Annotated in this window: 47 protein-coding genes (1 of these 47 running past the window's edge); 23 read left to right on the top strand and 24 right to left on the bottom strand. The window is 69.1% G+C overall.

Features of this window, described 5'->3' with window-relative positions; genetic code table 11:
• The 11 genes from E0H50_RS28995 to E0H50_RS29045 form a co-directional block, all read left to right on the top strand.
• Nucleotides 1-1,492, top strand: a 1,492-nt coding sequence (locus tag E0H50_RS28995; protein WP_131293714.1) for an HNH endonuclease, incomplete at its 5' end; no start/stop codon positions are given.
• A gap of 412 nt (nt 1,493-1,904) precedes the next feature.
• Entirely contained in the window at nt 1,905-2,234 is a 330-nt protein-coding gene (locus E0H50_RS29000) for a hypothetical protein (protein WP_131293715.1), read from the top strand.
• Nucleotides 2,235-2,261: 27 nt separating this feature from the next.
• Complete coding sequence (locus E0H50_RS29005) at nt 2,262-2,567, top strand: hypothetical protein (RefSeq protein ID WP_131293716.1); 306 nt, start codon at nt 2,262-2,264, stop codon at nt 2,565-2,567.
• Nucleotides 2,568-2,577: 10 nt separating this feature from the next.
• Nucleotides 2,578-3,108: a DUF6507 family protein gene (locus E0H50_RS29010; RefSeq protein WP_131293717.1), complete on the top strand. Its 531-nt coding sequence runs from the start codon at nt 2,578-2,580 to the stop codon at nt 3,106-3,108.
• Nucleotides 3,108-9,290, top strand: a complete 6,183-nt coding sequence (locus E0H50_RS44275; RefSeq protein ID WP_131293718.1) for a toxin glutamine deamidase domain-containing protein — start codon at nt 3,108-3,110, stop codon at nt 9,288-9,290. The genes E0H50_RS29010 and E0H50_RS44275 overlap by 1 nt, the downstream gene beginning before the upstream one ends.
• Nucleotide 9,291: 1 nt before the next feature.
• Nucleotides 9,292-9,825 (top strand): YrhB domain-containing protein, encoded by a 534-nt coding sequence (locus E0H50_RS29020; protein ID WP_131293719.1) that lies wholly within the window; start codon nt 9,292-9,294, stop codon nt 9,823-9,825.
• Between the two features lie 6 nt (nt 9,826-9,831).
• Nucleotides 9,832-10,140, top strand: coding sequence for a hypothetical protein (locus E0H50_RS29025; protein WP_131293720.1), 309 nt, complete (start codon nt 9,832-9,834; stop codon nt 10,138-10,140).
• Nucleotides 10,141-10,169: 29 nt separating this feature from the next.
• Entirely contained in the window at nt 10,170-14,168 is a 3,999-nt protein-coding gene (eccCa, locus tag E0H50_RS29030; protein WP_131293721.1) for a type VII secretion protein EccCa, read from the top strand.
• Nucleotides 14,165-14,545, top strand: coding sequence for a hypothetical protein (locus E0H50_RS29035; protein ID WP_131293722.1), 381 nt, complete (start codon nt 14,165-14,167; stop codon nt 14,543-14,545). Before eccCa ends, E0H50_RS29035 begins: the two co-directional genes overlap by 4 nt.
• Nucleotides 14,538-15,566, top strand: a complete 1,029-nt coding sequence (locus E0H50_RS29040) for a DUF6177 family protein (protein ID WP_131293723.1) — start codon at nt 14,538-14,540, stop codon at nt 15,564-15,566. Before E0H50_RS29035 ends, E0H50_RS29040 begins: the two co-directional genes overlap by 8 nt.
• Before the next feature lie 4 nt (nt 15,567-15,570).
• A complete protein-coding gene (locus E0H50_RS29045; RefSeq protein ID WP_131293724.1) occupies nt 15,571-16,896 on the top strand; it encodes an EsaB/YukD family protein in 1,326 nt (441 codons plus the stop codon).
• A 320-nt stretch (nt 16,897-17,216) separates the two neighbouring features.
• Here E0H50_RS29045 and E0H50_RS29050 read toward each other — a convergent pair whose 3' ends face one another.
• From E0H50_RS29050 to E0H50_RS29060, 3 genes are all read right to left on the bottom strand, one after another.
• Complete coding sequence (locus E0H50_RS29050; protein ID WP_131293725.1) at nt 17,217-18,959, bottom strand: glycoside hydrolase family 35 protein; 1,743 nt, start codon at nt 18,957-18,959, stop codon at nt 17,217-17,219.
• A gap of 71 nt (nt 18,960-19,030) precedes the next feature.
• Nucleotides 19,031-20,098 carry a LacI family DNA-binding transcriptional regulator gene (locus tag E0H50_RS29055; RefSeq protein ID WP_131293726.1) on the bottom strand — a complete coding sequence of 356 codons (1,068 nt, stop codon included), beginning with the start codon at nt 20,096-20,098 and terminating at the stop codon, nt 19,031-19,033.
• A gap of 31 nt (nt 20,099-20,129) precedes the next feature.
• On the bottom strand, nt 20,130-22,064 hold the full coding sequence (locus E0H50_RS29060; RefSeq protein WP_165547334.1) for a family 43 glycosylhydrolase: 1,935 nt from the start codon (nt 22,062-22,064) through the stop codon (nt 20,130-20,132).
• Nucleotides 22,065-22,175: 111 nt separating this feature from the next.
• On the opposite strand from E0H50_RS29060, the gene E0H50_RS29065 reads away from it, so the two are divergent.
• Entirely contained in the window at nt 22,176-22,535 is a 360-nt protein-coding gene (locus tag E0H50_RS29065; RefSeq protein ID WP_131293728.1) for a DUF4345 domain-containing protein, read from the top strand.
• Between the two features lie 13 nt (nt 22,536-22,548).
• Here E0H50_RS29065 and E0H50_RS29070 read toward each other — a convergent pair whose 3' ends face one another.
• On the bottom strand, nt 22,549-23,835 hold the full coding sequence (locus E0H50_RS29070) for an SLC13 family permease (RefSeq protein ID WP_131293729.1): 1,287 nt from the start codon (nt 23,833-23,835) through the stop codon (nt 22,549-22,551).
• Between the two features lie 81 nt (nt 23,836-23,916).
• Between E0H50_RS29070 and E0H50_RS29075 the strand changes: the two genes are divergently transcribed.
• Together E0H50_RS29075 and E0H50_RS29080 are read left to right on the top strand one after the other, a co-directional pair.
• Nucleotides 23,917-24,630: a FadR/GntR family transcriptional regulator gene (locus E0H50_RS29075; RefSeq protein WP_131293730.1), complete on the top strand. Its 714-nt coding sequence runs from the start codon at nt 23,917-23,919 to the stop codon at nt 24,628-24,630.
• Nucleotides 24,627-25,391: a sulfite exporter TauE/SafE family protein gene (locus tag E0H50_RS29080; RefSeq protein WP_131293731.1), complete on the top strand. Its 765-nt coding sequence runs from the start codon at nt 24,627-24,629 to the stop codon at nt 25,389-25,391. Before E0H50_RS29075 ends, E0H50_RS29080 begins: the two co-directional genes overlap by 4 nt.
• A 25-nt stretch (nt 25,392-25,416) precedes the next feature.
• Here the strand turns inward: E0H50_RS29080 and E0H50_RS29085 are convergent, their stop codons facing one another.
• A complete protein-coding gene (locus E0H50_RS29085; protein ID WP_238151332.1) occupies nt 25,417-26,721 on the bottom strand; it encodes a ferredoxin reductase domain-containing protein in 1,305 nt (434 codons plus the stop codon).
• A 354-nt stretch (nt 26,722-27,075) separates the two neighbouring features.
• Here E0H50_RS29085 and E0H50_RS43545 point away from each other — a divergent pair, with 354 nt between their 5' ends.
• Nucleotides 27,076-27,459, top strand: coding sequence for a hypothetical protein (locus E0H50_RS43545; protein WP_202868377.1), 384 nt, complete (start codon nt 27,076-27,078; stop codon nt 27,457-27,459).
• 132 nt (nt 27,460-27,591) lie between these two features.
• Nucleotides 27,592-27,846 (top strand): site-specific integrase, encoded by a 255-nt coding sequence (locus E0H50_RS43550; protein WP_202868378.1) that lies wholly within the window; start codon nt 27,592-27,594, stop codon nt 27,844-27,846.
• A gap of 127 nt (nt 27,847-27,973) precedes the next feature.
• On the opposite strand, the gene E0H50_RS29100 is transcribed toward E0H50_RS43550, so the two are convergent.
• The 5 genes from E0H50_RS29100 to E0H50_RS29120 form a co-directional block, all read right to left on the bottom strand.
• Nucleotides 27,974-28,816: an alpha/beta fold hydrolase gene (locus tag E0H50_RS29100; protein WP_131293733.1), complete on the bottom strand. Its 843-nt coding sequence runs from the start codon at nt 28,814-28,816 to the stop codon at nt 27,974-27,976.
• A gap of 5 nt (nt 28,817-28,821) precedes the next feature.
• Entirely contained in the window at nt 28,822-29,637 is an 816-nt protein-coding gene (locus tag E0H50_RS29105; protein WP_131293734.1) for an oxidoreductase, read from the bottom strand.
• 85 nt (nt 29,638-29,722) lie between these two features.
• Nucleotides 29,723-30,730 (bottom strand): NAD(P)H-binding protein, encoded by a 1,008-nt coding sequence (locus E0H50_RS29110; protein WP_202868379.1) that lies wholly within the window; start codon nt 30,728-30,730, stop codon nt 29,723-29,725.
• 89 nt (nt 30,731-30,819) lie between these two features.
• Nucleotides 30,820-31,764, bottom strand: a complete 945-nt coding sequence (locus E0H50_RS29115; RefSeq protein ID WP_131293735.1) for an alpha/beta fold hydrolase — start codon at nt 31,762-31,764, stop codon at nt 30,820-30,822.
• Between the two features lie 53 nt (nt 31,765-31,817).
• On the bottom strand, nt 31,818-32,813 hold the full coding sequence (locus tag E0H50_RS29120; RefSeq protein ID WP_238151334.1) for an NAD(P)/FAD-dependent oxidoreductase: 996 nt from the start codon (nt 32,811-32,813) through the stop codon (nt 31,818-31,820).
• A 173-nt stretch (nt 32,814-32,986) separates the two neighbouring features.
• Here E0H50_RS29120 and E0H50_RS29125 point away from each other — a divergent pair, with 173 nt between their 5' ends.
• Together E0H50_RS29125 and E0H50_RS29130 are read left to right on the top strand one after the other, a co-directional pair.
• Complete coding sequence (locus E0H50_RS29125) at nt 32,987-33,610, top strand: TetR/AcrR family transcriptional regulator (RefSeq protein ID WP_131293737.1); 624 nt, start codon at nt 32,987-32,989, stop codon at nt 33,608-33,610.
• Nucleotides 33,611-33,644: 34 nt separating this feature from the next.
• On the top strand, nt 33,645-35,288 hold the full coding sequence (locus E0H50_RS29130) for an FAD-dependent oxidoreductase (protein ID WP_131293738.1): 1,644 nt from the start codon (nt 33,645-33,647) through the stop codon (nt 35,286-35,288).
• 62 nt (nt 35,289-35,350) lie between these two features.
• Here the strand turns inward: E0H50_RS29130 and E0H50_RS29135 are convergent, their stop codons facing one another.
• Nucleotides 35,351-36,229 (bottom strand): LysR family transcriptional regulator, encoded by an 879-nt coding sequence (locus E0H50_RS29135; protein WP_131293739.1) that lies wholly within the window; start codon nt 36,227-36,229, stop codon nt 35,351-35,353.
• 72 nt (nt 36,230-36,301) lie between these two features.
• Between E0H50_RS29135 and E0H50_RS29140 the strand changes: the two genes are divergently transcribed.
• Both E0H50_RS29140 and E0H50_RS29150 read left to right on the top strand, forming a co-directional pair.
• A complete protein-coding gene (locus E0H50_RS29140; RefSeq protein WP_131293740.1) occupies nt 36,302-36,964 on the top strand; it encodes a type 1 glutamine amidotransferase domain-containing protein in 663 nt (220 codons plus the stop codon).
• Between the two features lie 199 nt (nt 36,965-37,163).
• Nucleotides 37,164-38,504 (top strand): FAD-dependent oxidoreductase, encoded by a 1,341-nt coding sequence (locus tag E0H50_RS29150; RefSeq protein ID WP_131293741.1) that lies wholly within the window; start codon nt 37,164-37,166, stop codon nt 38,502-38,504.
• Nucleotides 38,505-38,602: 98 nt separating this feature from the next.
• Here E0H50_RS29150 and E0H50_RS29155 read toward each other — a convergent pair whose 3' ends face one another.
• Together E0H50_RS29155 and E0H50_RS29160 are read right to left on the bottom strand one after the other, a co-directional pair.
• Nucleotides 38,603-39,874: an ABC transporter ATP-binding protein gene (locus E0H50_RS29155; protein WP_131293742.1), complete on the bottom strand. Its 1,272-nt coding sequence runs from the start codon at nt 39,872-39,874 to the stop codon at nt 38,603-38,605.
• Between the two features lie 82 nt (nt 39,875-39,956).
• Nucleotides 39,957-41,111 (bottom strand): N-acetylglucosamine-6-phosphate deacetylase, encoded by a 1,155-nt coding sequence (locus tag E0H50_RS29160; protein ID WP_131293743.1) that lies wholly within the window; start codon nt 41,109-41,111, stop codon nt 39,957-39,959.
• A 216-nt stretch (nt 41,112-41,327) separates the two neighbouring features.
• Between E0H50_RS29160 and E0H50_RS43555 the strand changes: the two genes are divergently transcribed.
• Nucleotides 41,328-41,540: a PASTA domain-containing protein gene (locus E0H50_RS43555; protein WP_238151335.1), complete on the top strand. Its 213-nt coding sequence runs from the start codon at nt 41,328-41,330 to the stop codon at nt 41,538-41,540.
• 1 nt (nt 41,541) lies between these two features.
• Here E0H50_RS43555 and E0H50_RS29170 read toward each other — a convergent pair whose 3' ends face one another.
• From E0H50_RS29170 to E0H50_RS29180, 3 genes are read right to left on the bottom strand one after another with little or no spacing between them, the layout of a single operon-like run.
• Nucleotides 41,542-44,256 (bottom strand): ATP-binding protein, encoded by a 2,715-nt coding sequence (locus E0H50_RS29170; protein ID WP_202868381.1) that lies wholly within the window; start codon nt 44,254-44,256, stop codon nt 41,542-41,544.
• A 23-nt stretch (nt 44,257-44,279) separates the two neighbouring features.
• Nucleotides 44,280-45,272: a phosphotransferase family protein gene (locus tag E0H50_RS29175; RefSeq protein ID WP_131293745.1), complete on the bottom strand. Its 993-nt coding sequence runs from the start codon at nt 45,270-45,272 to the stop codon at nt 44,280-44,282.
• Nucleotides 45,269-45,910: an HAD family hydrolase gene (locus E0H50_RS29180; RefSeq protein WP_131293746.1), complete on the bottom strand. Its 642-nt coding sequence runs from the start codon at nt 45,908-45,910 to the stop codon at nt 45,269-45,271. The genes E0H50_RS29175 and E0H50_RS29180 overlap by 4 nt, the downstream gene beginning before the upstream one ends.
• 32 nt (nt 45,911-45,942) lie before the next feature.
• Here E0H50_RS29180 and E0H50_RS29185 point away from each other — a divergent pair, with 32 nt between their 5' ends.
• Both E0H50_RS29185 and E0H50_RS29190 read left to right on the top strand, forming a co-directional pair.
• Nucleotides 45,943-46,965 (top strand): DUF4037 domain-containing protein, encoded by a 1,023-nt coding sequence (locus E0H50_RS29185; protein WP_131293747.1) that lies wholly within the window; start codon nt 45,943-45,945, stop codon nt 46,963-46,965.
• Nucleotides 46,966-46,968: 3 nt separating this feature from the next.
• Entirely contained in the window at nt 46,969-48,018 is a 1,050-nt protein-coding gene (locus tag E0H50_RS29190) for an enolase C-terminal domain-like protein (protein WP_131293748.1), read from the top strand.
• A 4-nt stretch (nt 48,019-48,022) separates the two neighbouring features.
• Here E0H50_RS29190 and E0H50_RS29195 read toward each other — a convergent pair whose 3' ends face one another.
• The 8 genes from E0H50_RS29195 to E0H50_RS29230 form a co-directional block, all read right to left on the bottom strand.
• A complete protein-coding gene (locus E0H50_RS29195; RefSeq protein ID WP_238151336.1) occupies nt 48,023-48,922 on the bottom strand; it encodes a hypothetical protein in 900 nt (299 codons plus the stop codon).
• A gap of 9 nt (nt 48,923-48,931) precedes the next feature.
• Nucleotides 48,932-49,840 carry a hypothetical protein gene (locus tag E0H50_RS29200; RefSeq protein ID WP_165547335.1) on the bottom strand — a complete coding sequence of 303 codons (909 nt, stop codon included), beginning with the start codon at nt 49,838-49,840 and terminating at the stop codon, nt 48,932-48,934.
• Nucleotides 49,841-49,919: 79 nt separating this feature from the next.
• Nucleotides 49,920-51,446, bottom strand: a complete 1,527-nt coding sequence (locus E0H50_RS29205; protein WP_131293750.1) for a sulfatase family protein — start codon at nt 51,444-51,446, stop codon at nt 49,920-49,922.
• Complete coding sequence (locus E0H50_RS29210) at nt 51,446-53,188, bottom strand: sulfatase (protein WP_131293751.1); 1,743 nt, start codon at nt 53,186-53,188, stop codon at nt 51,446-51,448. The genes E0H50_RS29205 and E0H50_RS29210 overlap by 1 nt, the downstream gene beginning before the upstream one ends.
• Nucleotides 53,185-54,015: an ATP-binding cassette domain-containing protein gene (locus E0H50_RS29215; RefSeq protein ID WP_131293752.1), complete on the bottom strand. Its 831-nt coding sequence runs from the start codon at nt 54,013-54,015 to the stop codon at nt 53,185-53,187. Before E0H50_RS29215 ends, E0H50_RS29210 begins: the two co-directional genes overlap by 4 nt.
• Nucleotides 54,008-55,714 (bottom strand): dipeptide/oligopeptide/nickel ABC transporter permease/ATP-binding protein, encoded by a 1,707-nt coding sequence (locus E0H50_RS29220; protein WP_131293753.1) that lies wholly within the window; start codon nt 55,712-55,714, stop codon nt 54,008-54,010. Before E0H50_RS29220 ends, E0H50_RS29215 begins: the two co-directional genes overlap by 8 nt.
• Complete coding sequence (locus tag E0H50_RS29225) at nt 55,711-56,652, bottom strand: ABC transporter permease (RefSeq protein WP_131293754.1); 942 nt, start codon at nt 56,650-56,652, stop codon at nt 55,711-55,713. The genes E0H50_RS29220 and E0H50_RS29225 overlap by 4 nt, the downstream gene beginning before the upstream one ends.
• Before the next feature lie 4 nt (nt 56,653-56,656).
• Nucleotides 56,657-57,671 carry the 3' portion of an ABC transporter substrate-binding protein gene (locus tag E0H50_RS29230; protein WP_131293755.1) on the bottom strand. It continues 500 nt past the right edge of the window, so only the last 1,015 of its 1,515 coding nucleotides appear in the window; its start codon lies off the right edge, out of view — the gene reads right to left on this strand; it ends in the stop codon at nt 56,657-56,659.

Consider the following 57,671-nt stretch of genomic DNA (forward strand, 5'->3'; position numbering starts at 1 on the left):
GGTCCCGACCACCGTCCCGGTCGCCGACCTCGACTTCGCCGAACAAGAACTCGTCCGCCTCGCCCGCCACCTGGCCCCCGCCGATCTGCGCAAGGCCGCCGAGCAGTCTCGCGACATCCTCGACACCGACGGCCCCGAACCCGACGAACACAAAGCCGCCGCCCGCGAAACCCTCACCCTCAAAGCTGCCGACCACGGCGTGAAGTTCACCGGGTACCTGGCCAACGACAACGCCGAACTCTTCCGCACCCTGATCACCACCGGCGCCCGCCCGCACAAGACCCTCGACGGCGAGCCTGACCCGCGCTCCCGCGAGAAGCGCCAAGCCGACGCCCTCACCACCACCCTGACCCTGGCCGCGACCGCCCTCGACGCAGGCACCCCGTCTCCCACGATGCCGCGCCCTACCAGCAAACCAGCCAACCCCACGAAGCCCAGCACCCCGGAGACCAGCACCCTGGAGGACGACTCGACCGGGACGGGTTCTACGGCGACCGGTTCTACGGTGACCGGTTCTACGGCGACCGGTTCTACGGAGGACGATTCGCTGGCGACCGGCCACCAGCCTGGAGTGGTCGCTGGCTCGGGTGGTGGTGTGGGCGGTGTGTGTGGTGATGTGGTGCCTGGGTTCGGGGCGAAGGCGAATCTGACGGTCACCATCGACTTCGAGGACTTGAAGGCGGCGACCGCGGACGCGATCGGGCAGACCGTGTACAGCAACGGGCTGTCCGCGGCGACGATCCGGCGGCTGGCGTGTGACGCCAAGGTGATCCCGGTCGTGCTCGGCTCGAACTCCGAACCCTTGGACGTCGGCCGCTGCGAACGACTGGTCACCCGGGCGATGCGCCGTGCGCTGAACACCCGCGACCGCGGCTGCGTCATCTGCGGAGCGCCACCGGTGATGTGCGATGCGCATCATGTGATCTCGTGGATCGACGGAGGTGAAACGAAGATCTCCAACCTCGTGCTCTTGTGCCGCCGCCACCACACCGACCTGCACCACGGCCACTGGACCGTCACCATCACCAACGGCCAAGTCCACGTCGCCAGACCCACCTGGGCCGACCCACCACCCCACCCTCCACACAAACCACCAGCCCACACACCCCGGACACCCGAGCCGCCAGGAGAGTGTCCCGCGCAGTCGGGTCCACCGGACAACCCATCCCGGGCACACCAGCCATCGGGCGAACGTCTCACGCCGTCGGGTCCATCGGACAACGCATCCCGGGCACACCAGCCGCCGGGTGAACGTCTCATACCCTCGGGTCCATCGGACGGCGACCCGGCACCCCGATCCTCAACCCCAGCAGACGATCCGTGGGGTGAAACCGACACGCCCGCCGTACCAGCAGCCGGCGCATCGGGCGTCCGGGCCAGCCGCTGGCAGGCCGACGAGTCGACGCGGGCGGAAGCCGCCCGGTTCGCGGTCTGGGGCGAGCGCACCACAAACGACGCCGACACCGGCCCGCCGTCCTTCGCCACGATCTGACCACACTGGCTCGCCCTCCGCCACGATCTGACCCGCGCCGGGCCGGCCGAACCCCGAGCCGGATCGGACGGCGGAGACGGGGTCGCCTCGCCGGGCCGCGGATCGTCTGAGTCGACTCGGCCTCGGCCGGCTGGAGGCTCGGCTCGGCTCGGCTCCGCTTCCGCAGCAGCATGATCGCGTCCAGGGTCAGTCACTGCCGGTGATGGATGGTCACGGAGCGGATCGCCAAGGAGTCAAGCCCAGCAACTTTCCAGAGCAGGAAAGAGCATGCCTGTGCGGTTGGAACCCCGGCCGGGCAACTGGCCGCGTGCTCGATGAAAGCGATTTGAAAGCGGGATCGGGAACCCTGAGTCGACTGTGAACGCCGAACGGGCTCAGGAGGCACCGAGAAATGGCTGGTCAGCGATGGGACATGAGTCAGGGAGCGTTCGACCAGGCGGCCAAGGGCACCGCCGGGCGAGCGCAGGACCTGGGCGGACTGGTCAAGCAGCTCGTCGACGCCGCCGCGCCGCTGGAGGGCAAGTTCGGCGGTGAGGGCAAGAAGCAGTTCGACGCCTTCAAGCAGAACGTCGACGGCATCGCCGCGAGCCTGAACGCGGGGATGGCGCACCTGGCCGTCGGCCAGAGCGGCGTCGGGAGCGCGATGAACACCGCGCAGAACGAGCAGGTGACCACGGCCAAGCAGAACATGGGCAGCGCCGAGGGTCAGTCCGACGCCGCCCGCCGGTTCAGCGGCCGCTGACGCACGCATCGAGGAGAGCTTGGGGACATGAACGAGCGCAACAGTTACGACATCGGCGCCTCCGAAGAGGTACAGACCCGGATCACGCAGCTGTCGGGTCAGATCAACTCGCTGATCGGACAGCACGAGCGGTCCGTGCAGGCGCTGCTGTCCGACGCGTCGATGACGAACGTGACCGAGGAGTACCGCGGGATCGAGTCGCAGTTCAGCAAGGCGGCCGAGGACGTCCGGGCGATCATCAAGCTGCTGACCGACACGTTGCAGGCCAACGACCGGACCGCGGAGGCCGCGCTGAAGAAGGCCAGCTCCGCCGTCAACCAGATCCCGCACTGACCGAGGGGCCATGACGGACTGGGACATCGACCCGGAAGGGGTCAGCCGGGTACTGCAGGCGACGTACGACGAGGCTCTGAAGCTCGAGACGTACGCCGGGAACTACACCTCGTACCTGCAGGGCGCGGCCGGTAACGCCGGCGGCATGATCGCCGACGCGCTGAACGGGTTCGCGATCGCCTACAACGGGTCGTTCAACGCGATCGCGGCGCAGATCATCGCGTCGATGACCGGGGCCAAGGACGCCACGATCGCCTACCTGGAAGGGCATCAGGAGATGGCGCTGACCGCGGCGCGGAACGCGAACGGCGTGTTCGACCGCGAGCACGAGGTCGCCGAACGCAAGTCGGAGGAGCAGATGAAGACGCGGGAGGCCGAGCGCCCGGAGCCCGAGGCTCCCTCCACGGGGCACGGCAAGATCGAGAGGTCCGACAAGCTCGACCGTATCGGCGGGGAAGAAGAGGGCCCGACCGAGCCGTACACCGGTACCGGGGGCAAGTCGACGGTGGACTCCGGCACGACCCCGGGCGGAGCGGCCTGATGCCACTGGTCAACCCCGACGGTCTGCCGGACCTGATCCCCGGCAACCTCGATTACGTCGAGTCCAACGGCAGGAACCTGTCGGACGTCGGGCAGTTCATCACCGACACCGGCGCGGCGGTCAGCCGGAGCTTCTGGCAGTTGCAGGGCGTGTACGTCGCGCCGGAGGCGTACCAGCTGATGTGCACGATCAACCCGGCGTACAACGAATGTGCCCGGGTCGGGAATGCGATCACAGACGTCGGCGACGCGATCCAGTCCTACGTGCGGGAGGTCCGGCCGCTGCACGACCGGCTCGAGCGCGTCAAGCAGGAGGCGTACACGTTCCTCGACGTGATCGAGCGGGAGGTCACCGCCGACGGCGAGGACTGGAACGACCATGAGGGCATCATTGCCGACAACAACCGGTTGGGCGAGACGATGAGCAACCTCGTCCTCGCGATCCTCGAGTGTCAGGTCCGGTGCGCCAACAGGATCGAGGCGGTGTACGGCGGCGCGGGCTGGAACCCGGAGACGTTCGACCGGAACTGGCAGCCCGGTATGCCGATGCGGGTCGGCCCCAAGGTGCTCGTCCACAACGAGGACCCGGTCTACCCGGCGTGGGGCGGGTACGAGGAGTGGGACAAGCCCTGGATCATGGACGTCGGCGACTTCGCGGTCGACGTGGTGGACGCGCTGACGGTGATGTTCGGCATCCAGTGGGTCGCCCGCGAGTTGGGCGTCGAGTCGATGTTCGGGCATCCGCCGGCCGACATGTACCAGACGTTCGACGCCTGGGGCGAGGCCGCGCTGGATTTCGTGTCGCTGCTGCACGCCATTCCGGGGGTCGGCGACGCGATCGATCTCGTCACGCCGGAGAGCTTCGGCAAGGATATGGATGCCCGGTTCAACTCCCAGATCGACGACATCCGCGAGGACTGGGACTCCGGCAACCAGGCGCGCGCGGTGGCCGGCGTACTCGGGTTCGTTCCTGGGGTCGGCAAGTTGGCGACGCTCGCGACGAAGGTGGGCAAGGTCGCCGGGCTGGCCGGCAAGGTGCCGCTGATCGGCAAGATCGCCGACCACGCCGGCTCTTACCTGGACTTCAAGGCCGACATCCGCGCCGGCGCGATCCGCGGCGCCACCAAACTCCCGGTCCTGGGCGACGTCCTGAAAGGCATCTCCCACATCCCGATCCTCGGCGAGACAGTCCGCATAGAACGCGGCATCCCCCTCAGCAAAACCCTCACCCCCGAACTACCCGAAGTCCACATCCCCGACCCCAACCACCCAACCCACCCAGTCGATCCCCGCAACCCGATCGATCCCCGCAACCCGGTCGACCCGCGCCAGACGATCGACCCACGTGTGCCGGTCGACCCGCGCCATCCGGTGGACCCGCGCGAGCCGATCGACCCCCGTCACCCGGTGGATCCACGTCAGACGGTCGACCCGCGCCACCCGATCGATCCGCGCCAGACCATCGACCCGCGGCACCCCGTCGACCCGCGCAACCCGGTGGATCCGCGCCACCCAGTCGACCCGCGCCACCCGATCGACCCACGCGTGACGGTCGACCCCCGCCAACTCGTCGACCCGCGCCAGACCGTCGACCCCCGCCAGACCATCGACCCGCGCCACCCCGTCGACCCTCGCAACCCAGGTGATCCGCGCAACCCGGTTGACCCGCGGGAGAAGGTGGAGCCGCGCCAGCCGGTCGATTCGCGGGAGAAGGTGGAGCCGCGTCAGCCGGTGGACTCACGGCACCCGGTTGACCCGCGCCAGCCGGTTGACCCGCGTAACCCAGTCGATCCCCGTCACCCGGTTGATCCGCGGCAGACGGTGGATCCGCGCCACACCGGCGACCCAGGCCGGGTCGACTCGAAGGAACGGCCCGACGGCCGCCACGAGCCGGAACGCCGCCGCCCGAACGAACCGCGCCGGCCCGGCGAACCCGAGCAGCCCGGCACCCCCGAGCAAACCGGCACCCCCGAGCAAACCGGCACCCCCGAGCAAACCGGCAGGCCCGAGCAAACCGGCAGGCCCGAGCAAACCGGCAGGCCCGAGCAGACCCGCACGCCCGAGTCGCCCGGCCGCGAGCGTACGCCGACCCCGATCGGCAGCCCGACCCCAATCCCCACCGGCAGAGTCGACCCACCCGGATCGGGCACCCGCCACGGCAGCGACGTACCGTCCACCCGCCCCGGCGACAGCTCGGACCCCACCCACTCGAACGACGACACCAAACCCAACCGAACCAAACGCCGCCCCGAAACCCCCACCACCCGCGAACACCAACGCCCGGACCACCCGGACCGTCCCGCCCGCCCGGACCGCACCGACCGACCGACCCGCACGGACCACACCGATCGACCGACCCAGCCGGACCACACGGATCGGCCGGAGCACGCGGATCGGCCGGACCACGCGTCGGAGCCGGGGAAGCGTGCGCATCCTGAGCCTGCTCCGTTTGCTCCGGTTGCTGCGGCGGCCGGTGCCGACACCGGGCGGTTGGCTCGCGCCGGGCAGAGCGGGTCGCCGACGAACGACCCGCACCACCGCGACCACGAAGGCGACCGGAACGCCGACCACCAAGGCCACCGGACCGTCGACCACGATGGCGACCAAAGCATTGAGCGCAACGTCGGGGACGGTGTGCCCGACAGTGCGGTGCGGTTCATCGGTGAGCGGGTGCGGAGGTTCTACCAGCACCCGGGCGCCAAGGTCGAGTTGCTGGATAGCGGAAGCCCGCGGTACGAGGCGTTCGCCGAACAGGCCCGCCGCGAACTGGCCTCCGGCAACCTGACAGAGCGTCAGAGCAAGGGCCGCGAGTACCTGTCCGAGGCCCTCGACGGATCGCATCCGCACGTAGTGGTCGCCAGCGTCGGCGGCCGGATCGCGTCGGCGATCTCGCTCGACGTACGGCACGGTGAAGTGCAGCTGAGCAAACTAGGCAGCGCCCACAACGGTACGCGCGGCGCGGCGACCGCGGTCGAGCACTTCGTCGCGCGCTATGCGGCTGACAACGGCGGCCTGGCGGTCACGTCGGAGATGCCGCTCGCCGACGCCCACGACTTCCACCACAAGATCGGCCGCCGTACCGACCGGTTCCCCGGCAGCGGCCTGTCCGAGTGGTCGCCGTCCGACGTTCAGCAGATCGCGCGGCAGGCGGAGTCGATGTTCGACCGCGAGACGCTGGATCTGGTACGCCGGGACTTCGCGGACCTGCACGCGCGCCGTACGGCGGGTTCGCCGTCCGGGATCGATCCGGGCGCGACCGCGCACCGGCTGTCGCACGCGGCCGACGAGTTCCGCCGCGCGGGCGGCCGCGTCGAGGTCGTCGAGAACGACACCACGACCGACGCGCACGTCGATCTCGGCGACGGCGACGGCGTCAACGTGCCGTCGAAGGGCCGGACCTTCGTCTCGTACGACCGGCACGGCCGCCCGACGTCGGTGCTGACGATCCGGGACACGCCAACGCACGTGGAGATCGAGGGCCTCCGGCTCGGCGGAACGCCGACGCCCGGTTCGGTGGAGGCCGGCGTACGCGAGCTGGTCCGGCACGCGTCCCGGAGCGGTCTGGACATCCGCGGCCGGTTGCCTGGAGACGCCGGTACGGCGCTCGGCAGGGCTCTCGGGACGGAACACGGCCGCGTGCCGACGGAGGGCCTGCCGAACCGCTCCGCAACAGAAATCACCCACCACCTACCCGAAGGAGACCGCCCCCCAGTACACGTAGTCCAGGAAGGCGGCACAGTCGGCCACGCCCCCACCCAAACTCACGCCGACCCGGCGGGCGCCAGCCAATCGAGTGCTGCGGGTGCAGCCGCTGGCGGACATGTGGTCGTCGCGGAGTCTGCGGTGAAGTCGGCCAAGGGCGCCACCAAGGAGTTCGCCGAGGCGGTCGCGTCTGGGACGCCCGACCACGACGGCCCGAGCGGTAGCGGACGCGGCGAGCACGACCGCACGCCGCGGGACGACGCGGATGGTACGCACGGCGTGGACGAACGGCCGGTGGACGGCGAGCACTTGGGACATGAGGAAGACACCGGGGGACTGGAGGAGATCGGACGCAGGCTCTCGGGCGACGACGACTCAAGCACACGTCCAACCGACGACGGTCGGCCCGACCGTGCGCGTCAGTCGGAGGAGGCTGAGCGTCCGCGGGGGCGTGAGCAGGCGGAGCGGCGTGAGCCTGTTGGGCGGTCGGGTGATGGCGGGGACCTGGGGGCGATTGGGCGTCGGCTGCTGGGGGAAGACGAGGGGCGGCGTTCGCAGGGGCGTGCGGACGGTGCGGACAGGGCTGGGCGGCGTGACGACCGTGGAGGGGACTCCGGGGAGCGGCGGGGCGAGCCGGACATTCAGCGAGCTGCCAAGTGGCGGGCCGGTGATGAGAAGTTGATCGAGTCGTTGCGGTCGGACAAGCAGCGGACCGGAGCGCCGGGAGAACCGCGATCGGGAGTTCGGCCGGTGTTGTGGGAGAACCCGGACTCGGACGGGGTCAAGCAGCGGCGGCTGGCCGACGCCGTACCGGATGATCGGCTCGATCGGATCGACACCGTTGACGATTGGGGATCGAAGCTCGACGCCGGGTCGGACGAGGACCTCTCGACGCGGACTGCCTGTGCCGAACGGCTCCGGGCCTTCCTCAACATCCTGTTCGGCAAGGAGCCGCGGCTGGCCGCGGGCAACGCGTTCCGAACGGGGGAGTCCCGTGCGGAGATCTGGGAGTGGTTCGGCGGCCGGCCGGCGTGGCGCGAGTATGACCCGGCGCTCGGCACCCCGGACGCTTTCACCGCTGACACGTACGCGCGACTGGAGCGGTCGATGCGGGGGAGCCCGCCAGGGACCGTGGCGTACGTGGGCGTCGATTGGTACGACGGCAGCAGCCACGCGTTCGGCGGGTTCATCGACCGACGCGGGCGGCTGCGGTGGTGGGACGCGAACCAGCGGTTGTACGACGGACACGCGCCGGTCACCGGTCCGTGGCCGCCGCGGACGCAGGCGATTCGCGGAGCCGAGGTGGCGATGCGGCGCCCGGACGGGCGGTGGCTGACGCCGGGTCCGGACGGGCGCTGGGGCGAACTCCGGCCGCTACCCGCCGAGGCGGATCTGATCGACTTCCGCTATCCGCGCGCCGACCACCCGGTCGACCCCGGACGCACCCCGCAGTCCGGCGATCCCATCGGAGCGCCCGGTCACGAGGCCGACAAGTTGCCAGAGGCAACTTCCGGTGAGATCGGACGACTGGGGCGGAACGACTTCCGGGCCGCGACGTCGGACGGCGGCTCGCCCGTGGTGCTGCTGACGGCGCGCGAGGCGGTCGGTCCCGATGCCCGGGGCCGGCACATCCCGGCGGACGTCGTGGACCGCCTGGTCCCGCCGGAGGCGGAGGTGAACGCGGAGGCCTGGCAGCGGATGGGCGACGAGTGGGATCGGTGGATCGGTTCCGGGTACGAGGTCCGCGCCGAGTTCGCGCCGTCGCAACCCGGCGCCGGACCGGGCCGGCTGAGGGTGCTGTACGAGATCGTGGATCCGCGGACCGGCCGTACGGTCGGGCACGTCGGGCGTGCTGTCTTCGACCACACCGGTAGCGCCGTGCTCCTGCCGCTGGATGGCCCGGTCGAGAGGTTCGGGGACAGGGTCACGCCGACGCCGATCCGCGAACTGCCGCCCGACGACGGTCGTCCGATTCCCCAGGTCCATGAACGGAACGCTCGGCGCAAGGACTTCGCGAAGCTGTTCCCGGAGCTCGTCGACGTGAATCCGGATCGACCGGGGCTGCCGCGGAGATCCAGCTGGACGAACTGTGAGGGCTCGGTCATCGCGGCCGAGCTGACCTTGCGGGGCCACCCGTCGTCGGCGGTGATGGCCGACCCGGACGAACTCGGCGGTCACTACACGGAGCGCATGCCGGAGCGGATCGGTCTGCCGTCCGCGAGGTTCCGCACAGTCCGGGACTTTCGCGAGGTCGCCCGGGAGATCTACCTGGCCGGCGACGGAGCCCGTGGAGCGGTGGCGGGTATCCGCTCGTTCCTGGGGGTTCCGACGTCAGGCCACGTGTTCCTGGTGGTCAACCGGCACGGTCGGGTGTACTTCGTCGACCCGCAACATCGCACCTGGGCGCGGCTGGAGCGGTTCAGCGGCGGGCTCAAGTTCCTGCGGACGAACTACGGAAGCAACGAAGGACGGCGGGGTTGACATGAGGCTGACCGACGCGCGCGCAGCGGCGGCGACGTTCCTGGAGAGCATCGAGCCGCCGGGTGAACCGTTGCGATTGGCAACCGATGACGAGCACGTGGCGGATGTCGGCTGGGCCTGGGTGTTTGCCTGGTCGACGGCGCAGTGGTTCGACACCGGTGAGGGACATCCACCCCTGGGCGGCGGCCCGATCGTGGTGGTGAAGTCGACCCGCGACACGTGGATGCTCGGCAGCGCGACGCCGTACGAAGAGCAACTGAAGGTCTATGCGGCCGAACGCGGGTTGGAGCACACGGATCCCGGGGCCGAGGCAGCGACCGAGCTCGCCGCCTGGCTGACCGCCCAGGGGCCGGTGACAGTGACCCCGGCCGACCTGGCGACCTGGCGCCGGCGCGACGTCGGGGACTGGTGGTTGTTCGAGATGCCTGGAATCACCGACACGATGTTCCTGGTCGGCGAGGCGGTGGTGTACGAGTTCCACCCGAGCCGGATGTCCGTCGACGAAGCGCTGGCCGCGGCCGGCGGGACGGGGTGACGGACCGTGCCACGGGAGTACAACAACCAGATCATCGAGTCCGTGAGCGTACGGCGGCAGCGGCTGCGGGACGCCGCGCTGTTCGGGGCCGACCGGGCCCGGCACAGCCTGGACGAGGGCGTCGGCAAGTTGTTCGCCAGTGTCGCGCTGGCCGCGGTGATCTGCGCCGGGTGCGTCGGCTGGTCGTTCATCGATCGCGAACTGGCCAAGGAGAAGCAACAGAACCAGCCGACCCAAACCGTGGCCCCGAGCCCGTCACCAACAGCAACATCAACCACCAAACGTCCGACGGCGAGTCCGTCCAGAACGCGCTGAGCGCCAGCAGTCCCCGGAAGGAGATCCCCGTGTCTACCCTCGTGCACCGCCCGGCGCGGAGCACCCGGCATCTCGGCGAGCAGCCGCCGAAGGTGATCGAGGCGCCGCCGACGCTCGGCCAGGCCGGCGGTGGTGGCGGGCCGATGCAGGCCCTGCTGCCGATCACCGGCGTCCTCGGCTCGGTCGGCATGATGGCGGTGACGCGGAGCACCTTGTTCATGGTGGTGGGCGCGGCGATGCTCGTGGCCACGCTCGCGGGCGTTCTCGGGTCGGCGATGTCGCAGCGCGGTCGCGCCGGCCGGGACCGGCGGAAGCAGCGCGAGCGGTACCTCGACTACCTGGAACGCCTGCGCGACGAGTTCGCCAAGACCGAGCGGACGGTACGGTCCGAGGCCGGTCTTCTGGACCCGCCGAGCGATGCGTTGGTCGACTGCGCACGTGACCCGGCGCGGCTCTGGGAACGCCGCCGTACCGACTCGGATTTCCTCAAGGTCCGCTGCGGTACCGGCCGGATCCCGGTCGGTCCGGCGACCGTGGCGCAGAACCCGGGCGCGACCATGGATCCGCCCGATCCGTTCATGATGGCGGAAGCGCAGGCCGTCGTACGCCGTTTCGCGCTGATGCCGGAGATGCCCCTCACGGTGCCGATGGACCAGGTCGGCAACGTCAGCATCGTCGGCGATCGGGACGGCGTGGTGAATGTGGCCCGGTCGCTCCTGCTGCAGCTGGCGGTGTTCCACGCGCCGGAGGATGTCGAGCTGGCGGCGTGTTTCCCGCCCGCGGCGATGCAGGACTGGCAGTGGCTGAGCTGGTTGCCGCATGTGCTGGATCCGGAGCGTCAGGACGGCCCGCACCCGTTCCGCAGGATCGCGCCGTCACCGGCCGAGCTGGCAGGCCTGATCGCGGACGATCTGGCGGAGCGGACGAAGTGGGCGAGTGAGGCCCGGCGCGGGTCGATGGGGCAGCAGGACAGCCGACGGTTGACCCAGCGTCTCCTGGTGCTCCACGACACCTACGGGCAGGTCAGTGCCGAGGTGCGCGCACAGGGCGAGAGCCATGACACTCCGGCACTCGGTCTGACTGTTCTGCACCTGGTCGCCGATCGAACCCAGGAACCCAGCAACGTCGCGGTCCGGATCTCGGTCCAGGGTGACGAGGTGGTGGTCGAGGATCTCCGGAGCGGTCAGCCGCTGGTCGCCACCGGCCAGCCCGACCGTACGACGGCTGCCGTCGCCGAGGGGATCGCCCGCAGGCTGGCGCCGCTGCGGCTGTCGAAGGAGTCCGCCGAGGAGGACGCGTACACGTCCGATATCGACGTGATGGGCATGCTCGGCATCGACGACCCGGGCCACCTCGACCGGGCGCGGATGTGGTCCGCCCGCAACGAGCGCAATTTCCTGCGGGTTCCGATCGGTCTCGACCAGGCCGGCGCCCCGGTGATGCTGGACCTGAAAGAGTCCGCCCAGCTCGGGATGGGCCCGCACGGTCTGTGCGTCGGCGCGACCGGGTCCGGGAAGTCCGAGCTGCTGCGCACGCTGGTACTCGGCCTGCTCGCCACGCACAGCCCGGAGGACCTGGCGATGGTCCTCATCGACTACAAGGGCGGCGCGACGTTCGCCCCGTTCGAGGGCGTACCGCATGTTGCCGGGATCATCACGAACCTGGTCGACGACCCGACCATGACCGAACGGGCGTACGCCAGCCTGTCCGGTGAGGTCCAGCGCCGGCAGCGGGTACTGCGGGATGCCGGGAACATCGCGAACATCACCGATTACCGCCTGCTCCGCCAGCAGCGGCCCGAACTGGATCCGCTGCCGCACCTGTTCGTGATCATCGACGAGTTCGGCGAACTGCTGACCGTACGGCCGGACTTCATCGACCTGTTCTTGTCGATCGGCCGGATCGGGCGGTCGATCGGCGTCCATCTGCTGCTGTCCAGCCAGCGGATCGAGAGCGGACAGTTGCGCGGGCTGGAGACCTACCTGTCGTACCGGCTGGGGCTTCGCACGTTCTCCGAGGACGAGAGCCGTTCGGTGCTCGACACCACCGACGCCTTCCACCTGCCGCCGCTGCCGGGGTTCGGCTACCTCAAGGTGGACGTGTCGGTGTACCAGCGGTTCAAGGCGGCGTACGTCTCCGGACCGTACACCGGCCGGATCAACCGCGAGCCGGAGAAACCGGGCCCGGTGGTCCGGCCGTACCTGCTGACGCCATACCAGCAGGACCTCGGAGGGCTCGCGCCGGCGACCGACGACGAGGACGGCGCCACCGAGCGAACGACCGGCCCGACAGTGCTCGACATGTTCGTCGGCCAGGTCAAACCGGCGGCCAAGAAGGTGAATCAGATCTGGCTGCCGCCGCTGCCGGTGGCCTGCACGCTGGACCAGCTCGCGGGTGATCCGCGGCCAGGTCCGCGAGGTTTGCAGTTCCCGGCCGGGTCGCCGCAGCTGGCACCGCCGATCGGGGTGCTCGACGACCCGCGCAGGCAGCGGCAGGAAGTGCTGCGGCTCGACCTGACCGCTGCCGGCGGGCACTGCGCGCTGATCGGCGGTCCGCAGTCCGGCAAGACCACCACGATCCGGACAATCGTGACCGCGCTCGCCCACAGCCACACCCCGGCCGAGGTGGCGATCTACGGACTCGACCTGGCCGGCGGCGGGTTGCAGCCGTTGCGTGATCTGCCGCATGTCGGAGGGATTGCGATCCGTACCGACCGGAACCGGCTGCGGCGAACGCTCGAGGAGATCCGGGGGATGATCGACCACCGCGAACGCGTGTTCCGCGACCGCGGGATCGACACGATGGAGACCCTGCGCGAACTGCACGGCGCGGGCGAGGTTCCCGAGCTGCCCTGCGCGGACGTCGTGCTGCTGGTCGACAACTTCGGCGCGATCCGGACGCAGTTCGACGAGATCGACGAACCGATCGCGGACATCCTGCAGCGCGGCAGCGGGTACGGCGTTCACGTCATAGCGGCGATGCTGCGCTGGAACGACGTACGGATGCAGCTGCAGTCGCTGTTCGGCACGGTACTGGAGCTGCGGCTGAACGATCCGTCCGACTCCATGATCGACACGCGCCTGCAGAAGACCATGCGCAGTGCGCGGCCCGGCCGGATGCTCACGCCGCAGGGCAAGCTGTTCGCTCAGGTCGCGTTGCCGCGGGTCGACGGCCGGGTCGACGACGACCGTCTCAGCCAGGTCCTCGAGTCGCAGTCGGTCGCGATCAGGTCCGCCTGGAGCGGCGCGCTCGCCCCGCAGGTCAGGGTGCTGCCGTTCCAGGTCGGGCGCCGGGCGCTGCCGAGCTCGGTGACCGAACCGGAGCGGGTACCGATCGGCCTGGACGAGGCCGGGCTGGCGCCGGTCCTGCTCGACCTGTCCGGCGACGACGGCAACTTGGTTGCCTTTGGCGACAACGAGTGCGGCAAGACGAACCTGCTCCGGCTGGTGATGCAGCAGCTCGCCGACCGGTACGCCGCGTCGTCGGAGCTGGTGTTCGGGGTGATGGATCCCCGGCGCTCGCTGACCGACGTGGTGAAGTCGCTGCCCGAGGACTACATCGGCGGCCACGCCACGAACATTCGGCAGGCGGCCGGTCTGGCGAGCGCGATCGCCGAGGAACTGGAGCGGCGGATGCCCGACGACTCCGGTACGCCGGCCGGCTCCGGACCGCGGATCGTGGTCGTGGTCGACGACTACGACCTGCTCACCACCGGCGGTCAGTCGCCGCTCGAGCCGTTGCTGCCGTACGTCGCGTCCGGTCGCGATCTGAACCTGCATTTCGTCGTCGTACGGCGTGCCTCGGGCGCGTCCCGTTCGCTGTACGAACCGTTCCTGCAGGCCGTCCTCGAGTCCGGGTGCGCCGGGCTGGTGATGGCGGGCGATCGGGGCGAGGGCCAGATCTTCACCGGTGCCCGGCCGGGCAGCTACCCGGCCGGCCGGGGACTGTTCGTCCGGCGCGGGGACAGCCCCGTACTGATCCAAACAGCGCTTGCCGACGCCACTGGCCAGCTAGGAGGACCTTCATGACGTACGACGTGGTAGCGCTGCTGGAGCGGATGCCGTCCGACGAGGATGTACTGGCGTCGCTCGCGGCCACCGGTACCGAGCATCGCGTCCGGGCAGTGTCGGGCGGCATGGTGATCCAGCTCTGCGACGAGCAGGAGGTCCCACTGGTGTCGATCGACACCCCGATGTACATCCAGGTGCCGGGCGAGCCGATGCGGCAGTTCGGGGCCGCGTACGCCGACGTACCGACGCCGACCTGGTGGGTGGAGATCCGCGCCGCGGCGCACGACGCCGGCTCGCGGTTGGCGTGGCGGTACGCCGAGGAACTGGTCGTGCGGACCGGCGGCCGGATCTGGGCACCACCCCCTGCAGCTCAGAACGGAGCCGAGCATGCCTAACGCTCTGGACTACAGCCCCGGCCTGGATCTCGTCACCGACGAGGTGGCGGTCATGATGCAGGACCGTCCTGTGGTCGGCCTGTCCGCGTGGCTGCTGGACGCGGTGGCTGCCGCCGAGCGCGAGGGTCGCGGCGTTCAGCTGGTCACGCCCGCCGGCGTCCGGCTCAGCTATCCGGCGCGGACCCGCCTGTTCTCGGGCCGGAACACCCGCTGGGTCGTGCAGGCCGTCGGCGGTGCCGAGGCGTACGACGGGCTGACCGGGGCGAAACTCAGCTGGGACGGGAAGAAGTTCGCCCCGGTCACCGGTCCCGACGGCCGTGGAGAACTGGCCGCCGCGTGGACAGCCGATCCGGAGCGGCTCGATGTCCGGGCGAACCTTCAGGTGCTCGCGCGTGTGCGCTACCCGGCGCTGGACAGCACACTCGTTGGCCGGGCCACCGAATTGCTGTTCACCGAGCTGGCCGGCGGGCCGCCGATCGGCTGGGGCACCGAGGAGCCGGTGAACCGTCCGTGGAACGCCGAGGCCGGCGCGTCGCTGACGGCGTACTGCCACCGGCGGTCTCCGAGGCCGTCGCTGCTCACCGTTGTCGGTGCGGCGACCGATGGAGTCCTGCCCGCGACGGGATCCGCGGTGATCAACAGTCGGCCCGCCGGCATCGAGGAGACAGTGATGCTCGCGGTCGCGCAGCCAGGACTCGAACCGCCCGACGCTGACAAGGTCCGGGACGTGATCGGGCGGCTCGCCGAAGAGGTGGAGCTGGTGACAGTGCTCGTCAGCGCGGCGGGCGCGGCCGCCGACACCACGTCGTACCCGCACTTCACCGGATTCCCCGGGCCGATCGGTCTCGCGATCGGTCCGCAGGAAGCGCGGATCGGCACGGCGACCCAGTCGGTGCCGATCGGACCGGCCTCTCGTCCGGCGGCCTGGTACGGGCTCGGCGACGGCACGCGGATGCCGGACTGGGAACGACTCGGTGACCTCCTGCGCGGCGTCATCGCCGGTACCGAAAGCGAAGGATGAGTTCATGGGCGCGACGTACAGCAGGGTGACGGTGGTCGGTCGGCGGCGGCGGATGGACGCCGTACTGCCGGTCGACGAGCCGCTCGGGAAGCTGTTGCCGGACCTGATGCAGATGCTGGACGAGCCGGTGGAACGGTGGCCGCGACGCAGGTTCCTGACCACCGTCAGCGGAGAGCAGGTGGCACCGGAGTACAGCCTGGCCAGTGCGCGGCTCGGCGACGGCGCGGTGCTCCGGCTGATGGCCGAGGGCGAGCTGCCGCCGGCGCCGACGGTGTACGACATCACCGAGGAGACGGTCGACGACCTGGATCGGCGGGCGACCGCGTTCCAGCCCAGGCACCGCCGGGCCCTGGCCGGTGCCGCGTTGGTGGTGAGTGTGCTGGCGGGCGTGATCGCGCTGGTCACGCAGGCGGAATCGGACCTGGCGCTGTTCCTCCTTCTCGTGCTCACCACGCTGACCGGCTTCGTCGGTGTTGTGCTCGGCCGCTATCAGCGACCGGTGGTCGGTATCCCGTTGCTTTCGATCGCCACCGGATGCCTCGCGATCGGTCTGGTGGTCTGGGCGATCGCCGGCGGCTGGTCGGTGCCGATGGCGTACGCCGCCGGCGCGGCCGGGGTAGGGATTGGCGCCGTACTGTTCGCCGGGGCCGGACTGGCCCGCGGCGGCGTGCTCGGCGGCTCGGTCACCGTGGCGTTCGCCGTGTGCTGGATCGGTGGGGTGCGGCTCGGCATCGACGCGGATCGGGTCGGTGTGGTGGCCGGCGCGTTGTCCGTGCTGGTGCTCGGGCTGCTGCCGCGGATCGGGCTCGCGATGTCGGGGCTGACCGCGCTCGACGACCGGCGGGCGCAGGGCGTGGAGGTCCAGCGCACCGACGTCCATGCGGCGATCAACGCGGCGCATCTCGGAATCGCGCTGGCCACGGTTCCGGTCGCGATGTCGTCGGTGGCGTCGGCTGTCGTGATGCTGCGGACCTGGAACGGCTGGTCGATCAGTGTCGCGGTGCTGCTGGCGTTTCTGCTCGCGTCCCGGGCGCGTCTGTACCCGCTGCTGACCGAGGTCGCGGTCCTCTGTGCGGCGGCGCTGAGCATCATGCTGGTGCTCACGTTCGTCCTGTCCACCAAGGAAGCCGGAGGCGCGCTGATCGCCGTCGGACTCCTCGTCGTGGTCGGCATGGTCGCCGCCTTCGGCATGCGCCCGGAGTCTCCTCAGCACCTCCAGGCCCGCGCCGCCCAACTCCTCGACGCGATCGAAGTCGCCGCCATGATCGCCTTCGTGCCACTCGCCTTCGGAGTCTTCGACCTGTATGCGAAACTTCTGAACGTCGCCTAACCAGGGCGTCCGAGAACAGGAGGTTCCTGCAGTGAGTGGTGCTGCGGGCGTGCTCCTTGGCGGGGCCTGTCACGCGGGTGGCGCCAGGTGCGCTTGCGGGCGATGGTCCCGCTGGTGATCGCCGCCGCTTGTACGGCGCCGCTCGGCGCCTGGTTCTCCAATGTCCTGCCCGAGCCGATGCTGATGGTGGTGATGGGCGGACTCCGCGTGCGCGCGGTCAGCCGGTTGCCGGGGGAGGAGACACCTTCCGGGTGCTGCGGACAGGGAATATCAGGTGCAAGCCCACCAGAACCTGTCTCACGGTCCGCAGTTCAGAGGGCTTAGAGGTCTGTGAAGCCCAAGCGTGCCGATCCGGTGAAGGTTGCTGTGGGGGACTCGAGGAGGTCGAGTTCGAGTACGACGAGGGTGTTGGTGCCCTGCTCCAGGAGAGGTGCCGGCACGTAGAGGGTTTCCTGGGGGCCGCGGCGCCAGTAACGGCCTAGGCAGAAGCCGTTGATCCAGGCGATGCCCTTGCCCCAGGCATCGGTTCGCAGGAACAGGTCGGACTCGCCGTCGGTCTCGAACGTCGCGCGCCACGCGGTCGGCCCGATGCCGAGCGCGGACGGGGTCGGGCCGGCGCAGTGCCACAGCTGCGGGACCCTGTCGAGGTCGATCCCGCACGCGGTCCAGCCGGTGAGTTCCTCGGTGCCGACGCGGACCGGGCCGATGAGGCCCTTGGACTCGCCGATGCGGGGTCCGTAGTTGACCCGGCCCTGGTCCTCGACGACGAGCTCGAGCCGTCCGCGGGTGTGGGGGAGCATGATCGCGCGCTCGTGGCGTTCGCGTTCCAGGACGCCGACCGGTGCGCCGTCCAGGAACACCTGTACGCGGTCGCGGACCTCGCCGAACGTCAGCATGGCCGGTCCGCCGTGCCGCAGCTCGGTCCGGAAGATCGCGAGCCGTACGTCCAGGTCGTCGAGCGTCGGCGGTTCCTGATGCTCCGACCACGTTCCACCGGAGCCCTGGAGGAGCGCGACCGGATCGGACAGCGCGACGGTGAACTCCGGCGCGGCCGGCTTCGACGCCGGCACGGTGTCCGGCACCGGCGCGTACCGCGAGATCACCTCACGGAACGCGTGGAACTTCTCCGTCGGGTTCCCCGCCTCGTCGAGCGGTGCGTCGTAGTCGTACGACGTGATGGTCGGGCGGTACACGCCCTTGTCGTTGGCTCCGCTCGACAGTCCGAAGTTCGTACCACCGTGGAACATGTAGATGTTGACCGACGCCCCGGCCGCGAGCAACGCATCGAGCTCCGCCGCCGCATCGCTCGCCGACGTCGTGTGGTGGCGTCCGCCCCAGTAGTCGAACCATCCGTCCCAGAACTCCATGCACATCAAGGGCCCGGTCGGCTGGTGCTTCCGCAGGGTCTCGAGCCGCGTGGTGACCCGGGAACCGAACGACGCGGTCCGCAGTACGCCGTCCAGCCCGCCCGCGGCCAGCATCGCGTCCGTCGGCTGATCGACGGTGACGAGCGGAACGGTGGTACCGGCGTTCCGGATGACCTCGGCGATCGCCTTCAAGTAGGTCTGGTCGTTCCCGAACGCGCCGTACTCGTTCTCGACCTGCACGAGCAGTACCGGTCCGCCCTGGTCGATCTGCAGCGGCCGGACGATCTCCAGCACATCCCGCAGGTACTGCGTGACCGCGGACATGAACGCCGGCTCGTACCGGCGTACCCCTGCACTGCCGTCGCGGAACAGCCAGGCCGGGAGCCCGCCGTTGTCGAGCTCCGCGCAGATGTACGGCCCGGGACGCACGATCGCGTACAGTCCGGCGGACTGGACCTCGCGGAGGAACCGCCCGAGATCGAGCATCCCGGAGGTGTCGAAGACGCCGGGGCGCGGGCTGTGCAGGTTCCACGGGACGTAGGTCTCGATGGTGTTGAGCCCCATCAGCCGTGCCTTCTCGATCCGGTCCGCCCAGCAGTCCGGGTGCATCCGGAAGTAGTGCAGGGCACCGGAGATGATCTGCAACGGGCGGCCGTCCAGGACGAAGTCGGACTCACCGATGGCGAAGTCAGGCATGGGCTCTCATCTCTTGTTTACGTAAACATTCTCGACGATAACCGGACTCGCGGGCGGCTGTCCACCCGGACTCAGCGGCGGGTACGGCGGCGCTTGCGGGGTGCCGCCGTGCTCTGCCGGACGATGAGCGGGGCGGCCACCGTTCCGTGGTACCCGGTCAGCTGCTCCCGCCCGCCGAGCTGTCGCATGATGACCTCGACGAGGTCGTGACCGATCTGGTGGAACTCCTGCCGGACCGTCGTCAGCGGCGGCCAGAGGTGCCTGGCGAGGTCGACGTCGTCGAATCCGACGACACTCACGTCGTCCGGCACCCGGCGGCCGGCCTCGTGCAGTGCGTGGATCAGGCCGGCTGCCATCTCGTCGTTGGCCGCGAAGACCGCGGTGACGTCGTCGCGTTGCGCGATCTCGCTCCCGATCGCATAGCCCGCATCCGCGGACCAGTCACCGCCGAACGGCTCCGGGACCTCGCGTCCCGCATCGACCAGGGTCTGCCGCCAGGCGGTCGCCCGGAGGTCCGCTGGGCCGGAGTCGGCCGGCCCTGCGATGTGGTGCACGGTCGCGTGCCCCAGATCCAGCAGGTGCTGGACCGCGGCGCGACTGCCGCCGACCTGATCGGCGCCGACCGCCGGATGGTGCCCGATGAACCGCGAGTCGGACACCGCAACCGGCAGCGTCGGCGGCAGCGACAGCGCCGCCGGGGTCGCGGTCTCGGCCCGGATGATGATCAAGCCGTCGATCGCCTGGTGGCTGAGGTGCTGCACGGCCTCGCTGACGTCGCTCGAGGACGGACTCTCGACGTCGACCAGGCTGACCGAGTACCCCTCCCGCCGGGCGGCCTCGATCACCGCCTCGATGGTCTTCGACTCACCGGTCCGGATGACCTGGTGCGCGATCAGGCCGATCGACCGGAAGTTGCCTCGGCGCAGCGCCCGCGCGGCGAGGTTCGGGGCGTACCCGAGTTGCCGCATCGCGTCGAGGACCCGGTCCCGGGTCTCGGCCTTGACCGGCTCCGAGCCGGTCGAGACCCGGGAAACGGTCTGCGCCGATACACCGGCCAGCCGCGCGACGTCGCCGATCGACGGTCCCGACTTCGGGTGTCCCTTGACCCCGCGGCGCGCGCCCCTGACCTCACTCGACATGGCCTCAGCATAGGGTGACGCGCCCGAGGTCCTAGCTGTCGCGGGCGACCATCAGCCAGCTGACCTGGATGTCGGGGGAGCGGGTCGGCGCGATCGACACCGTGATCTTGCCGTCGGCACCGACCGCGATCCCGCCGTACGACGCCGCGACGCCGGTCGCGGTGAACAGGCGCTGCTGGTCGACGACGGACCCGTTGACGGTCACCTCGGCCGCACGGTTGGCCCACGGCCACGGGTCGTAGTACCCCGCGTGGACCGTGTACGTGCCCGGCTCGAGGCCTTCGAACGTGTAGACCAGCGGCTCGTGGTCCTTGGCGTACCGCAGCGTGGTGTAGAGGTCGCCGGTACCGGCCGGAGCGCTCGAACCCGTGTATCCCCAGTGCGTGCCCGTGCCGGGATCAGTCCCCAGCGGCTGTTCCGGTGCCGAGTTGAGCAGTGGCTGTTGGGTCGACGCGAGCTGGGTCAGACGTGTCCAATCGGGCGTGGCAGTCCCGCCGGCGTTCACGGCGTACCGCAGACCGTGCGGCACGACCACGACCGAGCGAGAGAACGTCCTGCCGTCCGCGAGCGTCCCGCGCAGGGTCGCCGGTCCCGCTTGCGCGATGCTCGACGGGTCCCAGGTGACGGCGACCTGCTGCGATCCGCGAGCGGTCGTCACCGTGACGGCGGACGGCAGCGCGCTCGTGTCGTTCAGCCAAACGGTGTCCGGGATCGTGCTCGTGACGGTCCAGCGGGTGTAGGGCGTCAGGTCGCTCAGCGTCCACTCGGTATCCGGGCCGATGGTGAGTGCACCGCCTTCGCCGAAGCTCATCGGCATCCAGACGTACGGCGCGTTCGCGAGATCGTTGGGGGTCCACCGGTCGCCCATGAAGACGAACTTGTTGTGCTTCTGGTCGACCGGAATCACGTTGGTGCTCTGCGACCGGTACGTGGTCGCCGCGCCGTCCCCGGAGATCGGGGACCCGCGGTCGGTGAACTGGCCCAGGATGTTCTGCGAGGTCGCGTAGCGCGCCGGGTTCGGGTCCCAGCCGGTGGCTCCCGACGTCACCAGGTAGTAGGTGCCGTCCGACTTGAACATGGCCGGCGCCTCACGCTGGTTGCACGCGAGGGTCCGGGTGAAGTCCTTGCCCGGTACGGCGTTCTCCGGCGCCGCTGACAGGTACGTGTACGACCTGTTCAGCTTGGAGACGTACATCGTCCGGTTCTCCTCGGACGAGTAGATGATGTACGCCGTACCGTCGTCGTCCACGAACAGGTTCATGTCCCGCGCCATCCCGCCGGCCGGGTCGAACGCGGACGACGTACCGCACCACGGCACCGAGTCGCTCGGCACCCGGTTCAGGCGGTACGAGTCGATCCAGCGGAACGGGCCCTTCGGCGAGTCCGCGATCGCCACCCCGGCCTCGGCGCGGGCGTACGTCGACGTACCGGTCGGTGACGACGGGCCGTCGGAGTGCACCCACATCACCCACTTGCCGGTGCTCTTGTTGTAGATCACCTTGGGGCGTTCGAGGATCGACGGTCGCGCCCAGCCGTCGGTGCGGACGCTGTTGGTGGACAGGTCGCGCCAGACGACGTCCTTCTGCGCGGGCGTGTACTTCTTGTAGAGCTTGGCGAAGTACGGGTCGTTCGCGAACTGGTCGGGGGAGTTCATCGCACGGAGCGCGAGGCCCTCGTCCTTCCAGTTGTAGAGGTCGTACGACGAGTACAGGTGCACACCCGGGCTGTCGTAGTAGCCGTTGCTGCGATCCTCGCCGTACCAGTAGTAGATGCGCCGGCCGTCCTCGTCCTTCGACGGCACGACCTGCCCGCCGTGGGCCTGAACGACCTTGCCGCTGGTGTCCAGCCAGGGCTCGCCTGGGCGGAACGAGGTGTACGCCGACGGCTCGACGGAGTTTGCCGGGGACGCCGGCAGACCAAACACGACCGCGGCGAGCACCACGGCCCCAGCAGCTCTTCGTTTCATAGACGCTGACCTCCGGGCGGGGAGAATGTTTACGTAAACAGAATGAGCTCCCTGATTAGAGCGCGCCACTCGTCCGACGTCAAGAGCCCACCCGCCCATTAGTCTGTTGTAATGATTGCAATAGTGGTCGCGGCGGTGTTCTTCGCCGGCATGGGGATCTACGGGCTCGTCCTGCCCGCGGCGCTGGTGCGACCGTTCGGGATCGTGGCGTCGGGGCCGGACGCGCGCAACGAAGTGCGTGCGGTGTACGGCGGATTCGGGCTCGCGATCGCCGGGCTACTGGTCGCCGCGGCGTTCGACGACGGGATCCGGCGCGGAGCGGTGATCGCGGTCGCGGTCGCGCTGGGCGGCATGGCCGCGGGCCGGCTGATCGGCGCCGTGCGCGACCGCCCGCGGGCCTTCTATCCGTCGTGGTTCTACTTCTGTGTGGAGGTCGTCCTCGGTGGCGTGCTGTGGTTCGCGGTGAGTTGAGCGGTGCCTTGGCTTACCAGCCGGGGAGCACCAGCGCGGCCCAGACGAGCAATGGACCGGCCGCGACCACGATCACGCTGTAGCTGAGGATCTGGCGGTAGTACACGGGTTCGGCGATCGTGTCCGGGCGGTTCGCGAGGATCAGCGCGCCGTTGGTGGAGAACGGGCTGACGTCGACGATCGTCGACGCGATCGCGAGCGCGGCGACGAAGAGACCGGCGCTGATCCCGCCGTGGCCGATCAGCGGTACGGCGATCGGGATGATCACCGGCAGCAGCGCGGTCGACGACGCGAACGCCGACACGACACCACCGACGTAGCACAGGACGAGCGCCCCGATCACAGCCGCTCCGAGCCCGGCGGCCCACGTGCCGACGAACTGCGGCGCACCGGACTCGGTGAGAATCGCGGCGTACGTGCTGACGCCCGCGACCAGCAGCACTGTCGGCCAGGCCACCTGCTTGATCGCGTCCTTGTGCTCGGTCGGCGACAGGATCGCCAGCAGTACGGCGGCGGTGATCGCGACGAACCCGATGTTCTTGTCGAACACGAGCGCCACCACGGCCACGCCGACGAAGGCGATCAGCGTCAGCAGCTGATCCCGGCGTACCCCGCGAGTGAGCGTCCCGACCGGGGCCGAGCCGCCGCCGGGGTGCAGGTCTTCGGTGCCGTCGTCGTCGAGGTCGGCGCGCTGGTGTATCAGTTTCCGGCCGCCGAAGACGATGAACAGGATCGTCGCCATCACCAGGTTGACGACGAGGCTGGACAGGAAGACCGTCAGCTCACTGGACGGCAGCTGGGCGTCCTCCATCACCGAGTTGGTGATCGTGCCGTAGATGCTGATCGGCGAGAACCCGCCGCCCTGCGCGCCGTGCACGACGAACATGCCCATCATCAGCGGGTTGATCTGGTACCGCGCGGCGAAGCCGAGCGCGATCGGACCGATGATCGCGCACGCGGCCGGACTGGCGGCGCCGATCGCGGTCAGTACGGCGGTGACCGTGAACATCACCCACGGAATCAGCGCGACCCGGCCGCCGACGGCCCGGACCGCACTGGCGACGATCAGGTCGACGGTGCCGTTGTTCTTCGCGATCGCGAACAGATAGGTGACACCGATCAGCGTGAGGATCAGGTCGCCGCTGACGCCGGCCAGGATCTCCTTCTCACTGAGGTGCAACGAGTAGACGCCGACCAGCCACGCCGCGACGTACGCGAGCGCGCCCATGTTGATCGGCAGGACCGTACCGACGACGAACAGTGCGACGAGCGCCAGGATCGCAACCCACTCTGGTCCCATGACGAGTCCTTCTTCCGGGGCGGGGGACGCGCAGTGGCCTAGCCAATAGCCCAATGGGCCACTTGTCAATAAGGTACTGACATGGAGTCGCCGCCTGCTCGTCCCGTACCGCCACGACCGGTCCCGCGGTCCCGCCTGTACGAGCAGGTCGCCGACCAGATCAGCACCTGGATCATCGAGAACGACCTCTTGCCGGGCGATCGGCTGCCACCGGAGCGTGAGCTGGCGCAGCGCCTCGGCGTGAGCCGGGCGACGCTGAGCCAGGCGTTGGTCGCGCTCGAGGTGATCGGTGCGGTCATGGTTCGGCACGGCGACGGTACGGTGTTGACCGACCGGGCCCGGACCGCGCCGGTGATGGAAGCGATCCGCGCGCACGCCGACCGCTTGCCCGAGATCATCGAGGCCCGCGACGCGCTCGAGTCGAAACTGGCCGCGCTGGCGGCGTCCCGTCGTACCGATGGCGACCTGACCGCGATCCGGTCCGCGCTGGAGACGATGGAGCGTGACATCGAGGCGGGCGGCCGGGGCGTCGAGGGCGACGAGGCCTTCCACGGAGCGGTGACCGCGGCGGCGCGATCGGGGTTGCTGGCGAAGATGATGACCGCCATTCACGACCTGATCCGGGAGACCAGGCTGGAGTCGTTGTCCCAGCCCGGCCGGCCGCGCGAGTCGCTCGCCGGCCATCGGAAGGTCGCGGACGCGATCGCCGCGGGCGATCCGGACGCCGCCGCGCTGGCCACGCACGAGCACGTGATGCTGGTGTCCGACGTCGCGTTGCTGCGGGACAGGACGTGAACGGGGTCGAGCATCTGGCGATCGTCGCGGCCGGACTCGGAGCCGGTGTGCTCACGTCCACCGTCGGCGTCGCGTCGCTGATCAGCTTCCCGGCGCTGATCGCGCTGGGGATCCCTCCGGTTGTGGCGAACGCCTCGAACACGATCGGCCTCCTGCCCGGCGCGCTCAGCGGTTCGTTCGGGTACCGCCGCGAGCTGCGCGAGGTCTCCCGGCCCACGACGATCGCCGTCGTACTGACCTGTGCGATCGGCGCGATCGGCGGCGCCGTACTGCTGCTCGCCCTGCCGCCAGGCGTGTTCGCTGCGGCGGCGCCGTGGCTGATCCTCTTCACCTGCTTGATCGTCGGCGTCCAGCCGTGGATCTCCCGGTGGCTGCGTTCCCGGCACGACGAACCGCAGGCGACGCGGACGACGATGACACCGGCGACGACGTTCTTCGCCGCGCTGACCGGCGTGTACGGCGGGTACTTCGGCGCGGGTGCGGGCGTGATGATGATGGCGGTGCTCGGCCTCGGCCTGGACCTCGAACTGCGCGTCGTCAACGCCCTCAAAACCCTGTCCCTGCTGGCCGCGAACCTCGTGGCCAGTGTCATCTTCGTCTTCATCGCCGACCTGAACCCGACCGCGATCGTGCTGCTCGCGATCGGGTCCGTGGCCGGTGGGTACGTCGGCTCGCACATCGGCCGCCGACTGCCGAGCGGCCTGCTCCGCGTCCTGATCGTGGTGGCGGGCATCACCGCGGCCGTCTTGATGCTGCGTTGATTTTTGCGTTGATTCTTGCGTTGATTCAGGAGTCCCAGATCGGGCCGAGCGCTGGAATGCCCAGGCGCTCCAGGCCATGGACGACGGACCAGGTGAGCTTCCGGTTCGACACGCAGATCACCGCCTCCGCACCGGATTCCTCGTACGCCGAATAGGCGAGCTTCACCATGTCCGGTTTGCCGTTCGCGTCGGTGTCCCAGATCAACGCGTCCGGTTGGGCGGACAAGATCTCGTCGACCAGTTCCTGTCCGTACGTCTTGACCGGGTCGCGCGTCACCCAAACCAGTCTGTGCGGCACGCGAGCCGCCAGAACGTGCGCGAGCACCGGCCCGATCCCGCTACCGGTCACCAGATAGACGACACGGCGGAACACCGTCCCGTAGTTCACCATACCCGCAGTCGCGACACCCCGGACCCAGACGTGCGTCGGTGGATTGTCGATGAAGTCACTCGTCCAGTCGCCGGCGCGCGACACAGTCATCCGGAATCCGGGTGCACCCGGCGTCGGGATCACGGCGAAGCTGTGCCATTGCTGCAAGGGATGACGTGCGATCGCACGGGCCGAGCCGGCCATCGGCCGACTGCGACCGGCCCGTACGAGCGCGACGTGGGACGACGGCCGTACGACGTCGATCGGGATGCGCCGCAGCATCAACCACGGCACGAGCGAGCTGATCGTGGTGAGCATCAGGACCCACACGGTCGGCGTACCGGCGAGTGCCTCGAGAAGTGGTGCTGTACCTCGCCGCTCGTCCGCGAGCAGGACCGCGCCGATCCAGAACAGTACGGACAATCCCCAGCCGCCGAAGCGGTGGACGCGCTCGAACAGGTCGTGCCGCTTGGCGCGCGCACTGGGCCGGGCAGTGATCACGATGGCCAGCAGCACGAGCGCTTGCAGGTAGTACACCAGCAGCAGCGTCGAGCCGACCCGACCGGTGGCGACGACAGTCAGCGCCAGGAACCACAAGGTGCCGCAGGCTGCACCACCCACGTGCAGTCCGCCCAGGTGATAACCCTTCGCCAACGCCCACCGAAGCCGCAGCGGCCACGACTTCGGCGCCTTCATCACGCACCGGGAAAGCCAGTTCACGACGAACTGCTGGCGCACCAGAATTCCCACCGTGAAATTCACCTGCGCGACCAGCGCGAGCACGGCGACGTCGTTCCACCAATGACCGCGCAGTGCGCACAGCACATTCGCCATCAGTACGAGCAGCGCCAGCCGATTGCTCTGCATCAGCCGCGGATGCTTGAGGATCCGCCTCCGCCACGGCAGCGGCGCCGGCAACAGGACGTCCGGCAGCATCGGATCACAACGAACCGCACTCATGAATTCCCCCCGAATTTTGGTACCACCCCTGGTAATGCAGGCTGAGACGCCCGGGCGCACCCATTCGGTTGATCCACAACGCGGTGTTGCAACAAAACTTCAACAAATGCCCGATCGGGCCATGCGCGCACTGGGCCGGACGATCGGCTTCCGGCCCACTGGCGTCACATCAGCTGCAGGGGCCGACCTCGGACCACTGCGCGGTCAACCCAGGTTCGGAACCTTGGGTCCACCAGTTCACCGGCCAGAGCTTGCTCTTGTGCTTGGCCCGCTGGCCTTCCAGGTAAACCGTTCCCCAGTTCCACGCGACCGCGTCGACATAGTCCGCCGACGGCGGCGAGGTAGGCGGCGTCGGTGGGGGAGACAACCTCGTTCTTCGCGCAGTACGCCCGGTGGTTCCGGTTCCTGCACGACCGCTGGACGGCGTGGGAGCGTGCTGAACGGTCCGACGTGCGCGAGTTTGTGGAGCTGTTGCGTGAGGCACCGGTTCCGCAGCGGCCGAATCGCCGTCCGGAGGCGTCGCCGCCGGGGTCGGTGAATCCGCTGAGCGTTCTGTTCGGCTTCTACGAGTGGGCCTGTGCGTCGGGGCTCGGGCAGCTGATGAACCCTGTGCCCGCCCAGCGGAGCCGCGCGACGGGCGGACCGAACGCCCACCAAACCCGATGGACAGCTTCGCAGTCCATCGGCAAGCAACGTACCGACAGAAGACACCGCGGCCGGTGTGGCGGGCGTTCCTGACGATGCAGCTGACGCGCTATTCGGCGCAATCCGCAGCTGCTCGGCCTGTGTCACGGCACGACCTTGGTGCGGGGGCGAACACGATCACGGTGGTCAGCAAGGGTAGCCGTTTGCGGGAGACGATCCCGGCGAGTGTGGATTCGTTCGTGTGGCTGGTGCTGTCTCTGCAACGGGAACGCCGCGCTGGGGTCGAACTGGACGCTGCACGATCTGCGGCACACGGCGGCGGCGCGGTTGCTGGCGGATCCGGCGTTCACACTGTTCGACGTGCAGACGATCCTTCGCCATGCCGGCGTCTCGACCACGCAGCTGGAGCATCATGCACGGCCGCGGCACAGCGCGACCGGCACTCGGCAAGCTCACCAGGATCTCTTGTTTGATGCCTGAGCGCCCCATCGAGCGGTATCCGGACACCCTCCAGGCACTCGACGTAGGTTGCATTGCTGGTTGCCAGGCGGAGATCCGCCCGGCGCCGCCGATCCCGGTGGTCTCGCGGCGAGGGTCGAGTGATCCGCTACTGGGCCCATGCCGCGATCCGTTCCGCCATCGCCTCGGGGGCCTCGATGTGCAGGAAGTGGCCGACGTCGGGGACGACCTCCATCGCGTGCGGGGCGGCGAACCGATGTCGGTCGTCGACCTGCGGGGGGAGGAAGCAGCCGTCGTCGGCACCGTAAAGCTGCAGCAGGGGCACCGCGATCGGCTGAGACAGGCGGCGCGTCGCCCCGAGCATGCCGGGTCGCAGCATCGCACGGTAGTACTTCAAAGGCGCGGGCATGCTCGCCCGCAGGTGCTCGTGCAGCTCCGCCTGGAGAGCTGGATCGAGCGAGAGGCTGGGCGACCACTGACGCCAGAGGCGGTCGATGAAGGCGAGATCGCGGGCGGTGGCAATCCAGCCGCTTCCCGGCAGTTGGAACAGCCCCATGTACCAGATCCGGCGTAGCTGAGCGAGGCGCGGCCGGCTCAGGAGGGTGATTGGGTGGGGGACCGCGAGCGTGACCGCGCGTTCGATCCGCTCCGGCGCGGTGGCGCAGGCATCGTAGGTGATCAGGGCGCCCCAGTCGTGGCCGATCAACTCCACGGCTCGCCCGGGAGACCAGCGGTCGATCAGTGCGAGTACGTCGCTGGTGAGGGATGCGAAGTCGAACGGGCCCGCGGTCGGGGACGGCGCGTAACCGCGAAGCCAGGGTGCGACAACCCGACGTCCGCGGCGGCCGAGCTCGGCGAGGAAGGGCTTCGCGGTTGGCGGATGGTCCGGGAAGCCGTGCAGGACGAGCGTCGGTTGACCATTGGGATCACCACCCTGCAGCGCGTGAAAGGTGCCGTGTGGCAGGTCGAAGGTGACGTGTTCGAATTCCATGGGTGTCAGCCGGCCAGTCGGTTGAGCTTGCGGATTTGTCTGTCGAAGGCGCGCGAGGGCACGATCCGGCGCAGGAGGCTGACGCGTGCGGCCATCGAGCCGGCGGTGTATCGCAGCTTGGGCTTGGAATCGGTGGAGGCCGCAACGATCACCTTCGCGACAACGTCCGGTGCGTCGGCGTTGCGCACGGCCGTGGCCAGCACGTCGCGGGAGACCTCCCGCTGTGCGGCGTAGACCGGCAGGGGTGAGTCAGGTGCCATGCTGCTCGCCTCGAAACTCGTGCTTGTGTAGGCCGGCTCGACCAGCAGCACCCGGACGCCGTGCTCGCGAAGCTCGTGGTCGACGGACTCGGAGTAGCCCTCGACCGCGTGCTTGGTGGCGGCGTAGACGGCCATGAAGGGGGCTGGGATCAGACCGAGTACCGAGGCGACGTTGACCACGCGGCCACTGCGCTGCGCGCGCATGTGGGGCAGTACCGCGTTTGTCATCCGCATCAGACCGAAGACATTGATGTCGAAGACCTCCTTGGCCTGGTTGATCGAGCTCTCCTCGCCGGCGCCGACCGCGCCCACGCCTGCGTTGTTGACCAGGACGTCGATCCGGCCGAACCGCTCGATCACCTCCTCGACCAGGGAACGGACCGACTCGTCGCTGGCCACGTCGAGATCGAGGAACGTCACGCCGGCGAGCGGCTCGGCGTTCGCCGCGTTGCGGCTCGTGCCGACCACCGCGAAACCGGCGCCCACGAGGGCGAGCGCTGCCGCGCGCCCGATCCCGGACGAGGCGCCCGTCACAAGGGCTACTGGGGAAGCTGTCTGCATGTTGGTTCCTTCGGTTGTGGGCATGACTTTGTCGTGTGCTGTGCGGGTCGCCTGTGCTCGGGGTTCGTCGTCTGCTCCGGGGCGCTCAGTGGTCAGGAGCAGACGCCAGTTCGCGCAGGCGCGTGTTGTTCTGCAGCGCCCACCGCACGGTCCGCGGTGGGCGCCCGAGCAGGGTCTCCAGTTGGTCGGTGACCACGTCGTACCGCCCGCCGGCGATCAGCCTGGTCTGGATCTTCAGGTGCTCAGCCACGTGCCGGGCCGTAGCCGGGTCGCCCAGGGCCTCCTGCAGGACGGTCTCGTCAATGAAGGCCTCGTTCCAGGCCTCCACTTCCTCAGGAATGTAGGCGACCTGGCGTCCCAGCGTGGCTGCGTAGTCGTCAGCGAACCCGTACATGTCTTTCAGCTCCGGGCCGGTGAGCTCGTAGGACTTCGAGATGTGCGGAGCGGGGTCGACCAGCGTCTTCACGCACACCTCTGCCAGGTCGTGAACCGCGATGGGCGCGAGCCGCTGGTTGCCGAAGGGCAGGCGCAGTTCACCGTTGCGCAGCGGGCCCAGCAGCATCCAGGTCAGATGGGGGTTCTCGGCGAACAGGGTCGCACGCACGTTGATGGTCGGGAGGCCGGACCAGTCCAGCACCCGCTCGCAGACCCAGTGCGCCCGCTGCTGCGGTGACCAGTCCGTGACCAGTCCGCCGAGCCAGGAACGCCGCTCCTCATCCGGTGCGGTCATCTTCTCGAGCGTCATGTACGACTGCTCGTAGTTGGACAGGTGCACGAAGGCCTCGATGTCGCCCTGGGCTCGCGCCGCCGTGGCCATCAAGGTGAGAGCATCGGCGTAGTACGGCTGCGGGCTCATGCTGAAGAAGATGCGCCGGACACCCTTCAGCGCGGCAGCCACGTCCACGAGTTTGAGCAGGTCGCCGACGAAGACCTCGGCCCCGGCCTCGCGTAGCGACTGCGCGCGCCCGTCGTCCCGCCGCACGAACGCGCGCACCGGGTGGCCCTGCTCGAGCAGCATGTCGACCATCACCCTGCTCACGCCACCGACTTGGCCGCCGGCGCCGGTGATCAGAATGGGATTGCGTTCCGTCATTGGGGTGTTCTCCATCTGGTTGGGGTGGGTCGGCCGTTCAGGAAGCCGAGGACTCCGCACGCGCACAGCCGCCCGTTCGACATTGCGGGTCAGGTGCGCGCTGGCGTCGTCTGCAGGAACAGGTCGAGCAGCGCCAGCAGCGTCTCGGGAGCGTCCTCGGTCGGGAAGTGCCCGGCGCTGGGGATCTCGACCACGGGGGCATCGGGGTAGGCCAGACGGAACGACTGGATCACGTACTCGGGCAGCAGCGCGGTGTCCCGCATCCCGACCGCCAGCATCGACGGCACGGCTCGCAGCGCGGCGACGGCTTCCATGGGCGGCGGGCCGGGCGGCGGGCCCTGCGGGCCCTCGAGGGCCTGCCGGGGGAAGGCGATGACACCGCGGCACTCCGCCGGGGTCGGGAAGGGGCTGGAGTACGCGCGGATCCAGGTCGGTGTGGCGATCTCCGGTCGGGCGACACGCTGCAGGTCGATCATCAGGTGGGCGATGGTGTGACCCGCGTTTCCGAGGATCTGCTCGAACGAACCGTCCGAGAGCGCCGACTGGGCCCACTGGAACCACCGGCTCTCGGCGCCGTTGGCCTTCATGAGAGGGGCGATTTCGTCTGCGAGGGGCATCACCGTGTTCGTGGCGAAGATCCGGGAGATCCGGTCGGGGCGACGCAGCGCGAACCCGGTGCCGATGGGGCCGCCCCAGTCACGGAGAACCAGAGTGATGTCGGTGAGGTCGAGCGTGTCGACGAGCAGCGATTCGAGATTGAGGATGTGTTCGCTCGCGTCGTACGTGCGGTCCTGCGGTGTCTCGCTCTTACCGAAGCCCATGTGGTCGGGAACGATCACGCGATGGTGACGTGACAGTGGCCCGATCAGGTGGCGCCACTCGTAGCCCCACGTGGGCTCGCCGTGCAGCATGACGATCGTCTGATCGGGCCGTTCTGGGCCCTCGTCGACGTAGTGCTGGCGGAAGCCGGCCGCCTCGGTGAAGCGGGCGGGATACGGCCACGTGCCGTCGAACGTCTCTTCAGCAGCAATCATGGGATCTCGTGCCTTCCGGGGAGTGGGTGGTTTCGAGCCGTCGCGTTCAGAAATCAGATGTCGGACTCGGCGATCCCCTGGAGGGCCGCGTCGGTGTCCGCGATGGCCAGCATCTTGTTGATGTCGGCGCCTGCCAGTGCGCCGGCCGCTGCGGAGGCCCCGACCTGGGCGACCAGATCGGTGACGTTGCCGGCCACCCACACCCCCGGTACGTCGGTGGTGCCGGCCATGCCGGAGGCGAAACCGCGGCCCTTCGGCAGGTCGAGCACCGGCAGGCTCAGACCTTCCAGGCCCTGGGTGCGGGCCTGCAGCTGCGCGAGGACCGCGAGGACGCGGCGGGCCACGACCTGGCCGTCGGCCAGGCGCACCCCGGCGAGGGCACCGTTCTCGTCGTTGACGACCTCGGTGACCGGGGTGTCGATGATGCGGATGCCGCGGGCGGCGAAGCGGGCGCGGTTGGCCTCGTCCAGGTCGGTGCCGTGGGTGAAGTAGGTCAGGTCCTCGGTCAGCTGACGGTACAGAAACGCGTGGTCGATGGAGACCGGGCCGGTGGCGAGGACACCGATGGGCTCATCGCGCACCTCCCAGCCGTGGCAGTACGGGCAGTGCACCACGCTGTGCCCCCAGTGCTCGGCGAGCCCGGGCACCTCCGGCAGCACATCCGTCAGGCCGGTGGCCACCAGGATGCGGCGAGCGGTGATGCTGCGGCCGTCGGCCAGGGTGACGGTGAACCGCAGATCCCCGTCCGGCGACGGGGCGGCAGGCTTCGCCGAGACCACTTCGCCCTGGACGACGCGTCCGCCGTACTGGCGCACCTCCTCCCGGCCCCGCCGAAGGATCTCCGACGGCGGGGTGCCGTCCAGGGCGAGGAGGCCGTGCACAGCCTCCGCGGGCGCGTTGCGCGGGGCGCCGCTGTCGATCACGACGACCGAGCGGCGGGAGCGGGCGAGGATCAGTGCACCGTTCAGCCCCGCGGCGCCCCCGCCGATCACCACTGCGTCGACGGTCCCCTCGGCCAGTGCGTCGCTCGCGTACGGAGAAGTCGTCACAGCCGTGGCCTCCTGCCTTTCCTTGTCAGTCATGGTTCGGTCAACCCTTCGAGTTCTGGTGGTTGGAGGGCCCTGCCCGGCGAGTTCAGAATGGTTGTGTACTGAACTGTCAGAAACGTAGATGGTTCTGTACTGAATTGTCAAATACGGCAGGTCGGCCCTACCTTCTATGTATGGCGAGACCACGAAGCTTCGACCGCGACCACGTCCTCCATGCCGCCGAGCGGCAGTTCCGCACCACGGGCTACAACGGCACAAGCGTCGACGACATCAGCGCCGCCACCGGCCTCGGCCGCGGCAGTCTCTATGCCACGTTCGACGGCAAGCACGGCGTGCTGCTGCAGGCGATGGCCGGGTACTTCGCCCGGCTGGGGCAGGGTGCGCCGCAGGTGCTCGCCGGACCGGACGAGGGCGCTCTGGAACGACTGCACGGGTACTTGCTCCGGGCCGTCCACGGGGTGCCACTCGCCGCCGATGTACCCCCCGCCCCGGACCGGACGACGGCGACCTGCTTCGCCGCCAAGATGGCCATGGAAATCGGCGCCTCCGACCCCGAGGTGCAACGCCTGGCCAACGACTGCTTCTCCGTGGTCGCAACTGCGGTGGCCGAGTGTGTGCGAGCGGCGCAGCGCAACGGCGACATCGACCCCGACGCGGATCCCGACGACCTCGCGTACCTGCTGGTCACCATCATCCGCGGGACCGATGTCGTAGGCGCGTACGGCCACAGTCCCGCCCGCCTGACCTCGATTGCAGAAAGCGCGTTCGCCTTGCTGCCTCGCCCACGCCACCGCTGAGAACGGCGCGCCGTCAGCCAGGCGAAGGAGACCCATGAGCAGTATCCCGGTTCCCGACGAGATGACCCACTACTCGTCGCGACAACGGGACGAGGTCGACGAGCTGTCATGGCCGGTCTTGAGTGAGCACCTTCTGAGCCTGCTCCGATCGGGCGGTGAGGAGCTGCGCCCCGAACCCGGCGAGGTGTTGTGGGACGCCGGCGACCCGTACGACCTGTACCTCGTGCTCGCAGGAGAGCTGCTCCTGGTCGATCGTCGGGAGGACCGGGTCGTCTTCGTCGTGGAGCAAGGCGACTTCGTGGGCGAGCTGGGCATGTTCATGGGCCAGCGATCCTTCTTCCAGGGTGTCGCCAAGGAGGGGACCGTGGTTCTCAAGGTGCCCATCGAGGAGCTGCGGCGGCTCGTGGAGATCTCGGCCGAGCTGAGCGACGTCGTGCTGTCCGCACTCGACGCCCGACGGCTCTACCTGACGAGGATGGGCGAGGGCGGCCTCGTCCTCGCTGGAGACGACGACCGTGATCTGCACCGGCTCCAGGATTTCGCTGGACGCAACCGGCTCCCCTACCGGACCGTGCTGCGCTCGGACCCCACGGCGTGGACCGAGCTGGCGAAGACGACGGCGTTGCCCGCGTCGGGTACGGCCGTGGTCGCCGGCGACCAAAGGGTGATGACCGCGCCGACCACGCGCGATCTCGCCAGCGCGCTCGGGATCGACTTTTGGGGCATTGCCGACAACACTCGATGCGACATGCTCGTGATCGGCGCCGGACCAGCGGGCCTGGCGGCCGCGGTCTTCGGGGCATCCGAGGGCCTCGACGTGGTTGTCGTGGAAGACGTTGCTATCGGGGGGCAAGCGGGGAGCTCCTCGCGGATCGAGAACTATCTCGGCTTTCCACGAGGCGTGTCCGGGACCGAGCTGGCGCGGGCAGCGATGATGCAGGCCGTCAAGTTCGGAACCCGGCTGGTCTCGCCCCGATCCGTCACGGGATTGACCCAGACGGCTTCAGGCTTCCGCGTCCGCCTCGACGACAAGCACGACATCGACGCGAGCGCCGTGATCATTGCCAGCGGGGCTCACTATCGACGTCTGGACGTGCCCGGGCTGGCCGACCTCGAGGGGCGGGGCGTCTACTACGCGGCGAGCGACCTTGAGGCCAAGGTCGTCTCGGGCCGGAACGCCGTGGTTGTCGGGGGTGCCAACTCGGCCGGACAAGCCGCTCTGTTCCTGACACGGCACGCCGCTCACGTCCACATCCTGATCCGGCGGGACGATCTGCGAGAGACGATGTCGGCCTACCTCGCGCAGCGTCTGACTCACCATGAGCGCGTCACCGTCCACCCCCGTGCGGAGCTCTCCGCGGTCAGTGGAGCGACGCGGCTGACAGGTTTGACGTGGCGAGACCACGCCCACGAGGCCACTGTCCGACTCGACGCCGCCGGTCTCTTTTTGATGATCGGCGCGAATCCACGCACCAACTGGCTGCATGGAGCAGGTGTGGAGCTCGACGGCAAGGGCTTCGTCGTGACGCGGGAGGGGTTCAATGCGTCGTTGCCCGGGTTGTTCGCCGTGGGCGACGTACGCGCCGGATCGGTCAAACGAGTTGCCTCGGCCGTCGGCGAAGGCTCAGTGGTGGTCTCTGCTGTCCACGCCCACCTCGCCGACGCGAGTCGGGGCTGACATCACAAGCATCGCGCGCCTGCCGGCATCGCGGGCTCCACGATCGCCGGCACAACGAACTGTCAGACGGTGAACGTGCGCAGCAATTGATCTCGCACGACCGTGGCAGGGTTGTGCGGCCCGGTGTTGGATCGGGTCGCGAGATAGAGCGTGTTGAGCGGCGGCAGTTCAGGATCGGACAGCGCGACCAGCTCACCGGCGGCGAGGTGCCGCTCGCACAGGTACGTCGGCAGCACGCTCGCGCCCGCACCGGCGATGACCGCGGCCAGCACTCCGCGGAGGTCGGGGACGACGAGGTCAGCGGTCCGGGTCAGGCGGGTGTTGAAGACGGTCCGCCAGTAGCGCCGGATGATCGGCGCCTCTTCGGCGTATGCGATCAGGGGGATGTTGCGGAGCGGCTCCGGTGAGCTGGTCGGTGTACCGGCGGACCAGTGGGGTGTGGCCACGAGGGCGAAGGTCTCGTCGTAGAAGGGGGTTGCGCGAACTCCGGCGCGGCGTGGCCTGGTGGAGCTGATGACCAGGTCGAGGCTGTGGTTGGCGAGTCGGTCCAGCAGATCGTCCGGCAGTCCGAACGTCGCGCGGAGCTGGAGCCCGTCCGCGAGGCGATCGGCGAGTGACGGCAGAACCAGCGTGCAGAGGAAGTCGGACGGGCCGCCGAGGTGGACGGTGGCGGACGTCGGTGCTTCGAGTTCGTCGAGCATCAGCCCGTCCAAGGCGTCGATCGGGTCGGCGACCCGGCGGGCGAGTTCGTCGCCGGCGCCGGTCGGCCGGACGCCGCGGGCGAGCCGGTCGAACAGTGGGCGGTTGAGCGCGGTCTCGAGTGTCTTCAGCTGAGTGGTCACGGTCGGCTGGGAGAGACCGAGCTGCTCGGCACCGCCGGTGATCGACCCGGACCGGTGCACGGCCAGGAACGTCCGCAGCAACTCGAGGGAAGGTCTCATATCAGAAATCCTATGCCAACAGCCATGAAAGGCTATTGGTTCCCAATGCCTGCAGGACCGCATCATGAAGGCATGACACGCGTACTGATTGCTCTCACCAGCCACGCCGAGCTTGGCGACACCGGCCGGGCCACCGGCTTCTATGCGTCCGAAGCGGCCGAGCCGTGGGCGGTCTTCACGGCCGCCGGATTCGACGTCGGCCTGGTCTCCGTTGCCGGTGGCCGTCCGCCGGTCGACGGGCTGGACGAGAACGACCCGATCCAGCAGAAGTTCCTCGCTTCCGTCGACCTCGACCACACCCCGGCCGCGGCCGATCTCGATGCCTCGCCGTACGCCGCGATCTTCTTCGCCGGCGGCCACGGGACCGTCTGGGACTTCCCGAACGACAAGGCGCTGGCGTCGCTTGCCGCAGGCATCTATGAGAACGGCGGTGTGGTCGCGGCGGTCTGCCACGGCCCGTCCGCGCTGGTCAACCTGCGCTTGTTCGACGGCAGCTACCTTGTCGACGGCAAGAATGTCGCCGCGTTCACCAACGCCGAGGAGGCGGCGGTCGGACTGACTGACGTGGTCCCGTTCCTGCTCGCCGACGCACTGACCGCTCGCGGTGCGATCCACCACGCGGGCGACAACTTCACCTCGCAGACCATCACCGATGGCCGTCTCGTCACCGGCCAGAACCCCCAGTCCGCCAACGCCACAGCAGAGGCGGTCGTGGCGGTACTCACCGCCCGCTGACCGATGTCAGTGGACTGTCGCCGGCCGAGATCCGGTCGTTCTCGTTCCATGACCCGAGCAAGCTGCCGGCAGCACCGATCGAGGATGGGCCGAGTCCCGACGTACGGGCGCACCGGCCACCTTCCACAGCTCGAGACCCCTGAGGAGCTGATTGTTGCTCTTCGGGTAGGTTAGGCTTGCCTAACTTATTGGAGTGATGATGAGGGATCTCCGCCTTGCCGTGATCGGTGCGGGACCGGCCGGCATCTATGCGGCCGACATAGTGACGCAGGAACACCCGGGTGCGCACGTCGATCTGATCGAGCGACTGCCCGCGCCGTTCGAGCTCGTGCGGTACGGCGTCGCGCCGGACCATCCGCGGATCAAAGAGATCGTCAAGGCGCTGCAGCGGGTCGTCCGCCGGGACCGGATCAGGTTCGTCGGCAACGTCTCGTACGGCGTCGACCTGAAGCTCGACGATCTGCGCCGGTACTACGACGCGGTCGTGTTCGCGACCGGTGCGATGGCCGACCGCCCCCTCGACATCCCGGGGATCGACCTTCCGGGGAGCTACGGCGCGGCCGACTTCGTGAGCTGGTACGCCGGGCATCCCGACGTACCGCGGGACTGGCCGCTCGAGGCCCGTGAGGTCGCGGTGATCGGGGCCGGGAACGTCGCGCTCGACATCGCCCGGATGCTGGCGAAGCCGGCCGACGAACAGCTCGGCACCGAGATCGCCGACAACGTCTATCAGGGGCTGAAGCTCAACCAGGCGACCGACGTCCACGTGTTCGCCCGGCGGGGTCCGGCGCAGATCAAGTTCACGCCGATGGAGCTGCGCGAGCTGTCGCACTCCCCGGCGGTGGACGTGATCGTGCACCCCGAGGGATTCGAGATCGACGAGGCGAGCCAGGCCGCGATCAACGCGAGCAAGGGCACCCGGCTGGTCGTCGACACGTTGCTCAAGTACGTCGAGGCCGAGCCGACGGGTGCCCCGCACCGGATCCACATCCACCTCTGCCACGCACCGGTCGAGGTCCTCGGCGACGGGCGGGTCGAGGGCCTGCGGACCGAGGTGACGCAGCTGCAGGGGGACGGCACGGTCAAGGGCACGGGGGAGTACGTCGACACACCCGTGCAGGCCGTGTACCGCGCGGTCGGGTACCTCTCGTCGCATCTGCCGGAGATCCCGTTCGATCACCACGCCGGCGTGATCACGAACGACCGGGGCCGGGTCCTCGATCTGGACGGCGTACCGCTGCCCGGTCTGTATGTCACGGGCTGGGTCAAGCGCGGCCCGATCGGCCTGATCGGCCATACCAAGTCCGATGCGGCGGAGACGATCGCAAGTCTGCTCGCGGACCTCGACACGCTGCCGCAGCCCGAGATCCGTGACCCACAAGGGATCCTGGAACACCTCACGGCCCGCGGCGCGACCGTCATCGACTCCAACGGCTGGTCCCGCTTGGACGCCCATGAGATCGCCCTCGGCGCGGCAGCCGGCCGAGAACGGATCAAGATCGTCCCCCGCGAGGACATGATCAGCGTCGCCAACGGCTGACATCTCTCGACCTATTGCACCCCGCCCCGTGGCTGTGAACAGGTCATAACTTGTTCACAGCCACCGCAACGCAGGCCCTCGCCCCGTACCTGGTGCTGTCAGCGGGTGACGCGGTCGACGCGGCGGCCGGTGCGGTCGAAGAGGTGGATCTGGGACGTGTCGAGGGCGAGGTGAACGCGCGTCCCGCGGGCCAGTTCGGTGTCGACCGGGAGTTCGACGACCAGGTCGGCGCGGCGGTGGCTGGCGCCGTGGATCTCGGGCGGGGGAGGGGCCGGCTTTTCGAGCCCTAATCGGGAACGGACCCTGGTCAGGAACGACGGGACCGGGTCGGCTTCATGGGACGCGTGCGTGGGCGCCACCTGGCCGATCTTGTCGGGATCGACGACCTCGATCCCGCACTGGACGAACGCGATCGACTGCTGGCCGTGGAACTCGAACGCCCGGATCGTGCCGCTCAGCTGGTTCGGTGCGTCCTGGGTCGTGATCAGGCTGAACGCGCTCGACCGGGCGCCGACGATCACCTCGGCGCCGTCGTGGTGCCGCAGGATCAGCGACCGGCGATCGGTGGGGTCGAGGCCGATCGACTGGCTGCCGAGGTCGAGGGCGACCCGGTGGTGGGCGGTGACGCGGACGGTCGCGGCCATCAGGTTGATCCGCGGCGTCCCGAGAAAGCCGGCCACGAACGCGGTCGCGGGATCGTTGTACACCTGCGTCGGCGTACCGACGTCCTCGATCCGGCCGTCGCGCATCACCGCGATCCGGTCGGCCAGGGTCAGCGCCTCGACCTGGTCGTGCGTCACGTAGAGCGTGGTCACGTTCAGGTCCCTGGTCATCGCGCCGATCTCCTGGCGGAGCTCGGTGCGCATCGTGGCGTCGAGGTTCGACAGCGGTTCGTCGAGCAGGAACACCTGCGGCCGCCGGACCAGCGCCCGGCCAATCGCGACCCGCTGCCGCTGACCGCCCGACAACGTCCGCGGCATCCGGTCGAGCACCGATTCGAGGCTGAGGATCTGCGCGAGTCCGGCCGCGGTGGACCCGGCCCGGGCGTCGTCCTGCCCGGCGATCTGGAGCGGGAACATGATGTTCTCCTGCACCGTCCGGTTCGGATACAGCGCGCCGGTCTGGAAGACCATCGCGACCCCTCGCTCGCGCGGCGCGAGCCGGGTGCCGAGGGTCCGCCCGAACCAGACCTCGCCGGAGGTCACGCGTTCGAGCCCCGCGATCATCCGCAGCAGCGTCGTCTTCCCGCACCCGGACGGCCCGAGCAGCACCATGAACTCGCCGTCGTCGACCTGCAGCGACAACTCGTCCACGGCCAGGTGTTCACCCTCGAACACCTTGGACACCGCGTCGAGCCGGATCGCCGTCATGTAGGCCTTATACGGGAAGTTCCGGTTCACCGGCAAGCGCTGGGTACCTTGCGAACTGATTGCAGCCGGTACGATCCAAGACTCAACTGTTGCTTAGGGCAATCAATCGGCCGTTGACAACGACGGTGACGAGGTCGCCGATGGTGCCGTCCGGGGAGCTGGTCACCTGGACCAGATCGGCTCGGGCGCCGACTTCCAGGCGGCCGCGGTCGTGCAGGCCGAGCAGGTCGGCGGGGGTCGTGGTGGCCATCGCGACGGCGGTTTCGAGGGGGAGTCCGCCCGGACCGGTGGCCCAGCGGAGACAGTCGAGGAGGGAGGCGCCGCTCCCGGCGAGGTACGGCGTACCTTGCAGGCGGAGGCTTCCGTCGGAGGCGACGGTGACCGCGCCGCCGACCGCGGTCCGGTAGTCGCCGGGCGCGCATCCGGCCAGTGCGGCCGCGTCGCTGGTGAGGACGCAGCGCGCCGGGCCCTTGGCGCGGACCAGGGCGGCGAAGGTGTCGGCGGGAAGATGATGGCCGTCGGCAATCAGCCCCGCGGTCAGCGTGTCGTCCGCGAGCTGGGGCCAGATCGGGTTGTGGTGCCGGTCGATCTGAGCGGGCAGCCCGTTACCCAGATGGGTCGAGAGCCGTCCGCCGGCGGCCGCGAAGGCGTGCACGTCGGCGGCGGTCGCCAGCGAATGCCCGACCGATGGGAGTACGCCGTTCGCTGCGAGGTGGCGGGTGAAGTCGATGGCTCCGTGGCGTTCGGGGGCCAGGGTCATGATCGCGATCGCGCCGTCGGCCGCGGCCTGCCAGCGGTCGAACTCGTCCGGGTCCGGGTCCCGGATCACGGCCGGGTCGTGCGCACCGCGGGCACCCTCCGCGGACGAGATGTACGGACCCTCCAGGTGCAAGCCCGGTACGCCGTACGCCACGTCGGGATCGGTGGCGCGCGCGGCGGCGGCTCGCTTGACGAGCGTGGTCGTGGTCGCGTTGTCGGCGGAGATGATCGTCGGGTAGACCGTGGTCACCCCTTGGCCCCACAGTGCGCGGACGAGATCAGGTAGTTCGCTCGCCGCGCGGGACGGGTCGTTGACGTCGAGGCCGCCGTACCCGTTGAGCTGGATGTCGACGAGGCCTGGGAGCAGCAGTAGGTCCGGTGCCGACGGGTCGTCGGTGATCTCCTCGATGCCGTCCACCGAGTACCGCACCCGCACACCGCGGCCGGCGGCGGTACGACCTTCCAGGACCTCACTCATCAGTTGTGGCCTTTCCTCGGCGTCAGGTGCAGTTGATCACGCCGTTAGGTCGTTCGGCGGATTGGGTATTGGTCGGAGGTGGCTCGCGCATGGCTCATGGCTGGTACGGCGCTCTCCTTGGTGGCGGCGTGCGGAGGGCCGGCTACGGGCGGACCTCCGGCCACGGCGCCTCCAACGACTGTCACCCAGACTCCGACCGGTCCGCAGATGGGAGTCGTGCCCAACGTGGTTGGCCTGAACCATCAGCTGGCGCAGGACACCATGCAGGCAGCGGGGTTCTACTACCTGACCGAAGAGGACGCCACAGGTCAGGGGCGCCTGCTGGTCAACGACCGGAACTGGGTTGTCGTGTCGCAGGAGCCTGCGGGTGGGACGAAGGCCGCACCGGAGACCAAGATCGTTCTGCGCTCCAAGAAGATCGGCGAGTAGCTCAGCGGGCGATCGCCGTACGGAGCTGGCGGCGTGAGGTGATGCCGAGTTTCGCGAACGTCTTGCGCAGATGCCACTCGACGGTTCGCGGGCTGATGAAGAGCTGGGCGGCGATCTCCGGGTTGGTCAGGCCGTCGCGGGCCAGGCCGGCGATCTGGGCCTCCTGCGCGGTCAGGTCGTTGGTCGTCTCAGGGGTGCGTTTGCGGACGGTCTCGCCGGTGGCCAGCAGTTCGCGGCGGGCGCGTTCGGCGAAGGCTTCGGCGCCCATCGCAGCCAGTTGCTCGTGGGCGGTGCGGAGGTGCGCGCGGGCGTCCTGACGCCGGCCTTCGCGGCGCAGCCATTCGCCGTACAGCAGCTCGCCGCGGGCCGACTCGATCCGGAGACCGGTCCGGTTCAGGTGGTCGATCGACGCGCGGTACGCGTCCTCGTCGTCGCCGAGCAGCGCTCGCGCCCGGGCCTCCATCCCACGGCCCCAGTCCGACGGCGTCGCGGCGACGCGCGCGTTCAGCCAGGCCAGGGCCGTCTCGACCAGCTTGGTGTCGCCGGTTCGTGAAGCGGCCTCGGCCAGTTCGCCGATCACGAGTACGCCGTACGCGACGACGTCCTGCTCGAACACCTGCAGCGCCGCGTCCCGGGCCGTCTCGTAGTGGCCGAGGCCGTTGTTCAGCAGCGCGCTCGTGTACGTCGCGATCGCGGTCATCCGGCCCTGGTCCTGAGCGCGCGCCTCGCGGATCATCGCGTCGATCAGGGTCGTCGCCTCGGACTCGTTCCCGCGGAGCGCGGCCAGCTGCATCGCGCCGATCCCGAGCACCCGGTTCCCGGTCGCGGCCGCGATCCGGCGCTCTTCCTCGACGTACGCCGTCGCGGCCGCGAGGTCGCCTGTCATCGACACCACGTTGGCCCGGAAGTTCAGCGCCCATTGCAGCTGGACGAGCGCACCGCCGGCGCGGGCGATCCGGTCGTGACGTGCAGCGAGTTCGAGTGCCGCGTCGAGGTCCCACACGTCGATCGCGACGATGCCGCTGGCCCGGTTGCCTGCCAGCCACAACCAGCCGCGGACGTCCTCGGCCTCGCTCCCGCTCTGCCGCGCCTGGTCGACAGCTTTGACGAGCTGTGTCGCCGCGGCGGCGTACCCGTGGGTGAAGCGGAGTGCGAGCGCTTGCAGCAGCAGGTCGCCCGGCGGGTCCGACGGCGCCGGCGCGGGTGCGGCGGACGCGGCCTCAGCGAGGATCCCCGGTGTGTCCGGGCCGCTCGCCCAGATCGCGGCCGACATCGCCTCCAGGTACGCGACGCGCGCCTGTTCGTGGTCGAGCGGATCCAGCTGCTTCGCGGCGACGACCAGCGTTCGGGCCGCCTCGGTCGCATGTCCGCGGTCGAAGGCGATCTCGCCGCGCAGGCGCAGTACCTCGGCCTCCCGTACGGCGTTCGCGGGGCCGGCGACCGCGCCGAGCAGGTCCAGGGCGGCGTCGAGTGCACCGGCACTGCGCTTCGCGGTCGCGGCGGCGAGTACGCGGTCGGCTCGGAGGCCCGGGTCGATGGTCAGCGCGGCCGAGCGCTCGAGGAACATGCCGGCCGCGAAGAATCCGCCTCGTGCTTGGGCGCGCTGCGCGGACCGTTCGAGTTCGGCGGCGACGCCCTCGTCCGGGGTGACGGTCGCCTGCGCGCGATGCCAGGCCCGGCGGTCCGGGTCGGTCTCGGGATCGGTGGCGTCTGCGAGGGCCCGGTGCACGGCCAGCCGTTGCTGCGGCGTGGCCGTCCGGTACGCCGCTGAGCGCACCAGCGGGTGCCGGAACCGGATCTGCCGGCCGAACGTGATCAGCCCCGACTCGATCGCGCCGGCGGCCGGGTCCGCACCGAGCCCCAGTTGCTCGGCTGCCCGCCACAGGAGCGTCGGGTCGCCGAGTGGTTCGGCGGCTGCGGTCAGCAGGAGCAGCCGGGTGTCGGGTTGCAGCGTCTCGAGGCGCCGTACGAAACCGTCCTCGAGCTTGCTCGTCAGGGTGTCCGCGGTGAGGCCGTCGGCCAGCTCGGCTGCGGTCCACGCGCGGGGGAGCTCCAGCAGGGCGAGCGGGTTGCCGCGGGTCTCGGCCACGATCCGGTCGCGCACCCGGGGGTCGATCGGTCCGGGCAGTACCGAGTCCAGCAGGGCGCGGGCGTCGCTGTCGTCGAGGCCGCGGACCTCGAGTTCGGTGAGGCCGGTGAACGCGTGCTCGATGCCGTCGCGGACCGCGAGGACCATCACCACCGACTCGGCCGCGAGCCTGCGGGTGACGAACGCGAGGATCCGGGCGGACATCAGGTCCAGCCACTGCGCATCGTCGACCACGCACAGCACGGGCCGCTCGCCCGCCGCGTCGGCGAGCAGGTTGAGGACCGCGAGGCCGATCAGGAACTTGTCCGGGGCCGGGCCGCTCACGAGGCCGAACGCCGTACCGAGCGCTTCCCGCTGCGGCGCCGGCAGCCGGTCGAGGTGTTCCAGGAACGGCCGGCACAACGGGTGCAGACCGGCGTACGCGAGTTCCATCTCGGACTCGACGCCGGCGGTTCGGGTGACCCGGCAACCGTCGGCTCCCGCGACCAGCGCGTCCAGCAGGGCCGACTTGCCAACCCCTGCCTCGCCCGTCAGCAGCAAGACCTGACTGCGCCCAGCCTTCGCGTCCCTGACCAGCCCACTCAGTACCTCGGTCTCGCGCTGCCGGCCCCTGAGCTCTCTCCCCACGCCGGTCAGCCTATCCGGGGCGGTTACCGCGCGGCCGGAGGCGGTTCGGTGAGTGTGCGGAGGCTGTTGAGCGTGTCCATGGTCGTCAGTGCGGCCCGATACCACTTGACGCTGTGCTGGAAGACGGACTGGAAAAGGTTGCTGATCACCGAGAAGCGGAAATCCCAGGCGCAGAGGTCCCAGGAGTAGTCCGGTGCGTTCAGGGCCTTCCAGTAGTACCGGAGCAGGTCCTCGGCGTCGGGCTGTCTGGCGGGGAGGGCGCTGAGGGCGTAGGCCAGGTCGTGCGGGCCGAGGCCCGGCTTCAGTTCGGACCAGTCGATCACCTTCGGGCGCGGATCGTGATCGGTGAAGAAGATGTTCCCGAGGACGTGGAAGTCGCCGTGGACGAGCGTGAGGTGTTCACCGGCCGCGACGCGCGCGCGAAACTGACGCTCCCAAGCTGGGAGGACCGTGTCCAGAACCGCGCGTTCGGACGGGCTCAGTTCGGAGGTCTCGGCGAAGAAGACGTTTGCCTCGGCGCGTACGGCGGCGGCGTGGTGCGCGATCACCTCCGGCGGCCACGCCTGCGCGGAGCTCGTCACCGACGCCCCCAGGGCCGGGACGTCGGCCACGTCGTTCCAGAACAGTGCATGCAGCGAGGCGAGTACGTCGACGGCTCCGCGTAACTGGTCATCCGTCACGTCGGCACCGACCACGCGGTACCCGGCCGCAGTCAGGTCCTCGGTCAGCAGCAGTACGGCGTCACCCGAGTCGTGCACTCCGAGGACTTCGGGAGCGGGATGGTCCCACCGCGGTGCGAGCTGTTCGAAGATCTGCACTTCCCGGCGAGCCGCCGCGGCATCCGTACCGCGTGCCAGCTTGGCGATGACTGTGACGTCGGGCGCGCCGGAACGTCGTACCAGCAAACGGGCGACCGTCGCGGTCGATGCCTCGAACAGCTCGAGCACTTCGACTGCGCTCACCGGCGTACCGAGGGCGGCGCTCACATCACTGGTGGTGAAGGACAAGGGGTTCATGTGTCGAGCAGTCGGAGCGCCTGCGTGATCGACGCGGCGACCGGCGCACCGGTGGCCTGCAGCGCCTGCAGGGTCATCGCGCCGGTGGTGACGAGCACACAGTGCGCACCAGCCCCCTGCGCGGCCTCGGCGTCGTCGACGACGTCGCCGATCAGTACGACGTCGGCCGGGTCCAACTGCTGCGCCTCCAGGTGACGGACCAGGCTGTCGGCCTTCGAGCCGCCGCCCACCTCGCCGGGTAGCCCGTCGACCCGGGTGAAGTGCTGCGTGAGGCCGTAGTGCTCCACCGTGGGCGTGAGCCGCGAGTGGAACCACATCGACAGCAGCGACTGTGTGCGCCCGCTCGTGGTGCAGGACCGCAGGACGTCGTGTGCATCGGCGGCGAGCTCACAGGTGTGCAGGAGCGCGTCGTACCGGTCGTGGTAGAGCTTGTCGACCTGTGCCCACTCTTCCTCGTCGAGCGCGCGTCGCAGGATCTGCTCGTACGAGAGCCGCATCGGTCGCGCGTACGCCGCCTGCCACTCACCCCAGGTCAGCTCCGCGCGCCCGAAGCCGGCACAAACTGCGTTGACGGCGGCCAGCACGGCGTGATTGTCATTGAGCAGCGTCCCGTTCCAGTCCCACACCACATGCTTCACCCGGGCAACTCTAACGATCGGAAGGTAACCGAGTGACCGAATTCCGGCAGGCGGCCGACGTAGCGGAAGGCTTCCACACCGAGGTGATCGCGCCTCTGGTCGGAGAGGTCGACTACGCGGCGGGGCTGCTCGGGTGGGGCTCAGACGTGCTGGGCTACGACACCATGCGTTCCACGGACCACGGGTGGGGGCCGCGTGTCGTCGTACTGGTTGACGCGGGCGAGGTCGAGCGGGTGCGGAAGGCGGTCGACGACGGGCTGCCGGACGAGTACGCCGGCTATCCGGTCCGGTTCGGGTGGGACAGCTACGAGCCGCGGCACTACGTGACGGTCACGACGGTGGGGGACTGGCTGCGGGGGCAGCTGGGCTTTGACGCGTCGCAAGGGATCGGGGTCGACGATTGGCTGGTCACGCCGCAGCAGCAGCTCCTGGGCGTTGTGGCGGGCCGGGTGTACGCCGACGACGGGCGGCTGGCACGGGTGCGTGACGCACTGGCCTGGTACCCGGACCAGGTCTGGCGGTGGACGCTCGCCTGCCAGTGGTCGCGGATCGCGCAGGAGGAGGCGTTCGTCCAGCGCACGCACGAGGTGGGCGACGAGCTCGGGTCACAGGTCGTGGCTGCTCGGTTGGTGCGGGACTTGATGCGGCTGGCGTTGCTGCAGGCGCGGACCTATGCGCCGTACAGCAAGTGGCTCGGTACGGCGTTCGCTCGCCTCGGCCACCCGGACGGGCTCGACGTGACACTGGCGGCCGCGATGGCAGCCGAGTCGTACGCCGATCGCGAGCAGGCGCTCGTCACGGCGTACGAGCTGGTCGCCCGTCGTCACAACGCCCTCGGGATCACCGCCGAGCTGGACCCGGCGCCGCGGCCGTACTTCGACAGGCCGGCGCAGGTGCTCGGCGCGGACCGCTTCGTGCAGGCGTGCCTGGCGACGGTGTCTGATCCCCAAGTGAAGAGCTACGGGCTGATCGGTTCGATTGACCAGTTCGTGGACAACACCGACGTACTCAGTAGCCCGGCCGCGTTCCGGAAGCTGGTTTCTGTCTATCGTTGAACGATGACCCTCGCCAGCCACGTCATCAGTTCCGTCACGACCACCGAGATCCGTTACGAGTACCTGCGCACGATCGGCCGCAACGCCTTCCTCGGAAGCCACGGGAACGGCGGGAGCTCCACGGTGTACGTCGTGGAGACCGACCGCGGCGCGACCGGCTGGGGGCTTCCGCTGTACGCCGCCGATCCCGGTGTGCTGCTGGGGCGGTCGCTGGCCGAGCTGATCGACCCGGACCGTGGTGTGATCGACCCGGCGGCGGAGTTCCTCGACTACCCGCTGCACGATCTGGCGGCGCGGATCCTCGACGTCCCGGTGTACGCGCTGCTCGACAAGTCGAGCATCCGGGCCGGGTCGCCGCGGGTGCGCTGCTACACCGGCGGTATCTACTTCGACGACGTCGACGGCGGGATGGACGCGATCCGGGCGAATCTCGCGCAGGACCACGCGTTCGGGTTCCGCGACTTCAAACTGAAGATCGGCCGCGGCCACCGGTGGATGGACACCCGCGCCGGGCTGCAGCGCGACATCGAGGTCACCCGGCTGGTCCGGGAGCTGTACCCGGACGCCGGGATCCTTGTCGACGGCAACGACGGCTTCACCCTCAACGGACTCTTCGAGTACCTGGACGGCGTCGCGGATTGCGACCTGTACTGGATCGAGGAACCGTTCGCCGAACGCCGCCCGGACCTCGAGGCCCTGCACGACCACCTGCAGACCCTCCCGACCCGCCCCAAGGTCGCCGACGGCGAGTACGACCCGAACGAGGCCCACGTCCTGGAACTGGCCCGCGACGGTCTCGTCGACGTCGCCTTGATGGACGTCACCGGCCACGGCCTCACCGCCTGGCGCCGCACCATGCCACTCCTGAAAGCCGAAGCCTCACCCCACGCCTGGGGTCACCCCCTCAAGACCCTCTACGCCGCCCACCTGGCCGCCGGCCTCGGCAACACCCCCATCATCGAAGGCGTCCCCGGCCCCAACTACTACACCCTCGACAACGGCCACGTCGTACTCCCCGAGCGACCCGGTTTCGGTCTCGAGCTGCCCGCCTGACCGCCTATTCGCCGAACAACCGGTCGATCGGCAGGAACCAGCGGAAGTCGACCGGGTCGGCGAATGTGGCCGGTGCCTTGCCGCGGGACTGGATGACCGTGGACAGACCGTTGGCGTGGCCAACGGCGTACAGGTAGCCGGTTCGGGTGGCCTTGTCGATGCCGAGCAGCAAGGTGCCGTAGCTGCCGCAGCCGGTCGCGATCAGGGACTCGAAGCCCTGCCAGGTCGAGCGGCGGACCAGTTTGACGACCGGCTTCATCGGCGAGGTCACCGGGATGTGGATCGTGTACAGCGCGCCGCCGCGGGTGGTGGCGAGGAAGGTGTCGTACGTTCGCGTCTTGCTGATCAGTGCCATCGCCTTCACAGCAGCGAATCCCGGATACCCCGTCTTGCTGCGCCAGACGTGGTTCTGGTCGACGGTCCAGCGGAACAGGACGCCGTCGGAGCGCAGGCCGTACGTGGTCGTCCGCCAGGGCGAGTCCTCGGACGATACCGACTGCTCGACGGCGACGAAGCTCTGCCAGCCGCCGCCGATCCGGGTCAGGTCGGCGTGCTGGACCTCGGTGGTCAGGCCGGCCTTGTAGCGCGCGAGATACAGCGCCGAACCGATCACGACGTACCCGGACACGTGGGAGCCGCCCGGGTCCGGATCGGCGCGCATCGAGGTGCTGAGCCGGACCAGGCCTGGCGGGAAGACCTCCAGTGCGACCTCGGAGTCTCTGACCAGCGTGGGTGGCACGGTGGTCTCGATGTACTGGGCGCGGTGGTCACCGTCGGCGGTCACGGAGCCGGCCGTCACCGAACAGGTCGCCGTCGGGCGGCTGGGGGCCGCGTCGGCCGGCCAGGCGAGCGTGCCGGCCGCGAGGCCGATCGCCGCGATCAGTGCGAGCGTACGGGATCTCATCTCGACTCCCTATTCACCGAAGGGTGGTGACTCGGGGCCGGAACTCCAGCGGGCATAGGCGCTGCCTCCGAGCGGCCAGGGGACCTTGCCGCGGCTCTGGATGACCGTGGACGTTCCGTTGGCGTGCCCGACGGCGTACAGGTAGCCGCTCTGGGTGTCCTTGTCGATGCCGAGCAGCAGCGTGCCGTAGATGCCGCACTTCCGGGCGAGCAGGGCCTCGAAACCCTGCCAGGTCGAGCGACGGACCAGCTTGACGACCGGCTTCATCGGCGAGGTCACCGGGATGTGGATCGTGTACAGCGCGCCGCCCCGCGTGGTGGCCAGGAACGTGTCGTACGTCGCGGTCGAACTGATCAACGCCATCGACTTGACTGCCGAGAACCCCGGGTACGACGTCTTCTGGCCCCACGTGCGGGCGTTCCACCGGAACAGCACGCCGTCGCGACGCAGGCCGTAGAGATAGCTGAGCCGCGATGCGGTCCGTGACGAGTACGTGGAGGTGTCGAGGGCGATGTAGCTGCTCCAGCCGCCTCCGATCCGTTGTAGTGCCTGCGCCAGGATCACGCCGTCGTCGTGGACGATCGAGTAGTTGCTGTACAGCACGTCGCCCAGGACGACCAGTCCGAAGACGTCGTAGTTGCCCTCCCCGTTCCGCGAGGACGAGATCGGCCCGCTCAGCCGGGCTGTCTGCGGGAACGGGTCGTTCACCTCCACCCCGAAGGTCCGAGTCGGCGGCACCGTCGCCAGCAAGGACCAGCCGGACAGGTACATGCTGCTGATGGAGCCGACCCCCACCGAGCAAACCGCCGCTGCCGACCCCGATGCCGAGTCCGACGCGGACGCTTGCGGTGCTTCCACAGCTCCGAAGGCCAGACTGGCCGTCGCGACCGCCGCGAAGAGTCGCGATCTCCTGGACATATGCCCTCCCCCTGGTTGGCTCTCTGCAGCCAACCGTCCTGGACCGCCACGGGGTGTGGAGAGGGCCGAAGGTCCCGAATCACGGGGACGTGTTGGCCTCCCGGTCCTGTTCCAGGCGCCGCGTGTACTCCGCGACCTGCTTCAAGGACTTCTCGTCGGCCCAGGACCACTTGGGTGCCTCTGTTGACGGGCCGTCGTACGGGAGGTCTGCGTAGTGGGCTTGCAGCTGGGTCAGCTGGGCTGTCAGCTCGGCGCGAGTTGTGGCGTACGCCGGGTCGTCGGCTACGTTGACCAGCTCCTCTGGGTCCTTCTGCAGGTCGTACAGCTCCCACTCGGACTCGAACAGCCGCTCCGACGAACCCGGTACGCCGAGACCGGCGCCGTAGTAGTGGATGAGCTTGTAGGCCTTGGTTCTGATGCCGTAGTGCGCGGGGGCGTGGTGGATCGGGTCGTCGTGTTCCCAGTAGCGGTAGTAGACGGCCTCAGGCCAGTCCGGCACCTCTTCGCCGCGGAGGAGTGGCAGGAAGCTCCGGCCTTGTGAGGTGGGCATGGTCAGGCCGGCCATGTCGAGGAACGTCGCCGCGAAGTCCACGTTGGTGATCATCGCGTCGCAGGTACTGCCGGCCGGGATCACCGACGGCCAGCGCATCATCATCGGCATCTGCAGCGACTCGTCGAACATCAGCCGCTTGTCGAACCACCCGTGGTCGCCGAGGAAGAACCCCTGGTCGGACGTGTAGACCACGACGGTGTTCTCGGACAGGCCTTCGGAGTCCAGTACGTCGAGCAGCCGCCCGACGTTGTCGTCGATGCTCTGGACGCACTGCAGGTAGTCGCGGAGGTAGCGCTGGTACTTCCACCGCGTCCGCGCCTCCCGGTTCTCCGGGCCGCGGAGCTCGTCCGGAAGCTCCTCACCGAGCTCGTCCGCGCCCAGGTCGTCCGCGACGGACATGCGGACGCCACGGACCGCCTGGCTGCGCGTGCTGTGGTCGTCGAACAGCGTGCTCGGCTCCGGGATCGAACCGATCGGATACAGGTGCTTGTGCTTCTCGTCGGGCACCCACGGCCGGTGGGGTGCCTTGTGGTGCACCAGCAGCAGGAACGGCCGCTCCGGGTCCCGCTGCCGGATCCAGTCGATGCTCTGATCGGTGACGATGTCCGTCGCGTACCCGGGCACGGTCTCGGCACCATCAGGTCCGAGCATCAACGGGTCGACGTACTCACCCTGCCCGGGGAACACCCGCCAGGCGTCGAAGTGCCGCGGCGCGGACTCCGGCCGCTCGCCCAGGTGCCACTTGCCGAACAGCGCGGTCTGGTAGCCGGCGTCCTTCAGCACCTCGGCGAACGTCGGTACGCGGTAGTCGATCTCGGTGAAGATCGACGCGACCCCGTTCACGTGACTGTACGTCCCGGTCAGGATCGAGGCCCGCGACGGCGAACAGATCGAGTTCGTGCAGTACGTCGCGTCCATCCGTACCCCGTCCTGCGCCAGCCGGTCCAGGTGTGGGGTGCTGTTCACCTTGCTGCTCGTGTTGTTGCTGTATGCCGAGATGGCGTGTGCGGCGTGGTCGTCGGACATGACGAAGACGATGTTCGGACGGGACATCAACTCACCTCTCGGAGCGTCTGATCGATCTCGTGCATCATTTCAACGGTGACGCCGGGATGCGCGGCGAACACCTCGAGCAGCGGTGCGGTCGGATTGAGCCGGCGCATCCCGTCCAGCCCGGCCACGATGTGCCCCGGCAGCACCTCTGGAAACCGGTCCAGCACCTCGGCCAGGCCGAGCGTTCGCAACGGGCTGTCCGGTTCCAGGTCTTCACGACGTGCCGTCGGCTGGAGCGCTCGCTGTGCCTGCTCCCACTGTTCTTTGACGAGCAGGTGCTCGCCCAGCACCGGTCCTGTCGCCGGTAGCCCAAGACGTTCGTACTGCTCAGGTGGGGCGTCGTTGGCGCGCATGAGGTCGACCATCAGGCCTGCCAGTCGTAGCTCCAGTTCCTCGTCCTGTAACGGGTTCTGCTGGTGCGGGTCGTTCTCCAGGTCGAAGAGGAGCGAACCATGCCACCAAGGGTTCCCGAAGGACATGCCCTGGACTCTCAGGACAGGGACGCCCTTGGTGAAGGGGAGAGCGGGAAGCAGTTCGGCGTCACCCAGCTCGGAAGGGCTGAAACGGGCGCGCATGTGGGTGGGCATCAGCGTGTAGTTGTAGAGGGGAGAGTTGGACGGGTCCGCGCACGCGCGCATGTAGACGTAGCGGCCGTCTGTCACGTTCACGTGGCCGCCGTGGGCTCCGAACAACGCCCCCTCCCGTAGACCACTGAACAGCCCGACACCTTGCATGTCGGCAGGTACCTCGACGGCGAAGTAGTCGAGCAGCGTCGGCGCGATGTCGATCGTCTGCACCAGGGCGTCGCGTCGTACCCCTGCTTCCCGCTCCCGCGGATCCCACACGAACAGCGGCGTGTGGATCGTCTCGTCGAACCACGGCTGCACGCTCTTGCCCCACCACCCGCGCTCACCGAGCAGGAACCCGTGGTCGGTGCACACGATCAGCATCGTGTCGTCCCACAGCCCGTGCCGGTCGAAGAGATCGAGGACCCGGCCGAGCGAGCGGTCACACATCGCCAGCAGCGAGAGGTACTCACCGCGTGCCCGTTCCACCTCGTCCGGCGACTCGACCACCCGCCGGTACGACGGCCAGTCGAACACCGGCGCCTCGGTGTCCACCCCCAGCAGCCGCCGGTACTCGTCGTAGCTGAAGAACGGCTCGTGCGGGTCGAAGGTCTCGATCTGCACGAACCAGTTGTCCTCGGCAACGTTCGTCTCGATGAACTCGACCCCCGCGTCGAACGTCAGCGTCTGCGGGTGCCGCGCCTCGTCGTGCAGGTGCTGCCGGTTCACCCAGTCCTGTCGGCTGAGGAACGTGGTCGCGTTCAGCGTCTCGGGCACCTCGGGCTCACGGACGTGTCCCTTCCACCGGTCACCCTCCTGACCCCGGAAGAACTCGTACGTCGAGTAGCGGTTGTGGTACGTCGCCCCGCCGTCCTCCCAGTAGTGCTGGTGATCGGTCGCCAGATGCGTGTGTACGCCGCTGTCCCGCAACAGCTCCGGCATCGAGTCGTCGAACGGCTCCAGCGGACCCCACGAGCGATGCAGGAAGTTGTACCGGCCGGTGTGCAGCTCACGCCGCGCCGGCATGCACGGCATGCTCCCGGCGTAGCAGTTCTCGAAGAGTGTGGTCCGCTCGGCCAGCCGGCTGAAGTTGGGTGCATGTACGCCGTCCGCGCCGTACGGCGGCAGCATCCGCCGGTTGAGCGAGTCGTACATGACCATCACAGCGCGTTTCATGCCATCGCCTCACTCGCCAGCAGTTCGCGGCGTTCCTGGCGGCGCGCTGCCTGGCGGTCGGGGTCGGGTAGGGGTGCGGCCATCAGCAGCCGTTTGGTGTACGGATGCTCGGGCCGTTCGGTGACGTCGAGCGCGTCGCCGTACTCGACGATGTCGCCGCGGTACAGGACGGCGACGCGGTGGCTGATGTGCCGGACCACCGCGAGGTCGTGCGAGATGAAGAGATAGGCCACGCCGGTCTCCTCCTGGATCGAGATGAACAGGTCGAGGACGCGCGCCTGCGTGGACAGGTCCAGCGCGGACACCGGCTCGTCGCAGACGATCAGCTTCGGTCGCAGGGCGAGCGCCCGGGCGATCGCGATCCGCTGCCGCTGACCGCCCGAGAACTCCCGCGGCAGCCGATGTACGGCGTCCTGCGGCAGACCGACCTGGTCGAGCAACGTGCGGACCCGTTCAGTCGCCTCACGACGATCGCCGGCACGTCGCGCGACGAGTGGCTCGACCAGGATGTCCTCAACCGTCATCGACGGGTTGAGCGAGCTGTACGGATCCTGGAAGACCACCTGGATGTCGTCGCTCAACCGCCGGCGCTCCCGGCGCGCCATCCCGGCCAGCTCCTGCCCGTCGAACCGGATCGACCCAGAACTGACCGGCACCAGACCGAGGATCGCCCGCCCGATCGTGGTCTTCCCGGAGCCGGACTCGCCGACCAGGCCGAGGGTCTCGTGCGGCTTGATGTCGAAGGACACGTCGTGCAGGGCCCGGAAGCCCTTCGACCGCCAGCCGCGGCCGGCGTACTCCACCACGACGTTGCGTGCTTCAAGCATGGTTCACCTCCAGGCGGGTGCGCGGTGTGCTGTCCTCGAGCGTCGAGCCCAGCAGCGTCTGCGTGTACGGGTGCTGCGGCCGCGCGAACAACGGCCGGACGTCGTCGACCTCGACGATCCGTCCGTCCTGCATCACGGCCACCCGGTCGCAGATGTCCGCGACCACCCCGAAGTTGTGCGTGACCAGCAACATCGCCATCCCGAACTCGGTCTGCAGCCCCCGCAGCAACTCGAGGACGTCGGCCTGCACGGTCACGTCGAGCGCCGTCGTCGGCTCGTCCGCGATCAGTAGGTCCGGCTTGCCCGACACCGCGCCGGCGATCAGCACGCGCTGCGCCATACCGCCGGAGATCTCGTGCGGGTAGGCGGCGAACGTACGACGGGGGTCCGGGATCCCGACCCGCTCCAGCAGGTGCAACGCCTCCACGACGGCCGCCTGCTTGGACAGGCCGCTGACCGCGCGCAACGGCTCGACCAGCTGTTCACCGACCCGGAAACACGGGTCGAGGTTCGACATCGGCTCCTGTGGGACGTACCCGATCCGCCGGCCGCGCAGCACGCGCCGCTCACTGTCGGGGAGCCGGGACAGCTCGCGACCGTCGAAGACGATGCTGCTGGATCCCAGCAACGTCCCACCAGGCGGCAGCAGGCCGAGGACCGAGAAGGCGGTCTGCGTCTTTCCGGAACCGGACTCGCCGACGAGGCCCATGACCTCTCCCTGGCGGACGTCGAGGTCGACGCCGTGCACGACCTCTCGGTAGTCATTGCCGATCGGGTACCCGACCGACAGGTTCGTGATGCGGAGGAGGGGGAGGTCGCTGGTGTCCGGGGTCGCGGGGACGAGCGCGGGTGGTTTCGGTGGCTTGCGGGGCCGCTCGGTGCGCTGGATGACGTCCCGGATCGCGTTGCCCAGCAGGACGAGCGCGGCGACGGTGAGCGCGATTGTCAGGCCCGGCCACCAGATCGCGACCGGCGACGTGTAGATGTTCGTGAACGCGTCCTGCAGCATGCCGCCCCAGGTCGGCGTTGCCGGATCGCCGAGGCCGAGGAACTCCAGCCCGGACTGGACGACAATCGCGATCCCGGCCACGACCGCGGCCTGGATGACGATCGGCGCGCGGACCACCAGCAGCACGTGGCGGCCGATGATTCGGGGATCGCTCAGCCCCGACACGCGGGCGGCGTCGACGTACAACTCGTGTTTGACCGCCATCACCTGACTTCGCACCAGGCGGTGGAAGCCGGGGGACAGCATCACGCCGAACGCGACCATGGCCAGGTAGATCGACGAGCCGAGCGCCTGGAACAGCGCGAGCAGCACGATCATCGTCGGCAGGGCCATCAGCAGGTTGGCGCCCCAGCCGAGGACACCGTCGAGCAGACCGCCGTAGTACCCGCTGAGCAGACCGGACACCACGCCGAGCAGCAGTGCCACCGAGAGAGCGATCACGGCGCCGGTCAGCGTGTTGCGGCCGGCGTACAGCAGCCGGCTGAAGATGTCCCGGCCGGCGCCGTCACCGCCGAGCAGGTAGCCGCTGCCCGGGCCGGCGTTGATCTTGTCGAGCCGCAGCGCGGTCGGGCTGTGCGGCGCGACCAGCGGCGCGAAGACGCTCGCCAGCACGATGACCACCAGAATCACCAGTGCCGCGACCGCGAGCGGGTTGCGGAACACCTTGCGTACTGTGTTCGAGGCTGTCATTGGACACGCACCTTGGGGTTGACCCAGCCGCTGACGACGTCGATGACCAGGTTGACGATGACGACCAGGACGACCAGCGTCACCACGACGCCCATCAGGACCGGTACGTCGCCTTGCAGCGCCGCGTTGATGGTCAGGGTGCCGAGGCCCGGGATGGCGAACACCTTCTCGATCACCACGGCACCGCCGAGCAACGCGATGAACTGCAGGGACAGCACGGTCAGCGCGGGAATCGCGGCGTTCCGCAGCGCGTGCCGGAACAGGACGGACCGCGGACTGATGCCCCGGGCCCGCAGCGTGCGGACGAAGTCCTGACGCAGTACGTCGATCACCGCACCGCGCACCTGCTGCGCCGCGGACGCCGTACTCCCGATCACCAGGGACGCCACCGGCAGTACGAGGGCCGCTGCCCAACTGCCAGGTGACTCCGAGAGCCGTACGTAGCCAGTAGCAGGAAGCACTCCGAGTGTGACCGAGAAGAACACGACGAGGACCAGCGCGACCCAGAAGTTCGGCAGTGCGAACCCGGCGACGCTCAGCACCTGGATGACTCGGTCCAACCAGCCGCCACGGACAGCCGCGGCCACACCGAGCCCAACACTGATCAAAGCGGTGAGAGCGACCGCCAGGACCACCATCGACAACGTCACTGGCAGCCGGTTCGCGATCGCTTGCGACACTGGCTCGTTGGTAAACCAGGAGATGCCCAGGTCGCCGTGCAACGCGTTCTGGGCCCACGTCCCGAGCTGTGCGAGCAGAGGCTTGTCCAGGCCGAGCTCAGCGTTCTTGGCGGCCAGTTGGTCCGGTGTCGCGCTCTCGCCGAGCAGGTTGCGGGCAACGTTGCTCGTGCCGGAGAAGGCCAGTAGGAAGGTGATTCCCGCGATCACCACGACCAGTACGGCGCAGGCGATCAGTCGGCGTCCGATGAATCGAAACATGCCGTCACTCCTTCGGGGAGAACGAGCTGATGGCGGGCGCGACGTTGTAGGCCTGCATGGCGACCGCGGTCTTCGCATCGCTCAGGTAGACGCTGTTCTCGCGGTACCACGGATCGAACCAGGCGTTGTCGACCAGCCATTTGCTGACCGCCTTCATTGCTGCCGGCAACTGCGCAGCCGGTGCGTTCTGAGCGGTGGCCAGCAGCTTGTCGAGCTGCGGATCGCCTGCCTTGAGCGGGTTCCACGGCGACTTGCGCGTGACCGCCTTCTGGATGTCCTGCCACGCCGACTGGCTGCCCAGCGTCATGAAGGCGACCGGGTACTTGCCGGACAGGATCTCCGGGATGACCGCGTTGGCCGGGACCTTCACCCACTTGACCTTGATGCCGACCGCGCCGAGCTGCTGCTCGATGATCGCGTTGTACTGCGCGAACCCGGGCGACTCCGGCATGGTGATCGCGAACCCGTCCGCGTAGCCGGCCTCCGCGAGCAACTGCTTGGCCTTCGCCGGGTCGTAGTTGTAGGTGCTGTCGAGCGCCTTGTCGTACCCGTCGCCGGCGGTGTTGAAGATCTGGGTCGTCAGTGCGCCCTGGCCGTGCGAGACGTTCTTCAGGATCGCTTCCCGGTCGAAGGCGAAGTTGATCGCCTTGCGGACCCGCACATCCTTCAGCGCCGGGACCAGCTTGCCGTCGCGGTCCATCAGCAGCAGGCCGTTCCAGTTCACCGGTGTGGTGTTGGCCGTCAGGCCACTGCGCTGGGCGTCGGCGAGGGAGTTCGTGTCGGTGAGCGCGCCGTTCACCTGGCCGGACTTGATCGCGTTCAGCCGGGCGGTCAGGTCGGTCATCGGCTTGATGACGATCTTGTCGTACGGGAACGCGGCGGTGTTCCAGTAGTCCGGGTTCCGCTTGTAGGTGTAGGTGCTGCCGACCACGGTCCCGGTCTTGTCCAGCACGTACGGCCCGCTGCCGACCGGGGTGGTCGCGACGTCCTTCGCCTTCAGCGACTTCGGGCTGGCCATC

Source organism: Kribbella sindirgiensis (assembly GCF_004331435.1).
GTDB lineage: Bacteria > Actinomycetota > Actinomycetes > Propionibacteriales > Kribbellaceae > Kribbella > Kribbella sindirgiensis.

Excerpts from the sequence above, each read along its gene's own strand:
- E0H50_RS29175 (WP_131293745.1), bottom strand. The coding sequence starts at position 45,272 with ATGAACCCCTTGTCCTTCACCACCAGTGATGTGAGCGCCGCCCTCGGT.
- E0H50_RS29155 (WP_131293742.1), bottom strand. The coding sequence starts at position 39,874 with ATGACGGCGATCCGGCTCGACGCGGTGTCCAAGGTGTTCGAGGGTGAA.
- E0H50_RS44275 (WP_131293718.1), top strand. The coding sequence starts at position 3,108 with ATGCCACTGGTCAACCCCGACGGTCTGCCGGACCTGATCCCCGGCAAC.
- E0H50_RS29150 (WP_131293741.1), top strand. The coding sequence starts at position 37,164 with ATGAGGGATCTCCGCCTTGCCGTGATCGGTGCGGGACCGGCCGGCATC.
- E0H50_RS29000 (WP_131293715.1), top strand. The coding sequence starts at position 1,905 with ATGAGTCAGGGAGCGTTCGACCAGGCGGCCAAGGGCACCGCCGGGCGA.
- E0H50_RS29035 (WP_131293722.1), top strand. The coding sequence starts at position 14,165 with ATGACGTACGACGTGGTAGCGCTGCTGGAGCGGATGCCGTCCGACGAG.
- E0H50_RS29070 (WP_131293729.1), bottom strand. The coding sequence starts at position 23,835 with ATGGGACCAGAGTGGGTTGCGATCCTGGCGCTCGTCGCACTGTTCGTC.
- E0H50_RS29115 (WP_131293735.1), bottom strand. The coding sequence starts at position 31,764 with ATGATTGCTGCTGAAGAGACGTTCGACGGCACGTGGCCGTATCCCGCC.
- E0H50_RS29135 (WP_131293739.1), bottom strand. The coding sequence starts at position 36,229 with ATGAGACCTTCCCTCGAGTTGCTGCGGACGTTCCTGGCCGTGCACCGG.
- E0H50_RS29220 (WP_131293753.1), bottom strand. The coding sequence starts at position 55,714 with ATGACAGCCTCGAACACAGTACGCAAGGTGTTCCGCAACCCGCTCGCG.
- E0H50_RS29050 (WP_131293725.1), bottom strand. The coding sequence starts at position 18,959 with ATGCCTGACTTCGCCATCGGTGAGTCCGACTTCGTCCTGGACGGCCGC.
- E0H50_RS29060 (WP_165547334.1), bottom strand. The coding sequence starts at position 22,064 with ATGAAACGAAGAGCTGCTGGGGCCGTGGTGCTCGCCGCGGTCGTGTTT.
- E0H50_RS29055 (WP_131293726.1), bottom strand. The coding sequence starts at position 20,098 with ATGTCGAGTGAGGTCAGGGGCGCGCGCCGCGGGGTCAAGGGACACCCG.
- E0H50_RS29125 (WP_131293737.1), top strand. The coding sequence starts at position 32,987 with ATGGCGAGACCACGAAGCTTCGACCGCGACCACGTCCTCCATGCCGCC.
- E0H50_RS29075 (WP_131293730.1), top strand. The coding sequence starts at position 23,917 with ATGGAGTCGCCGCCTGCTCGTCCCGTACCGCCACGACCGGTCCCGCGG.
- E0H50_RS29130 (WP_131293738.1), top strand. The coding sequence starts at position 33,645 with ATGAGCAGTATCCCGGTTCCCGACGAGATGACCCACTACTCGTCGCGA.
- E0H50_RS29020 (WP_131293719.1), top strand. The coding sequence starts at position 9,292 with ATGAGGCTGACCGACGCGCGCGCAGCGGCGGCGACGTTCCTGGAGAGC.
- E0H50_RS29215 (WP_131293752.1), bottom strand. The coding sequence starts at position 54,015 with ATGCTTGAAGCACGCAACGTCGTGGTGGAGTACGCCGGCCGCGGCTGG.
- E0H50_RS29160 (WP_131293743.1), bottom strand. The coding sequence starts at position 41,111 with ATGAGTGAGGTCCTGGAAGGTCGTACCGCCGCCGGCCGCGGTGTGCGG.
- E0H50_RS29225 (WP_131293754.1), bottom strand. The coding sequence starts at position 56,652 with ATGTTTCGATTCATCGGACGCCGACTGATCGCCTGCGCCGTACTGGTC.
- E0H50_RS29100 (WP_131293733.1), bottom strand. The coding sequence starts at position 28,816 with ATGGAATTCGAACACGTCACCTTCGACCTGCCACACGGCACCTTTCAC.
- E0H50_RS29045 (WP_131293724.1), top strand. The coding sequence starts at position 15,571 with ATGGGCGCGACGTACAGCAGGGTGACGGTGGTCGGTCGGCGGCGGCGG.
- E0H50_RS29200 (WP_165547335.1), bottom strand. The coding sequence starts at position 49,840 with ATGTCCAGGAGATCGCGACTCTTCGCGGCGGTCGCGACGGCCAGTCTG.
- E0H50_RS29040 (WP_131293723.1), top strand. The coding sequence starts at position 14,538 with ATGCCTAACGCTCTGGACTACAGCCCCGGCCTGGATCTCGTCACCGAC.
- E0H50_RS29190 (WP_131293748.1), top strand. The coding sequence starts at position 46,969 with ATGACCCTCGCCAGCCACGTCATCAGTTCCGTCACGACCACCGAGATC.
- E0H50_RS29010 (WP_131293717.1), top strand. The coding sequence starts at position 2,578 with ATGACGGACTGGGACATCGACCCGGAAGGGGTCAGCCGGGTACTGCAG.
- E0H50_RS29005 (WP_131293716.1), top strand. The coding sequence starts at position 2,262 with ATGAACGAGCGCAACAGTTACGACATCGGCGCCTCCGAAGAGGTACAG.
- E0H50_RS29110 (WP_202868379.1), bottom strand. The coding sequence starts at position 30,730 with ATGACGGAACGCAATCCCATTCTGATCACCGGCGCCGGCGGCCAAGTC.
- E0H50_RS29105 (WP_131293734.1), bottom strand. The coding sequence starts at position 29,637 with ATGCAGACAGCTTCCCCAGTAGCCCTTGTGACGGGCGCCTCGTCCGGG.
- E0H50_RS29205 (WP_131293750.1), bottom strand. The coding sequence starts at position 51,446 with ATGTCCCGTCCGAACATCGTCTTCGTCATGTCCGACGACCACGCCGCA.
- E0H50_RS29210 (WP_131293751.1), bottom strand. The coding sequence starts at position 53,188 with ATGAAACGCGCTGTGATGGTCATGTACGACTCGCTCAACCGGCGGATG.
- E0H50_RS29085 (WP_238151332.1), bottom strand. The coding sequence starts at position 26,721 with ATGAGTGCGGTTCGTTGTGATCCGATGCTGCCGGACGTCCTGTTGCCG.
- E0H50_RS29195 (WP_238151336.1), bottom strand. The coding sequence starts at position 48,922 with ATGAGATCCCGTACGCTCGCACTGATCGCGGCGATCGGCCTCGCGGCC.
- E0H50_RS29140 (WP_131293740.1), top strand. The coding sequence starts at position 36,302 with ATGACACGCGTACTGATTGCTCTCACCAGCCACGCCGAGCTTGGCGAC.
- E0H50_RS29065 (WP_131293728.1), top strand. The coding sequence starts at position 22,176 with ATGATTGCAATAGTGGTCGCGGCGGTGTTCTTCGCCGGCATGGGGATC.